Raw genomic sequence first — 56787 nt, 5'->3', positions numbered from 1 at the left:
CCGCTGCTGGACGTCGTGCTGTGGCGCGACTCGTCGTCTGCCCGCGCCGTGGTCGGCGAGGTCGTCATCGACTGGAGCATCTCGACGAGCGAGGAGACGGCGTCGGCGTTCCGCGCCGATGCGGCCGGCACCGAGCTCGTCTTCGGCCCGCTCTACGCCCCCTACGGCACGGTCGGGCCGGTGAGCACGGGCGGCGGCACGATCGACGGCGCCGCCGCGTGGATCGTCGTGGCGGCCGTCCTGCTGGCGGCCGTCGCGCTGACGGTCTGGGGACTGCTCCGGGGCCGCACGAGCCGGTTCGCCTACGACGGGCCGCCCTCGCGCGACCTGCGGATCGACCTCCTCCGCGGCGGCGCGATCGTCTTCGTCGTGATCAACCACCTCGCCCTCGTCTCGGTCTTCCAGAACGCGACGCAGGAGGCGATCGGCATCGTCTCGGGAGCGGAGCTGTTCGTGCTGCTCTCGGGCGCGGTCCTCGGCCTCGTGCACCGCCCGAAGATCGTCGGCGGCGGCATCGGCGAGGTGACGCTGCGCACCGGCGCGCGCGCCTGGAAGCTCTACGTCACGGCGATCGTCGTCACGCTGATCGTCGGGTTCGTCAGCCTCGTGCCGTTCCTGAACGCCGTGCCGGCGACGACCTACGTCGACCAGGGCACCGGAGCCGCGGGCAGCGAGGCCACGGGACGCGTCTACGACCTCTACGCCGGCTTCGAGGGACTCGTCCGCTACCCCGTCGATCCGTCGGTGATCGTGGACCTCGCGCTCCTGCGCATCGGACCGTGGCAGGTCAACGTCCTCGGCCTCTACGTCGTGATGCTCGCGCTCGCGCCGCTGATCCTGTGGGCGCTCTCGCGGCGCCGCTGGATCCTCGTGCTCGCCGTGAGCTGGGGCCTCTACGTGCTGCAGATGCTGCTCGGCCTGCGCCTGCTGCCCTCGCAGTTCGAGGACTCGTTCCCGCTGCTCACCTGGCAGGCGCTGTTCGTGACGGGCATGGTCGCAGGCTTCCACCGGCGCGAGATCCTGGGCTGGTTCGCCACCCGCGCCGGGCGGATCGTGCTCGCCGTGTCGGTGATCGCCACGGTCGGGCTCGCCCTGTTCTCGTGGAACAACCCGTACCTCTCGAGCGCCTACGACCTGCGGCTGGACCTCGTGCCGGCGAACACGTTCTCGTCGATCTACTCCGTCGCCTTCGAGCGCACCACGCTCGACCCGGGTCGCGTGCTGAACGTGCTGCTCGTGACGGTCACCGGGTACGCGCTCCTCAGCCTCCTCTGGAAGCCGATCCACCGGCTCCTGGGCTGGTTCCTCATCCCGCTCGGCCAGGCCACCCTCTACGTCTTCGTGATGCACGTGCTCTTCGTGCTGATCGTCGCCAACCTCCCGTTCCTCGATCGAGGGAGCATCGTGATCGACTCGCTCGCCTACGTCGTCGTCCTGGCCCTGCTCTGGGTCATGGTCAAGACGCGCTTCCTGTTCGGGATCGTGCCGCGATGAGCGCCCACCGCGACGACGCGAGGAAGAAGAAGAGCGGAGTGACGGGGCCGGGCACCGAGAGCACGCTCGTCTCCCCGGCGCGCATGCTGCTCCTGCGCATCATCGTGCTGCTCACGATCGTGCTCGGCGTCAACTACGTCACCTGGCGCTGGATCGCCTCGCTGAACTGGGACGCCTGGTGGATCGCCGTGCCGCTGGTGGCCGCTGAGACCTACAGCCTGATCGACGTCTGCCTCTACGGGATGACGATGTGGCGCGCGCGCGGCCGGCCGGCTCCCCCCGAGCCCGACCCTGAGGCCACGGTCGACATCTTCATCACCACCTACAACGAGCCGATCGAGCTCGTGATGGAGACCGCGCTCGCCGCGCAGGCCGCGCGGATCCCGCACTCGACCTGGGTGCTCGACGACGGCGACCGGCCCGAGATGCGCGCCGCCGCCGAGGGCGCGGGGCTCGGCTACATCACCCGCTCGCAGGCGTGGAAGGACATGCCGCGGCACGCGAAGGCGGGCAACCTCAACAACGCGCTCGAGCAGACGACGGGCGAGTTCCTGCTGATCCTCGACGCCGATCAGATCCCGCGGCCCGAGATCCTCGAGCACACGCTCGGCTACTTCCGCGACCCGGAGGTGGCCCTCGTGCAGACCCCCCAGGTCTTCTCGAACGTGGCCACCGGCGATCCGCTCGGCAGCCAGGCCCCGCTGTTCTACGGCCCGATCCAGCAGGGCAAGGACGGCTGGAACGCCGCCTTCTTCTGCGGCTCCAACGCGATGCTGCGCCGCGAGGCGCTGATGCAGCTCGGCATCACCGGGTACATCCGCGAGCTCGACCGGAGCATCGCGCGGGCTCTGCGCACCGCCTCCCGCGCCGTCGCCAAGGCCCGCTCGCACCCCGCCGCCCGCGACGCCGCGGTCGCCCGCGCCCTCGACGACGTCTCGGCGGCCATCGCGCACGCGCGCACCGCGCTCGCCTCCGGGGCGCCGATCGGCTCGATCACCTACGACCTGCACCGCGCCGTCGACCAGGCGAGCTACTCCCTGGTCGCCTCCGACGTCGCCGGACTCGAGGAGGACCTCGCCGAGATCCGCGCGCTCGCGCGGGCCGACGGAGGCGACGGCGACACGATCGTCGACATCGAGCAGATCGTCTCGTCGCTCGCCGACCGCGACCTCTCTCCGCTGAACGCGCTCGAGTCGGTGCAGGCGGTCCTGCAGGGCATCGCCGTCGACCGGCCCGACGAGGCGCAGCCGATCATGCCGCTGGCGACCATCTCGGTCACCGAGGACATGGCGACCTGCATGCGCCTGCACGGCCTGGGCTGGAAGACCGTCTACCACCACGAGCTGCTCGCCGACGGCCTCGCCCCCGAGGACGCGGGCACCATGCTCGTGCAGCGGCTGCGCTGGGCGCAGGGCACGATGCAGGTGTTCCTCCGCGAGAACCCGCTGCTGCAGCGGGCCCTCTCGATCCCGCAGCGGCTGATGTACTTCGCGACGATGTGGAGCTACCTCAGCGGCTACGCGGCGGTCGTCTACTTCGCGGCGCCGATCGTGTTCCTGGTGCTCGGGATCCTGCCGGTGTCCTCGCTGGCGGCGGACTTCTTCGTCCGGTTCATCCCGTTCATGATCGCGAACCAGCTGCTGTTCCTCGTCTCGGCGAAGGGCACGCCCACCTGGCGCGGCCAGCAGTACAGCCTCGCCCTGTTCCCGGTCTGGATCGAGGCGTGCCGGACCGCGGTGAACAACGTGATCCTGCGCATCCCGCTCGGCTTCGCCGTGACCCCCAAGACGCGGCAGGAGTCGACCGGCACGCCGTGGAGACTGATCAAGGTGCAGCTCGTGGTCATGGTGCTGCTCGTGATCGCGATCGTCGTCGGCACGTTCCACCTCGTGGTGAACGGCGCCGAGCCGATCGGCACGGGCGTCAACATCGCCTGGGCGATCTACGATCTGGTCGTCCTCAGCGTCCTGTTCCAGGCCGTCCACTACCAGGGCTTCTCCCCCGAGGAGTCCCCCGTTCCCGAGAAGGAGTCCGCATGACGTTCACCACCGAGAAGATCGAGCCCGACATCGCCGTCGTCCGCGGCGAAGGCAAGCTCAACATGGTCTCGGCCCCCGAGCTGCGCACCCTCGTGCTGCGCGTGATCGAGGAGGGCGAGAACCGCGTCGTCGTCGACCTCAGCGGCATCGAGTTCATGGACTCCTCCGGACTCGGCGCCCTCGTCGGCTGCCTCAAGAGCGCCCGTCAGGCGGGCGGCGACCTGCGCATCGCCTCCCCGAGCCCGCAGGTCTCGATGGTCCTCCGGCTCTCGAACCTCGACCGCGTCCTGGCGAGCTTCGACAGCGCCGAGGACGCCTACCGTGTCTGAGCGCTCCGTCGTCTTCCGGACTCCTCCGGACGGTGTCGAGACCGTGCACTCGGCCCTCGAGACGCTGTGGCAGGACCGCACCGACGTCGACGAGATGGAGCGGATGATGTTCGAGACCGCGCTCGTCGAGCTCGTCTCGAACGTGGTCCAGCACGCCTCCTCGACGACCACGATCATCTGCGAGCTGAGCCTCGTGGCGGATGAGCGCGTCCTGCGGGCCACGCTGGTCGACACCGCCGACCCGCCGATGGTCGACACCGAGACGGTCGTCGAGATGCCGGACGAGTTCGCCGAGTCGGGTCGCGGGATCCCCTTCATCCAGGCGCTGGTCGACACCTTCGAGCACGAGCGGGAGCACGGACGCAACGTCTGGACGATCGCGAAGCACCGCCCCGCCCCGACGCCGTGAAGCCCGTCCTCGCGCGCCGCCGCGTCCGGAAGCTGCCGCCGGTCGACTCCCTCGCCCTGACGGCGAACGGGTTCGACGAGCAGACCCCGCTGGTCAAGCAGCTCCCGGTCCTCGGACTGTTCCTGGTCGCCGTCGCGCTCACCGTGTCGGTGCCGACCCTCGTGGTCACCAGCGCGACCGCACTGGTCGCGGCGGTGCTGATGATGGTCGCGGCGACCGCACTGGCCGCGGTGATGCCGCGGGTGGACGCGCTGGGCCGGGTGGCGCTGGTGATCCCCGCGATCGACTTCCTGGCCGTCGGCGTGCTGCGCTTCGCGACCGGCGAGAGCGCGTCGATCTTCGCCTCCCTCGCCGTGCTGCCCACCGTGTGGGTCGCGGCGGGGCCGGGCCGGCGGCACATCGCCCTGGCCAGCCTCGGAGTCGTCGCAGGGCTCGTCCTCCCGTTCCTCCTCGGCTCGACGCTCGAGGAGAACCCCAACGAGCTGGCGCGCGGCGTCTTCTCGGCCGGCGCCTTCGGCCTCGCGGCCCTGGTCGTCAACGAGCTCTCCCGGATGGCGCGCGAGCGCGTCGCCGACATCAGCGCGCGCGAGAAGCTCACGCACCTCGAGCTGGCGCAGGCGTCGGCCGTGCAGCAGGCGCTGCTGCCCAAGGAGCGCGCCGAGCTGCAGGGCTACGCCTTCGCCGGTGTGTGCCTGCCCTCGCGCGCCATCGGCGGCGACTTCTTCGACTGGTACGACATCCAGGGCGGGGCGGCCTTCACCGTCGGCGACGTGATGGGCAAGGGCGTCGGAGCCGGCATCATCGCGGCCACCGTCCGCGCGGTCGTGCGCAGCGCTCGCAACCACGACGACCTCGCGGTCGCCGCGTCGCGCGCCTCCGAGAGCCTCGCCTCGGACCTGGGCGACACCGCGTCCTTCGCCACGATGTTCCACGCGCGTCTCGACGAGACCACCGGCGTCGTGCGCTACCTCGACGCCGGCCACGGGCTGACGCTGCACGTGCACGCCGACGGGACCTGGGACCGCCTGGCCTCGCACAACCTGCCGGTCGGGATCGGCGAGGACGCCTGGGCGACCGCCGAGCTCGTGCTGCTGCCGGGCGACTCGCTGGTCAGCTGCAGCGACGGGATCCTCGACCTGTACGACGGGCGGGTGGAGTCGCTCCAGCACGTCGCCGCGCTCGTGTCGCAGTCGGCCGACGCGGCCGATGCGGTCGCGCGCATCAGCGCGCGGGCCGAGGGCGGCGCGAACGACGACGACGTGACGGTGCTGGTGCTGCGGCGCGCGGTGTGACGACGGGATCCGCCGATCGAGCAGCCCGCTCCGCGGGCGTCTCCGAGTCGGTGGGTCTCGATGCGCCCCTGCGGGGCTGCTCGACCAGCAAGGGGAGCGGGCGTGCAGAAGCTCGGCCGAGAGCGCTGCCCAGCCGTGATGGTGGCTGAGCAGCACTCCTGCCTGAGCTTCTGCCGCTGCAGGCAGCACGCGCCGCGCGCTCCTCTCTGCTGATCGAGCAGCGCGCGGAGCGCGCGTATCGAGATCCGCGATGTCCGGGAGTCGGCGGGGGTACTCGGCCAGCTCGGTCATCCGTCAGCGACGGCCGGTCCGGCGCCCGGGGGCGGCCGATCGCGACGGATCGCGGAGAAGCCGGGCGTCAGGGCGTCGGCATGCCGCCGTTCACGTTGAGCGTCTCGCCCGCGACGAAGCTCGACTCTGCCGACGCCAGGAACACGTAGGCGGGCGCGAGCTCGGCCGGCTGGGCCGGGCGCCCTATCGGGGACTCGCTCGAGCCGAAGTCCGGCAGGCTCTGCGGGTCGACGCCGTCCGTGACCTGCAGCACGGTCCAGGTCGGCCCCGGCGCCACGACATTGACGCGGATGCCCTTCGGCGCGAGCTGCTGCGCGAGACCCTTCGAGAGGTTGTTGATCGCGCCCTTGGTCATCGCGTAGTCGAGGCGGTCGGGTGCGGGCGTGTGGGCCTCGGCCGACGCGGTCGTGATGATCGTCGATCCGGGCGCCAGGTGCGGCACCGCCGCCTTCACGATGCGGAACATCGCGAGCACGTTGACCTGGAACGTCTCGAGGAACTGCTCGTCGCTCAGCTCCTGCAGGTCCTCCTGCCACACCTGCTTGCCTGCGACGTTCACCACCGCATCGAGCCCGCCGAGCCCCTCGACCGCCTGCTCGACCAGCTCGGTGCAGTACCGCTGGTCGCGCAGGTCCCCGGGGAGCGCGAGGGCCGTGCGCCCGGCGGCGCGGACCAGCTCGATCACGTGCCGGGCGTCCTCCTCCTCCTCGGGCAGGTACGCGAGCGCCACGTCGGCCCCCTCTCGGGCGAACGCGATGGCGACCGCCGCGCCGATCCCGGAGTCCGCGCCCGTGATGAGCGCGCGCCGGCCGGTCAGGCGGCCCGTGCCGCGGTACGTGTCCTCCCCCAGGTCGGGCCGCGGGTCGAGGCGCGACTGCAGCCCGGGCTCCTCCTGGTGCTGCACGGGAGGCGTGGTGTTCGGGTACTGCGTCGCCGGGTTCGTGAACGTGTACTGATCGGGCATGGTCTCCTGCTGCTCCCCGGCCGGGTCTCGGGCCGTCGCGTCCAGTCCACCTCACCGGGCGGTCGGGAGAAGAGGACTTGACGTCCCCTTCCTCCGTCCCCGCGGGCCGCACTCGGGCCGGCGAGGACGCGGTGCCCTGGCAGCGTGCAGGCGCCGCGCCTAGCGTGAGGGAGCGACGGCCGCGGTCGCGCGCGGCGTCCTCCGCCGCCTCCGCCCGACGCGTCCGGCCGCCCCGCACCGCCCCGCATGACCGAACACGGAGGAGACGCCATGACCCGCCGCACCACGACCTCGCGCGGCCTGACCGCCGCCGCCCTCGCGGCGCTCCTGAGCGGATGCACCGCCGCGGGCACCCCGGGCGCCGCCACCACCCCCGCCACCGCGACGGCGCGCCCGCTCCGACCGAGATCACGACCGGCCTCACCTCGCCCTGGTCGATCGCCTTCGCCGGCACGACGCCGCTCGTCAGCGAGCGCGACACCGGCCGGATCCTCGAGCTCGACGGCAGCGGCGAGGCGCGCGAGGTCGCCGACCTCGACGACGTCGTGCACCAGGGCGAGGGCGGGCTGCTGGGTCTCGCTGTCGATGAGCAGAGCCGTCTCTACGCCTACTCGACGGGCCCCGACGGCAACCGCATCCAGCGCTTCGACCTCGCCGGCTCCCCCGGATCCCTCCGCCTCGAGAACGAGCGCACGATCCTCGACGGCCTCCCCTCGGCGACGTTCCACAACGGCGGGCGGATCGCCTTCGGCCCCGACGGCCTGCTCTACGCGGGAGTCGGCGACGCGGGCGACCGCGCGAGCGCGCAGGACCTCGGCGCGCTCTCGGGCAAGATCCTCCGGATGACCGCCGACGGAGGCGTCCCCGACGACAACCCGTACCCCGACTCCCTCGTCTACAGCTCCGGCCACCGCAACGTGCAGGGACTGGGCTGGGCCGAGGACGGCACGATGTTCGCCAGCGAGTTCGGCCAGGACACCTGGGACGAGCTGAACATCATCACGGCCGGCGCGAACTACGGCTGGCCGGAGGCCGAGGGCGTCGCCGGCGACGACGACTTCGTCGACCCGGCGCAGCAGTGGGCGCCCGCCGACGCGAGCCCGAGCGGAGTCGCGGTGCTGGGCGGCACCGTCTACCTCGCCAACCTCCGCGGCGAGCGCCTGCGCACGGTGCCGGTCGCGGACCCCTCCTCCGCCACCGACCTCTACACCGGCGACTACGGGCGGATCCGCGCCGTCACCCCGGCCCCGGACGGCTCGCTCTGGTTCGTCACGGGCAACACGAACAGCCGTCTGGAGCCGCGCGAGGGCGACGACCGCATCCTCCGCATCGACCCGCTCTGACCCGGGCGGCCGCGCAGGACCTCGGCCGTGGAGGGGCTCGTCCGGCTGTCGGCCGCCACCCCGCCCCCTCAGCCGACGCCGCGCACGCGAACGCCGCCGAGAGGGCCTTCGAGCACCTGTGGCTTCAGGCGCCCTGCGCCCCACCCGGCAGCAGCGGCCGCTGCATCCGCCGCTCGTAGCGCACGATGCACCGGGAGTCCCGCGCCAGCTCGTAGGCGGCGATGCACTCCGGGTCGGTGAGCGAGTCGATCCGGTACCGCTCGTACTCGGCGAGGGACGGGAACGTGAAGAGCGCGAAGGCCTCGTCGCTGTCGCCCTCCGCCGGGAGGAAGTAGCCGTGGTGCTGCCCGCCGAAGCGGTCGACCAGGGTCATCCACCGCGTCGCGTACTCGGTGAACACGTCCAGGAGCGACGGATCGATCTGATACCGGAGGTGGATCGTGATCACGCGCGTCCCCCTCGGAGTCGAACGGGTGTCGTCGTGCTGCGCATGGCTCCCCCTCGGGAGATCGGCCGTCTCCGGCGTGCGGTTCCTCCGCACTGCTCCCACCGTGTCAGCGCGCCGCGTGCCGCGAGGCGCGACGACGGCCGATCACCGTCGAGAACCCGCCACGGCGTCGCTCACCAGCCTCGGGCCCCGTGCTCCCCGCCTCGTACTCCTCCAGCGGCGCCGCTCCGTCGGCCCAGTGCGAGAGCACCGGAGTGACGATGCGCCAGCACTGCTCGGCGACGTCCCCGGGCACCGACAGCAGGGTGTCGCCCTGCAGGATCCCCGCGAGCACCTGCCCGTAGGCGTCGAGGGTCGCGGTCCCGGGATGCGCCTCCAGCGTCGTGCGCTCGAGGTCGGTCAGGTCGTCGGCGCTGTTCACGAACAGGTCGAGCCCGACGTCGCCGCCCATCAGCGACAGGCGCAGGACCGTCCCGGCGTCCTCCCCGCCCGAGCGGAGGCCGCGGGGCGGAGCCGAGGGCCGGAAGTGCACGGCGACCTCGGTGCGCGGGTCGCCGATCCCCTTGCCGGAGCGCAGCACGAACGGCACGCCCGCCCAGCGCGGGACGTCGACCTGGAGGAGCAGCTGCGCGAGCGTCTCGGTGCCGGCCTCGGGATCGACGTCGGGCTCGTCGACGTAGGAGGGGAGCAGGCGACCGTCGAGGCGCCCCTCCGTGTAGCGGGCGCGGCGGGCGGTGGCCGGGTCGTCGCGCCAGAGGCGCACCGCTCCGAGCGCCTCGGCCATCCGCGCGTGGACGTCCTGCGGAGAGACCTCGTCGGGCCGCTCCATCACCGTCAGCGCCAGCACCATCAGCAGGTGGCTCTGCAGCATGTCGCGCAGCGCCCCGGTGCCGTCGTAGAACTTCCCGCGCCCCTCGATCCCGAGCGTCTCGTCGTAGACGATCTCGACCTTCTCGATGTGCTCGGCGCTCCAGCTCGCCTCGAGCAGCCGGTTGCCGAAGCGCAGGCCCAGCATCCCCATCACCGTCGCGTTGCCGAGGAAGTGGTCGATGCGCCAGAGGCGGTCCTCGGGGATCACGGCCGCGAGGGCGGCATTGAGCGAGACGGCGTCGTCGAGGTCCTCGCCGAACGGCTTCTCGATCGCGACGACGAGGTCCTCCGGCAGCTCGATCCGCGCCAGCGACTCGGCGACCGCGTGCCCCATGGCCGGCGGGAGCGCCACGTAGAGCACGGGCGTCGACGGGCACGCGTCGAGCAGGGCCGTCAGCTGCTCCGGATCGGAGGCGTCCGTCGCGACGAAGCGCGCCCGCGAGGCGAGGTCGTCGACGGTGCGCGCCGCGATTCCCGCCTCCTCGAGGCTGCGGCGGACGAGCCCCTGCCACTCCTCGTCGCTCTGCGGCGTGCGGGCGGCTCCGACGAGGGTGAGCTCCAAGTCGCGCGCGAGCTCCGCGACCCGTCCGAGCCCCGGGAGCAGCAGTCGCTCGGTGAGGTCGCCTCCTGCCCCGAGGATCGCGACGGTGCGCCGCTGCTGCTCGAGTGCGGTGGCCTCGGGGATCCCGATCTCGGTCATGCTGTCTCCTCCTGGTCGGCGCGGTTCCGCGCCACGGTAATCCATCGTTCTGCGATGTTCCTCGGGGCTGCTAGCAGCAGTCGACCCCGCTCAGCCAGTCCCTGCGCCGCGTCGGCGATCGTGGTCGACTGCAGCAACCCCTCCGAAAGCCGGTCCCATGCTCTCCCTCGTCTACTCCAGCCGCGCCACCGCCCTGTTCGACGAAGCGCGCCTCGCGTCGCTCCTGCAGCAGAGCCGCGCCGACAACGCGCGCGTCGACCTCACCGGCATGCTCCTGCACCGCGACGGCCGCTTCCTCCAGGTCCTCGAGGGCCCCGACGACGCGGTGCGCGAGCGGATGGACGCCATCGAGCACGATCCCCGGCACGAGTCGATCCGCGTCCTGCTCAAGGAGACGACGACCGAGCGCCTGTTCCCGGAGTGGTCGATGGCGTACGCGACCGTCCCCGAGACCGCGCAGCCGGAGGGCTTCCGCACCACGTTCGAGGACCTCGCCGGCGACCGCGGGACGAGCATGACCCTCCCGGCCCTGCGCGAGCTCGTCCGCTGGTTCCAGGAGCGCCCCGCCGCCTGAGCCGGCCCTCACCGCTCGTGGCTCGCGTACTCCTCGAGCAGCGCGAGTGCGTGCGCGCCCGCCGCGCCCTCCTGCTCGAGCGCCGTGCGCATCGACGCCGACTTCTCCTCCCCCGCCGGGAACGGCGGCAGCAGCGGCACGTCGCGATCGGTGACGACCTCGATCAGCACGGGCCGATCGCAGGCGAACGCCTCGCGCCACGCCCCGGCGAGCGCCTCCGGATCCTCCACCCGGATCCCCCGGAATCCCAGCAGCTCGGCGATCGCCGCGAACGGCACGTCCGGCAGCGCCTGGCTGTCCTCGAACCGCGGCTGCTCCTCCATCTCGCGCTGCTCCCACGACACCTCCGCGAGATCGCGGTTGCTCAGCACGCACACGACGAACCGCGGATCCGCCCACTCGGTCGCGAGGCGCGCCACCGTGATCAGCTCGGCCAGTCCGAGCATCTGCATCGCCCCGTCGCCCGCGAGCACCACCACCGGCTTCGACGGGTCGGCGAGCTTCGCCGCGATGCCGTACGGCACCGAGCAGCCCATCGAGGCGAGGGTGCCCGAGAGGTGCGCGGCGGCTCCCGCCGGCACGTGCAGCTGGCGGGCGTACCAGTAGACGACGCTGCCGACGTCGACGGCGATCCGCGCGTCCTCGGGCAGCTGCGCGTCGAGCTCCCTCAGCACTCGCTCCGGATTCACGGGGCGCGCCGCCACCGCCGCCCGCCGCTGCGCGATCCCCCGCCACCGCTCGACCGACTCCGCGACCCGCCCGCGCCACCCGACGCGCTCGGGCAGCCGCTCGAGCAGGGCCGAGAGCGTCGCGGCCGCGTCGCCGACCAGCCCGACCTCGATGGGGTAGCGGTTGCCGATCGCCCGGGCGTCGAGGTCGATCTGGACCGCCCGCGCCTGCCCGGGCGCCGGGTAGAACTCCGTCCACGGATCGTCCGAGCCCACGATCAGCAGCGTGTCGCAGCCGTCGAGCAGCTCGGCGCTCGCGGTCGTGCCCAGGTGCCCCATCGTGCCGGTCGAGAACGGCAGGGTCTCGTCGACGTACGGCTTGCCGAGCAGGCTCGTCGTGATCCCGGCTCCGAGGCGGCGCGCGATCGTCTCGACCTCGGCGCGGGCGTGCCGGGCGCCCTGCCCGACGAACACCGCGACCCGCTCCCCCTCGGCGAGGAGCGACGTCGCGCGCTCCAGGTCGTCCTCGCGGGGCAGCACCACCGGCTGCGGAGCCGCGACCGCGGTCGGCACCGTCCCGTGCTCGTGCGGCAGCTCGCCGGGCGGCGCCGTCTGGACGTCGTGGGGCACGATCACGACCGTCGGCGAGCGCGTGGCGATCACCGACCGGAACGCCCGGTCGAGCACCATCGGCAGCTGCTCCGGAGTCGACACGAGCTGGCAGAACTGCGCCGCCACGTCCGCGAACAGCACGCGCAGGTCGATCTCCTGCATGTACCCGGAGCCGAGGACCGTGCGGTTCTGCTGTCCCACGATCGCGACCACGGGCACCCCGTCGAGCTTCGCGTCGTACAGGCCGTTCAGGAGGTGGACCGCGCCCGGCCCCTGCGTGGAGGTCACGACTCCGACGCCGCCCGTGAACTTCGCGTGCCCGACCGCCATGAACGCGGCGGCCTCCTCGTGCCGCGCCTGCACGAAGCGCGGCGCGTCCTCCCCGCGCCGCAGCGCCTCCATGAACCCGTTGATGCCGTCGCCGCTGTACCCGAAGATCCGCTCGACGCCCCACTCCCGCAACCGGTCGACCATCAGGTCGGCCGTCGTCGGCTGGTCGCGCTCCTGCATCGTCATCTGCCGTCCCCTCTCGCCGGTCGTCCCGACGCTACGGACGCGGACGGCCGCTGTCGGCGGGGTTGCCGCGGCCGCCGAGCGCGGCCGACAATGCGGCTCTCGGCTTCCCTCCCGGAGACGACCTGCACGTCTCCGGAACCGCGCCCCCGGGTCATCCGTCGCCAATGGCCACCCCGAGGCTCCGGAGGCGGCCGTTCACGACGGATCACCCGCGAGCCGTCCTCCGTTCCCCGCCTCGCGGTCATCCGTCGCATCCGGCCGCCCGAAGGCTCCGGCGACGGCCTTTCGAGACGGATCACGCGCCCCGTCCGCCGCGCCCCGTCGCCCGCCTCGCGGTCATCCGTCACCAACGGCCGCCCGGACGCTCCGGAGGCGGCCGTTCGCGACGGATCGCGCGCGGCGCCCGCAGCCGGCGGCGAGTCAGCCCCAGCCGAGCTCGACCAGCGCCTCGCGCGCGTCGCGGCGCGGCGAGTACGGCACCTCGACCCCGCGCACCAGCCGGTAGTCGGTGTCGCCCGGCCCCACCCACAGCACGCTGTCGGAGTCGGTGGCCGAGCCCAGCGCCGAGCGGATCGCCTCCGCGGGCTCCGCGATCTCGCGCACGTCGCCGCCGAGACGGGCCCCCTCGAGCAGGGCCCGGCGGATCCGCGCCGGATCCTCCGACCGCGGATGGTGGTCGGTCACGACGACCACGTCCGCCCCCTCCGCCGCCGCCCGCCCCATCGGCGCGCGCTTGGACGGATCCCGGTCGCCGTCCGCTCCGAGCACCACGATCACGCGCCCCGGCGTCACCTCGCGCAGCGCCGCCACCGTCTTCTCGATCGAGTCGGGCGTGTGCGAGAAGTCGAGGTACACCCGCGGCCCGCGCTCCCCCGAGACCAGGAGCGAGCGGCCCGGCACGCGCGCGCGGATCCCGTCGCGCACCGCCTCGGCGAGCGCCGCGAACGGATGCCCGGCCGACAGCAGCATCACCAGCGCGAGCCCCGCATCCGCCGCCATGTGCCGGCCGACGAGGGGGACGGAGGTGGTCAGCGAGCCGCCCGGCCCGCTCAGCCGGAACGCGGTGCGCGTCGTCGTCGACTCGAGCACCTCGACCCGCCAGTCCGCATCGGTGCCGGCGACCGACGCGACGGTGACCACGGGCACCTCGGCGAGGTCGCGCATCCGCTCGCCCGCCGGAGAATCGAGCAGCACCACGGCCCGGCGCGAGAGCGACGGATGCAGCAGCCGCGCCTTCGCCCGCAGGTACTCGTCCATGCCGCCGTAGTCGTCGAGGTGGTCGTGGCTGAGGTTCGTGAACCCCGCGACGTCGAAGTGCAGCCCGTCGACCCGGTGCCGGGTCAGCGCCTGCGCGCTCACCTCGAGGGCGGCGGCGTCCACCCCGTCCTCGACCATGCGCGCCAGCAGCGCGTGCACCTCGGGAGCCTCGGGCGAGGTGAGCCGGCTCGCGATCTCGACGGGGCCGCTGCGCCGCGTCGCCGTCGAGCTGTGGCCGACGCGCCTCCCGAGCTGATCGAGCACCGCCGTGAGCAGGTGCACGGTCGTCGTCTTGCCGTTCGTGCCGGTCACGCCGAAGAGCGGCGGGCGAGCGGAGTCGGTGCCGTAGACCCGCGCCGCGATCCGTCCCAGGGACCGCCGCGGATCCGGAGCGACCAGGACGGGCAGTCCGGCGATGCGCGCAGCCCCCTCCTCATCGGTGAGGACCGCGACCGCACCCGCCGCCCGCGCCCGCTCGACGAAGTCGGCACCGTGCGCGCCCCGCCCCGGCAGCGCGGCGAACAGCCCGCCCGGCTCGACCTCGCGGTCGCTGACGGTCACGCTCGTCACCCGGACGTCGGGGCCCTCGAGCCGGGCGCCCGTCGCGGCGAGCTCCGAGAGCATCGCCCCCGCCGTCGAGCGCGGCCGGAGGAACGAGAAGTCCGGCACTGCGCCCCTCGCTGCTCCCGGGCACTGCGATCCGGCCCGACCAGCCGATCGTAAGAAACCCGCGGCGCCCGGTGAAGACGATTGACAAAGCAGGCCCTGTGCGATCCCCCGGGAGCGCTCTCAGCGCAGCCGTGCTGCTCTGAACCCGCCCGGGAGAACCCGAGGCCATATGATGCTTATTAATAGTCACGGAGGGTCCATGTACACCGCACCCGAGCTCACCGACGAAGAACTCCAGGTCCGCCGCGAGATCAGGACGGTGAGCGATTCCCTGACGCATCAGGTGCGCCAGGCGAACCGCTGGACGGCGCCGCTGCGTCGCATGACGATCGCCCGCAACGTGCAGGGGTCGAACAGCATCGAGGGCATCACCGCGAGCGTCGACGAGGTGGGCGCACTCGCTCAGGGCGAGCAGCCCGCAGGAGTGGGCGACGACACGGCCCGCGCCCTCCTCGGCTACCAGCTCGCGATGACGTACGTCCTCCAGCTCGCGCAGGACCCGGTCGTCGTGGACCCGACCCTCCTGCGGAGCCTCCATTACATGGTGACCTCGCACGATCTGTCGGTGCGGCCCGGGCGCTACCGGATCGGGCCGGTGTTCGTGCAGCAGGAGTCCACCGGGGACATCGTGCACGAAGGCGCCGCCGCCGAGGCCCTCCCTCCCCTGATGGAGGAGTTGGCCACGACCGTCCGCGGCACCGGCGACAGCCTCGTCGACGCAGCGATGGCGCACCTCAACTTCGTGCTCATCCACCCCTTCCGCGACGGCAACGGACGCATGGCGCGCATCCTGCAGTCCCTCGTCCTCGCCGCCGACGACGACGTCTCGCCCGTCTTCCTCTCGACGGAGGAGTACCTCGGCCGCCACACGCAGGCGTACTACGACGTGCTCGCCGAGGTCGGCGGCTGGGGGTGGTCTCCGGGGCGCGTGCCTCCCGAACGATCACGCCCCTGGATCCGGTTCATGCTCACCGCACACCTCAACCAGGCGCAGGAGCGAGCCTTCCGCATCGCCGCCGCGAGCGAGGCGACGACGGCTCTGAGCAGGATGGTCGTCGCGGCCGGCGTCGACGACCGCGCCCTGGACGCGCTGTTCGACGCCCTCCTCGGCGCGACGGTGACGAGAGGCCGCTACATCTCCTCGCTCGCCGAGGTGGGCGCGACGATCAGCCCCCAGACCGCTACGCGCGACTTGGCGACGCTCGCGCAGGCCGGACTCCTCGAAGCGACCGGAGAGAAGCGGGGTCGCGCCTACACGGCGGCCGCACCCCTTCTCGCCCTGCGCCGCGAGGTCGGTCTCGGGCGGGTGTGGCGGCATGTGGATCCGTTCGCCGGCTCGTGAGTGCGGCGCCCCGCCGCGACCCTCGGTCCCGCTGCCGGAACCAGTCCAGCAGCAGCAGCGCCCGCGACGGCTCGTCCGAGCTGCTCCGCCGCTTCTGCGGGGAGTCGAAGAACGCGTCGTTACCCGGGCGTCCGCCGGAGCTCGGCGTCATCGGGCGTCAGCGAGCCCCCTCCGAGCCGGATCGGCGCCTGGCATGCTCGGGGGATGAGGAATCGGCCGGATGCCCGCGAGCTCCGGCGCCTCCAGAAGCAGCACCGCGCTCTGCTGCACCGCCGCTCCCCGGAGGTGGACGACTCCGAGTGGGCGCTCGTCCGCGACGCGATCCTGGCCGTCCTGACGGACGAGGACCTGTGGGGTCTCTTCCCGGAGTCGTCGGCCGACGAGTACCTGCCCGAGGCGGTCGACCTCACCCGGCTCCTCCTGCAGGACGGGGCCTGCCTCGGACTGCACGTGCGGACCTGCTGGGCGGCGATGTTCGACACGGTGCTCGAGACCGAGGTCGCCGAACGGCTCGCGGGGCGCATCACAGCGGAGGTGCTCGAGGCGATCGCCCTCTCCGCCGGCTCGTCGCCGGACGCGTCCGCGAGGCCGGCGCCGAGTTCCTCCTCGGCGGCGGCTCTTCCCGCCACGTCGTCGCAGCGGCCGTCGACGAGGTCGCCGGCGGAGTCCTGGGAGCGGGGTTGCTCGCGCTCGCCTCCCTCTATTCCGACGCGTCGTCCTGGGAGGTCCTCGACGCCCTGAACGCCGCCCTCGCCGAGGCGGGGCGACCTCCGCTCGCAGAGGGCACCGACGAGACCGCGATCCTCGCGCTCCGATCGGCCTGCCGTCGCTTCCTCGCAGGAGAGACGGACGTGCGCTCGCTCTCGTCCTGGGCGCACGCGACGATCGGACACGAGGGGCCCGAGGTCGCGGAGCCCCTCGTCCTCCTCGACGACGACGTGGACGTCGTCGGACCGCAGGGGGTCGACCCGGCGACGCTCCTCGATGCACGCCTCCGCGCCGTCGCCTTCCTCCGCGCCACCACCTGACCATCCCCGGCGAGCGCCGTCGCCCGCCTCGCGGTCATCCGTCACGCACGGCCGCCCCGGCGCTCCGGCGATGGCCGTTCGTGACGGATCACGCGCCGCGCCGCGACCCTCAGGCGCGCTGCCGGAACCAGTCCAGCAGCAGCTGCGCCCGCGACGGCTCGTCCCAGCTGCTCCGCCGCTTCTGCGGCGAGTCGAAGAACGCGTCGTAGCCCGGCGCCCGCCGCAGCTCGGCGTCCTCGGGCGTCGGGAAGCCCATCGACCACTGCGGGAAGCGCCGCCCCTCGATGGACTCGCTCAGCAGCTGCGTGACGTCGGTGTGCCGCGGGTCGGCCGCGATCGCCCGGTACCGCTCGCGCACGTCCTCCTCCTCGCCCTCGAGCACCTGCATGAAGCGCCCGTTCTTGAAGAGCAGCATCCCGGTCAGGCCGGAGCGCGCGTTGTTGTCGCGGCTCTGCCGCAGCAGCTCGGCGAGGTCGGCGTCGCCGAACGACTCGGCGGCCGTGCTCACATAGGTGACGGACAGCATCAGCGCTCTCCTCCTTCTTCCTCGTCCCGGCGGATGACCAGCAGCGTGACGTCGTCGTCGGGCGGGACGGACTCGATGAGGTCCGCGACCGCGGCGAAGAGCTCGCCGTCGTCGGCGCAGGCGCGGACGAGGACTGCCAGCTCGTCGAGCGCCGCCAGAGTGCCGTCGTACAGGTCCAGCGCCCCGTCGGAGCAGGAGAGCAGCGTGTCGCCCGGGAGGAGCGTCGTCGCGCGCGCCTCCCATCCGACGTCCTCACCGATCCCGATCGGGAAGTCGGTCGACGTCAGCCGCTCGGCGGTGCCGTCGGCGCGCACGATCACGGTCAGTCCGTGGCCCGCGTCGGCGTAGTGGAGCTCGCCGGTCTCGGTGTCCAGGCTGGTGTGGACGAGGGTCGCGAACGTGCCCGTGGCGGACAGGTCGGCGAGCAGCTGCTCGTTGACCGCGGTCACGGCCGCGCCGGGCTCCCAGCCGCGGCGGGCCTGGAACGCCGAGCGGACGGCCGACGCGACGAGAGCCGCGGACACGCCCTTCCCCATGACGTCGGACAGCGTCGCGTCCACGCGCCCCTCGAGCACCTCGACGGCGAAGTAGTCGCCGGCCACCTCGGAGTGGGGCTGCGTGAACCCGGCGAACGTGAAGTCGTCGACGCGCAGGGCCGCGGGCAGCATCTGCCGCTGCGTCCAGCCCGCGTGGTCGGCCGCGCGCTGCTGCACCAGCTCGCGCTCGACCCATCGACCGAGCTCGTCGAGGAGCTCCTGGTCCTCGCCGCTGAGGTCGCGCGGCGCCGTGTCGACCAGGCAGATGGTGCCGACCCGCGCGCCGTCGGCCACGCTGAGCGGGCGGCCGGCGTAGAAGCGCACGTGCGGCGGACCGGTGACCGTCCCCCGCTCCGAGAACCGCGGATCCTCGAGCGCGTCGGGCACGACGACGATGTCGGGCTGCTGCACGACGACGTCGCAGAAGGAGTCGGCCCGCGGCGTGTACGGGGACCCGCCCGGCCGCTGCGGCGACTTGGTGAACTGGTGCTGCTGGTCGATGAAGTTGATCTCGGCGATCGGCACGCCGAACAGCTCCTTGGCCATCCGCGTGACCCGGTCGAACCGCTCCTCGGGGCCGGTGCCCACGATGTGCAGGTCGTCGAGTGCCGCGAGCCGGATCCGCTCCCGCGCCACCGACCGATCAGCTGGCGCATTCTGCGTCACTGACAGCACCTCTCCCCAGAACCGCACCGCCGGCCCGAACGGGCCGTTCGCGCTCCTCCCGCGGGGAGCACTCGGAGGAACTCTGGCAGACCGCACGCGTCGGATCGGCGCGATCGACCGCTACGCCCCGCTGACGGGGGTAGCGAGAAACGTCACGCAGCGCACCCCCCGTCAGTCGTCCGTCGGGCGCCGTCGCTGCCGCTTCGTCGCCGACCGCTGCTGCTTCGCCGCCAGGTGGCGCCGGGCCGATCCACGCGTGGGCCGTGTCGCCCGCCGCGGAGCCGCCGGGGGCGCCAGCGCCGCGCTCACCAGTCCGCGCAGCGCCTCGAGCGCCGCCTCGCGGTTCCGCAGCTGCGAGCGCTGCTCCGACACCGTCACCGTGACGGTCCCGGCGACCAGCCGCCGCTCCAGCCGCTCCAGGATCCGCGCCCGCTGCTCCTCGCCGAGCACCGCCGACCCCGCCACGTCCCAGGTCAGCTGCACGCGACTGTCGGACGTGTTCACGTGCTGACCGCCCGGCCCGGACGACCGGGAGAACCGCCACTGCAGCTCCGCCGCCGGGATCGTCAGGCCGCGCCCGATCTCGAGATCCATCACCACCGCCGTCCGTGGAGCGCCTGCTCGACCCGGCTCGCGCGGCAGCGGGGACTCCCTCCGCCCACGCTACCGGCGCGACCGCCGAGGGCCCGCCCTCGACCGCGCCGGTCCGGCGAGCGCGCTCAGACGGCGAGCTCCCGGAGCCACTGCTCGATCGAGCGCGGCTGCAGGCCGAGGAGCCGCTGCGCGCTGCGGTCGTCGTCGATCAGCTCGTCGGGCCGGGTGGCGCGCCAGCGGTAGGAGTCGACCACGGGGGTCATCGCGTCCGCTCCGAAGAGGGGGATCAGCATCTCGGCGAACTCATCGGGGCTCTGGGCGCGGAAGGACGCTCCGCGGCCGAAGTAGTCCGCGAAACCGGCGGCGAGGTCCGAGCCGAGGAGTCCGGGAAGCGCCCCGACGGCGACGACGCCCGTGACCTCCACGTCCTCGAAGAGTCGGACGGCCACGTCCGCGACGTCGAGGTGCGAGGCCCACGACACGCGGAAGTCCTCCCTGATCGGGTACGGGAGCACCCCGTGCTCGCGGACGGAGGCGATCACCGGCGGCAGGAGGAGGTTCTCGGAGTAGAGGCGCGGAGCGATCACGGCCACCGGGACGCCCGTCGCCTCGAGGCCCCGCATCAGCACCCCGTGGGGGCTGTCGTCGGCGTCTCCCAGCGGGTAGCCGCTGGTCGAGAAGACGACTCGAGGAGGGCGGGCGCCGGAGACGGCGGTGACGATCGCTCTCGCGTGCTCGAGCTGCCGGCTCGGCGACCCGAGGGGCAGATGGACGAAGACCCCTTCCGCGCCGGTGTAGGCGGTGAGGAGGCCGGGCACGTCGGACGTGTCGACCGCCACGGCCGGACCGGCGGTGAACGCGTCCGGGTTCCGAACGGCTGCAGTGACGGATCTGCCTGAACGCAGGAGAGCGGCCGCGACGGGAGCGCCTTGCGCACCGGTCGCTCCGTGGACGATGTAGGTCATGGGGCCATTAGTGCATACGATGCATGGGTTACTTCAACTGCACTGACGGCGAGAGGTCGTATCCCGTGTCGTTCTCCGCCGACCAGTGGCCCGAGTGCGGGATCGCCCGGTTCCTCACCCTCCTCGACGGCCCGTGGGCCACCCTCGTCGTCCGCGAGCTCCTCGACGGTCCCCGGCGCTTCGGCGACCTGAAGAAGGCCCTGCCCGGGATCAGCGCCCACACCCTCACCGACAGGCTGAGGCGCTTCGAGACCTACGGCGTCCTGACCAGGACCGCCTACGCGGAGACCCCTCCCCGGGTCGAGTACGAGCTCACCGCCGTCGGGTCCGGGCTGCGCCCCGTCCTCGAGGCGATGAACACCTGGGCGGCGACCGTTCCGCGGGTCGACGGGGACGCTGCGGTCCCCCTCCCCATCTCCTGCACCGGGTCCGGCGGGTTCTGAGGCCCGGTCGCGAGGGGTCCGGTCCCCTCCGACCCGGCGGGCGCCGCCGTCCTGCCGAGTCCTCGTCCGCGACGCGCCCGCGCGGCGGTCCGCTCGCCTTGTTACCGTGAACAATCAACGGTACGGTCCGAGCACCACCCGCGATCGGACTGCGGCCCGCCCGCCTCCGCAGCGCAGCGGACGCAGCCGACCGCGCGGATTCGAAGACGAACCCGAAGGGACTCTTGTCGATGAGGACGAGACGACGACACTCGAGCACACGCTCCCTGACCATCGCCGCCCTGGCCGCTGCCGCGCTCGTCGCGAGCGGCACCGTGCCCGTGGCGGCCGCCGAGACCGGGGCCGCGGCCGCGGTCCCGACCCCCGAGCAGAGCCTGCTCGGGTCGTTCACGTTCGACGCGGCGCCCAGCGGCGGTGCGTTCACGGACCGCTCAGCCCGCGCGAGCGTGCAGGGCACCGCGGCCCTGGTCGCCGGGCAGGAGGGGCAGGGACAGGCCGTGCGCCTCTCCCCGTCATTCTGGCTCGACGTGAAGGCCGCCGACGGCACTCCCCTGCTGAAGGGGCGCGACAGCATCACGCTCTCGTACGACAGCAGGCCCGACTCGACCGCCAACACCGGCTGGTCGGTCTTCGCCGCCCGCTCCGCCGTGCGCCAGGAGTTCGCGCAGGAGCACTACCTCGGGATCCTCGACCGCACGACCGGGATCTCCGTCGAGCGCTACGACAACGCCGGCAGCCGCGACACCTCGGGCAACCTGACCGCGCCGAGCGCGACCACGGCGTGGAAGCACGTCGACCTCGTGATCTCAGGCTCCACGGCGCGCGTCTACGTCGACAGGAAGCCGGTGGCGGTGAACGCGTCCGGCACGACCCTGTCGCAGATCCTCGGCGCGGCCGGCGGCGTGCTGCAGGTCGGCAAGGCGAACTGGGGCGGCGGCGAGTACTTCACCGGACTCCTGGACAATCTGCGCGTCTACGATCGGGCGCTCACGAGCGCTGAGCTGGGCGCCGAGAGCACGACGGTCGCGACCGATGTCGGAGCGGCGCTCGCCGTGCCGTCGACGCTCCTCTCGGATCTGCCCTCGCAGGTGCTCGGACGCACCATCACCTGGAGCGCGACCGGCGCGGGCGCCGCCCGCATCGCCGCGAACGGAGCGGTCGACACGACCGGGCTCACCTCGGCACCGGTCGCCGTCCGCGTGCAGGCCGCGGTCGACGGCGTCGCCCAGACTTTCGCCTGGGACGCGCGCCTCGTCGCTCTCGGCGGCCGCATCGCGACCTACGTCAAGACGGTCACGACGACGAACGGCACCAAGGACGACCCGATCGCCTACCACGACGATCGCCGCGCCGACGCTCTCCACGCCGCCGCGCTGCCCGCCGGGGCGACCACCTGGGAGCCGCTGAACCGCTCGCAGGCGATCCTCTCCGTCGCGAACGACGGCGACCAGTCCGCCCGTCCGAACGCGCAGATCGGCTCGCCGAGCCTCTTCCGCACGGCCGACGGCTCGCTGGGCGCGGTCGCCGGGCAGAACAACGCCACCGACTCCGTCTACCTCTGGACCTCGCCCGACGGGCGCTCGCTCACGCAGCAGCGCACGATCCGGCTCGCGCCGGGCTCGGTCGTCACCGACCCGCGCCTCGTCCACGACGCCGCGGCGCAGAAGTACAAGGTCTTCTGGACCGACCTGCTCACCGGCGAGGGCCGCGTCACGCTGCTGGACGACCTCGCTGCGGGCACGACCCCCGGCGCCACGACCCGGGCGGACGCCCGGACCCTCGGCGTGCAGGGCGCGGGCCTCCCGTCGTTCACCACGCAGAACCAGGCGAGCGAGTTCAGCCTGACGACCGCGGAGTTCGACGTCTTCTACAAGAACTACGTCGACCTGCAGAACACCGGGGTGAAGCCGGTCGGAGCGAGCGTGCCCCAGGGCGCGACCCCCGCCGCCGTCGACACCGCGCTCCCCGACCAGGTCGTCCTCGACTACAACGACGGCTCCACCAAGAACCTCCCGGTCGACTGGGCGGAGGAGTCGCTCGACACCACCCGGCCCGGCACCTACGAGGTCACCGGCACCGTGCAGCAGCACCGCGAGGAGATGGTCAGCGAGGCCCGCGCCGATCCGCACGTCTTCTTCAACGAGGACGACGGCTACTACTACCTGACCGGCTCGCACTACGCGCAGTCGTCGCTCGAGCCCGTGAACGAGAGCCAGAGCTACCGCAAGATCGGCCTGAAGCGCGCGACGACCATCGAGGGCCTGAAGGACGCCCCGGAGCAGATCGTCGTCGATCCCGACGCCGGCACCCCTGGTCGCGAGGGCGAGTTCCCCAACACGCACTACGGCTGGGGCGGCTTCATCTGGGCGCAGGAGTTCCACAAGATCAACGGCACCTGGTGGATCGTCGCCGGCATGAACAAGGGCTACGCGCCCGTCGGCGGCTGGTGCGACAACACCGTCCTGATCCCCTACACCGGCACGGACGCGTCGATCGCCGCGGGCGGGTTCCTCGAGCGCGGCAACTGGGGCGAGCCGGTGATCCTCGAGGGCGCCGCCTTCGACGTCAGCTACTTCGAGCGCACCGAGGCCGGCGTGCAGCAGGGCTACTGGGTGATGCCGATCGACAAGCAGATCCGGATCTCGAAGGTGAAGCAGGGGCCCAAGGGCACCGTCCCGGTGGTCGACGGCGCGCTGAGCCGGGTCTACGGCGAGAGCCAGCCGTGGGAGATCGGCAAGCTGTCGCCGACCCCGTCCGACACCACCGAGGGGCGCGATCAGGGCATCGTCGAGGCGCCCTACATGGTGCAGCAGGGCGACAGGATCCACATCACCTACTCCGGCGGCACCGTCGACAAGTACTACACGCTCGGCATGCTGTCGGCGGACGCGAGCGCCGACCTGCAGAACCCGGCCAGCTGGACGCTCACCCCGTTCCCCGTGCTCTCGACCAACGACACCTCCGCCGGCCGGATCGGCGTGGACGAGGACGACTACTACACGCGGGAGCACGCGGGCGGCGGGCACAACTCGTTCCTGCACGACACCTCCGGGAACCTCCTCCTCGCCTACCACGCGCGGCCCTTCCCGGATCCGCACACGGCGAGCGACCCGAACGGCGCCGGCGGGCTCTTCGACGCCGACCGCAACACCTGGTTCAAGGCCGTGAACGTGCGCGCGAACGGGGCACTCGACCTGTCGCTGACCAAGGCGCAGGAGCTCGCCCCGGGCAACCGGACCGTCCGCGCCTCCGTCACCGTCGTCGCCCCGACCGCCACGGTCATCGCCACCGCCGTCTCGCGGTGCGTCGCCGGCAAGGTCGTCGTCACGATCACCGCCAGGAACGCGGGCGCCGCCGCCGCCGAGATCCGCTGGAGCACCCCCTGGGGCGCGAAGGTGCAGCAGGTGGGGGCGCTGAAGACCTCGACCCTCGCGATCTCGACCCGCGCGACGTCGGTCGCAGCGGGGACCCTCACGGGGACCTCGACCGCGAACGGCGTGCAGGCGCCGCTGACCGCGACCTACGCGGCCGCGCGCTGCAGCTGACGGCACCACCACTCCGGGCGGGAGGGCGCCGAGCGTCCTCCCACCCGGATCCCCGGCGCGCTCGCGCGCCCCTCTCGATCGACCGCGGTGCCCCGCGGCGCCGCTGATACGAAGGAGTATCGATGACCTCCGTCCGTCCTTGGAGGACCGCCCTCACCGGGGTCCTCGCCTCGATCGTCGTCGCAGCGGGGGTGACCCTCCCCGCTCTGCCCGCAGCTGCGGCCGAGGACCTCCTCGTGCAGTACGACTTCTCCCAGCTGACCGGCACGACCGTCCCCGACTCCTCGGGCGGTGGCCGCGACGCCGTCCTCCGGGGCACCGGAGCGAGCGTCGTCGGCGACGAGCTCCGCCTCCCCGGCGGTGCGAGCGGCAGCTCCGCCGCCTACGTCGAGATGCCCCGCGGCCTCGTCGACGGCCGCAGCACCCTGACGATCCAGTCCTGGCTGCGCAACGACACCGGCGCGGGCAACTCCGCGGCGGCCTTCTTCGGCACGACCGAGAACCTGCCGTCGCAGTACTGGCTGCTCAACCCGCGCGACCCCTCCGGCCGCTTCAAGTCCGTCATCACGGCGAGCAGCAACCCCTCCGCCCCGTGGACCACCGAGGCCGGGATCTCGGGCTCGAGCACTCCGGCCGGCCCGACCACCGACGCGCAGTGGGGCCTGTACACGACGGTCCTCGAGCCCGGCTCGCTGACCGGCTACTACAACGGCCGCCTGATCGCGAAGGTGAGCACGAACCGCTCCGTCGCCGACCTCGGCACGAACCTCGTCGGGTACATCGGCCGCTCCTCCTACCCCGACCCCTTCTACCGCGGCGGCGTGCGCGATTTCGAGATCCGCACCTCCGCGCTGACCGCCCAGCAGGTCTCGGACGCCTACTGGACCGGGGTGGACCCCGCCGTCCGCACGGCGGCACTCGCCTCGGACGCCGCTGCCATCGACCTCGGACCCGGCCGGGTGACCACGGATCTCCGCCTCCCGACCACCGGTGCGCAGGGCTCCCGGATCACGTGGACGAGCTCCGACCCGGCCCGCATCAGCAGCACCGGAGTCGTCACCCGGCCCGGCAGCGGAGCGGACGTGCCCGTCACGCTGACCGCGTCGCTCGCGCTCGGCGGGGCGACCACGAGCCGCTCCTTCGAGCTCGCGGTGGCCGCGCAGAACGCCCAGGCCGACCTCGACGCACTCGCGCAGGGCGTCGTCCTGCGCCCGACAGTCGCCGACGGCGAGGTCCTGCCCGCCGCACCGACCGGATCGACGATCACCTGGACGACGAGCACCCCCGGTCTCGGCGTGGTCGACGGCGCACTCCGCGTCACCGGCACCGCCGCGGTCCAGGGAGTCGTCACCGCCCAGCTGCGCTCCGGCACCGCCTCGAGCACCAAGGCGTTCGACGTCCGGGTCCTCCCCGCGGCGCAGGCGCGCTACCTGCTCTCGTACGAGCGCACACCCCTCGCCACCCAGGTCTACGGCCCGAAGCTGGCGTACAGCATGCACCTCGGCCTCGGCGCGACCCGCACCGGCACCACCGCCCTGAACGAGAACTACGGCGTGCTCTTCACCGATGCGCAGCCGACCGGCACGCTCGACCTCGTCGAGACCCGGACGCTCCGCGACCCCTACGTGTTCTCGCTCGCCGACGGCGGCTACGGCGTGCTCGCCACCCGCACCCTCGCGAACGGCGACGTCGATCCCGCGCACCGCGGCACTCCCCTGCTGTTCACCTCGACCGACCTCGTGGCCTACGAGCCGGCCGGATTCCTCGACCTCGGAGTGTCCGCGGCCGTCGATCCCCGCGCCGTCTGGGACTCGGCCGCCGACGTCTACCGCGTCACCTGGAAGGACGCCCAGGGCGCCGAGTACTCGCGCTCCTTCGGCGATCTCGCCGACCCCGCCACCCGCGGCGACCTCCGCGCCGGCGGGCTGACGCTGTCGGACCCCGCCGCCACGACGACCATCGAGGGCGCCGTTCCCTCGAACGTCCTGGTGCTCCCCGCCCCGGCCGCGACCGGCCTCGAGAACCGCCTGGGCCGCCTCCGCAACACCACCGTCCAGGCGCCGGCACCACCGTCGCGCAGGGCGCCGCGGTGCCGACGCCCGGGAAGGCGACGCTCTCCTACACCGACGGATCGACGAAGCAGCTGCCCGTGGACTGGTCGGCCGCCGACCTCGCCGCGGTCGACACCTCGAAGCCCGGCACCTACCAGGTCGCGGGGACCGTGCGCCAGCGCGACTACGCCGCCCCGTTCCTCCGGGCCGAGGCCGACCCGAACATCCTGAAATGGAAGGACCGCTACCTCTTCATCTCGACCGACGACCGCGGCGACGACCAGCCCGGCATGTTCCTCCGCAGCGCGCCGACCATCGACGGGCTCCGCACCGCGCCGGACAGCATGATCGTCCGCAAGGGCACCGCGGGCATCCAGGGCTGCTACTGGGCACCCGAGCTGCACGCTCTCGACGGGGAGCTCTACGCCTTCTACGCCCCGTGCATCGGAGCCGTGGACTGGCAGAAGGTCACCGTCTACGTGCAGAAGCTCCGCACCGGCGGCGACCCGACCGTGCTCGCCGACTGGGAGGCCCCCCGGCCGGTCCTGAAGCAGGACGGCTCCGCTCTGCAGCGCGACGCGCAGCACCCGGGCATCAGCCTCGACATGACCGCGTTCCAGGACGGCGGACGCACCTACGTCGCGTGGTCGCAGCGCTACATCACCGGCGGAGTCATCGGCGACGCCGAGCTGTGGATCGCGACCATCGACCCGGCGAACCCGTGGCGGCTCACGAGCGAACCGCGCAAGCTCATCACCGCGTCGCTGGGCTGGGAGACCAACCAGACGAACGTCGCCGAAGGGGCGACCGCGATCTTCCGCGACGGGAAGGTCTTCCTGACCTACTCCGCAGCCGCCACGGACCGCACCTACGCGGTCGGACTGCTCGTCGCCGAATCGGGCGCCGACCTGACCGACCAGGGCGTATGGACCAAATCCGACGCGCCCCTGCTGAAGAGCGATCCCGTCGCGAACCTCTGGGGCCCGGGGCACAACAGCTTCACGGTCGACGAGGACGGCAACGAGGTGCTCGTGTTCCACGCGCGCGCCGACGGCAGCACCCACCGCGACGCCTACCTCCGCCGCATCCACTGGGCCGCCGACGGCCTCCCCGTGCTCGACATGAGCCGGACCGAGGAGGTCGCGACAGCCAACCGGACCGTCCGGACGACCGTCGTGGTCGAGGGGACCCCGGTGAAGATCGCCTCGACCGCCACCGTCCGCTGCATCTCGGGCAAGGTCGTCGTCTCCCTCACGACCAAGAACACCGGCGCCGAGAGCGCCGACATCCGCTGGAGCACACCCTGGGGCGAGAGGACGCAGCTCGTCGGATCCCAGAAGACCGGCACCCTCGCGATCTCCACCCGAGCGACGTCGATCGCCGCCGGGACGGTCACAGGGACGGCGACGGTCGGCGCGGCGACCGCTCCGGTCACCGCCACGCACCCGGCACTGCGCTGCGGCTGATCCCGCGCTGACGGGCCCGCTCCCCTCGACGAGGAGCGGGCCCGGGCAGCGCAGCCCCCATCCACGTCGCCGGAGGCCGGCCGCCCGCTTCCCCGGAGCAGGCGGCGGGCCTCCGGGGATGCACGACCGGACGTCCAGCCGGACGACCGGAGCTCACGGAAGGAACACGCATGAATCGGACAAGGACGTCCCCTCGGAAGGCCCGGGTGCTCGGCGCTCTGGCCGCCGCGATCTTCGTCGGCCTGACGACCCTCGGGGTCAGCACCCCCGCCTCCGCCGCCCCGGTCGGCACGGGCTCCAACCAGGAGATCCGCAATGAGCACAGCGGCCTGTGCCTCGACGACTACGGGTTCGCCACGACCCCCGGCGCCGAGGTCCGCCAGTGGAGTTGCCTCAAGGGCAGCAACCAGCTGTGGGAGGTGCGCGACCTCGGCAACGGCTACGCCGAGATCAAGAACCGCTACTCCGGCCTCTGCCTCGACGACTACAACTGGAGCACCACACCCGGCGCCGAGGTCCGCCAGTGGACCTGCAGCGGCGCCCCGGTGCAGCAGTGGCGGATCACCGACGTCGGCGACGGTTACAGCGAGATCGCCAACCGGCACAGCGCACTCTGCCTCGACGACAAGGACTTCGCGCAGAACGACGGCGCCCTGATCCAGCAGTGGACCTGCACCGGCAGCACAGCCCAGCGCTGGCGCCTCACGGACGCGTCCGTCCGCGAGATGACCTACACGATCCAACGCGAGGCGAACCCGACCGCCGATCAGCTCGACGCCTACAGCCGCATCGACGCGGCCGTCGGGGCGGCGGTCGACCGCTACAACGCCCGCACCGACATCTCCAAGCACCTGCGGGTCTACTACAACCCCGGCGTCCCCACGGCCGAGGCCAACATCGACGGAGTCATGAGCTTCGGCGCGAACCGCGGATACATGGTCGAGGGGACCGCCCTGCACGAGATCGGGCACACCCTCGGCATCGGCACCAGCGGCGGCTACTACGCGAAGTGCGTCGACGGAGCCTGGACGGGCGCGGACGCGCTCTCCCTGCTCGCGTCGTGGGACGGCGCGGGAGCCCGCCTGAACTGCAGCAACCCGCACATCTGGCCCTACGGCCTGAACTACTCGAACGAGTTCTCCGAGCTCGCCTTCGAGCGCAACGTCGACCTCACCGAGGCGATGATCCGCGACGGGATGTGACCGCCCCGGCGCCTCCCCGCACCGCTCCGACGAGCAGCGGGGAGGCGCCGGACCTCAGCGGCACCACCGCGATCGCGGTCGGCAGCGGTCGAGTGGGGCCGGGGCGACCCTCCAGACACCCCGGCCCGAGGAGCGGACGCGGACGCCCGCTCCCGTTCAGCCCGGGACGTGATCGTCCCGGTGGTCTGTGCTCACGCCGGCACGGGCGCGAGGTCCCTCCGCGGCGCGACGGCGGGGAACGACGGCACCTGGCCGCCGGCCAGGGTCTCGAGGACCCGCACGACCTGGCAGCTGTAGCCGAACTCGTTGTCGTACCAGACGTAGAGCACGACCCCGTCCTCGGTCGCGATCGTCGCGAGACCGTCGACCACGCCCGCGTGCCGGGAGCCGAGGATGTCGGTGGACACGATCTCGGGCGACTCGAGGTAGTCGATCTGGCGGCGCAGCGGCGAGTCCAGCGAGGCGCGGCGCAGGTGCGAGTTGATCGCGTCCCTCGCGATCGGACGCTCCGTGCGCAGGTTCAGGATCGCGAGCGACACGTCGGGCGTGGGCACCCGGATCGAGCTCCCGGTGAGCCGTCCCTCCATCTCGGGCAGGGCCTTGGCGACGGCGGTCGCCGCTCCGGTCTCGGTGATCACCATGTTCAGCGCCGCCGAGCGGCCGCGGCGATCGCCGGCGTGGAAGTTGTCGATCAGGTTCTGGTCGTTGGTGAACGAGTGCACCGTCTCGACGTGCCCGCTGCGCACCCCGACGAGGTCGTGGACCGCCTTCAGGATCGGTGTGATCGCGTTCGTCGTGCACGACGCGGCCGACACGATCCGGTCGTCGGCGCTGATCGCGTCGTGGTTGATGCCGTGCACGATGTTCTTCAGCGATCCCTTGCCCGGTGCGGTGAGCAGCACCTGCCGGGCGCCCGGCGACTCGAGGTGCCGGGAGAGGCCCGCCTCGTCGCGCCAGCGGCCCGTGTTGTCCACGATGATCGCGTCCTCGATCCCGTGGGCGCGGTAGTCGATGCTCGCCGGGTCGTCGGAGTAGAGGAACTTCACCAGCGTCCCGTTGGCCAGGATCGTGTCGTTCTCCTCGTCCACCGTGATCGTGCCCGCGAACGGGCCGTGCACCGAGTCGCGCCGGAGCAGGCTCGCGCGCTTGCGCAGATCGTCCGCCGATCCGCGGCGCACGACCACGGCGCGCAGCCGCAGGGTCGAGCTCTGCCCGCCCCGCTCGATCAGGAGTCGCGCCACCAGGCGCCCGATCCGCCCGAATCCGTAGAGGACCACGTCCCGCGGCCCCTGCCCGCCCGCGACCCGCGGCACCCCGCCCACGACCGCGGCGAGCTGCTCCCGGAGGAACTCCTCCAGCGGCTCGGACCCCTCCCGCGTGCGGAACAGGAACGCGAGCTGCGCGACGTCGATCGAGGCCGCCCCAGCTCCAGCTGCGTCAGGATCCGCAGGATCGGCAGCGTCTCGGCCAGCGAGAGCTCCGACTCGTCCAGATGACGGGCGAAGCGGTGCGCCTTCAGCAGCTCGATCGTCGACCGGTTGATCAGGCTCGTCCCGTGCAGCGACGTCACCACCCGGCGGCGACGGTAGAGATCGCCGATCAGCGGGATCATCGTCTCGGCGAGCGCCTGACGGTCCTCCCAGGTCGCGGCCTGCAGCTGGTGGTCGGTCAGGTTCACTCGGGGCTCCTGGAGGGTCTCGCGGGCGCCGGAGGGTGCGGCGTCCCGGTGGCGTCGATGGGCCGCCGCGGAGTCGCGCTCCGCGGCCGGCTGCCGGAACCCGCTCCGCTCGGCGTGGGCATCAGCGTCATCGCGAGTCCTCGTCGAGCAGTGGAGCGGGTCTCTCCGAGCCTGTCGCAGAGAGGCGGGCAGGTGCCGGCCCGAGCCACCGGAAGAACCGTCCTTTTTACGCTCCCGTCAAACCTCGCGCCGATTCTTCCCCCGCGTCGGCTCTCAGCACTGCAGCACCACGGCCCCGTAGTGGGTGCCCGCGCCGGTCCCGACGAGCAGCACCGACTCTCCCTCCTGCACCCGCGCGCGATGCAGCGCCAGCGGGATCGCCGACCCGATGGTGTTGCCGACCTCGGCCAGCGTGACGACCATCCGCTCGCGCCCCCACAGCCGCGCCATGCCCTCGAGGCCCGCCCTGCTGGTCTGGTGCGGCACCACGCGGTCGATGCCCGGCAGCCCGGAGCTCAGCCCCGGCCGCACCGTCTCGAGGAACGCGGGGAAGTGCCGCAGCGCCTCGATCAGCAGGCGGGTGCCGTCCATGTCGAAGCGGAAGTCGGCCAGGCGCTCGGACGCCTCCTCGATGCGGATGCGGGTTCCGAACCCGCGGATCTCGGCGTGCGCCACTCCGCTCGTGCGCGTCGTGAACCTCGACGTCGTGATGCCCTGCCCCGGAGTCGTCGCCCGACCCACCACGACCGCCGCGGCCGCGTCGCCGATCAGCAGGGCGCTCTCGGGCTGGCCGACGTCGATGCCGCGGCTGCCGCCCTCCGTCGACACGATCAGCACGCGCTCGGCGCGGTGCGTCGCGAGCAGGAACCCCGCCTCCTGCAGCGCGAAGAGGAACGAGAGGCAGGTGGCGTGGAGGCTGTACGCCGAGACGTCGGCGAGGCCCAGTCCGGCGGCGAGCAGCGCCCCGCCGTCGGGGATCGCCTGCAGGTGCGTGCCCGAGGCGTTGAGCACGACGTCGATGTCGCCGGGCTCGAGCTCGGCGGCGGCGAGCGCCCTCCGCGCGGCGAGCAGGCCGAGCTCCAACGGGTCCTCGTCGTCCGCCAGCCAGTGACGGGTCACGACACCCGTGCGGCTGATCGCCTCGCCCGCGTCGATGCCGCAGAGGGCGGCCACCTCGGCCGTCGGCACGAGGCGCTGCGGCAGCGCCTCGCCCGTGCCGAGGATGCGGACGGGGAGCACATCGGACACGGTGGCGTCCCTCCTGCGCCGACCCGCCGGAGAGCCACCGCTCCCCCTGTATAGCGGGGATATGCACTCGGCGCGCTCGGCCTCTGCTGGTCGAGCAGCGCCGCAGGCGCGTATCGAGACCCACCACCCCCGGACACGGGGATCTCGATACGCCCGCTGCGCGGGCTACTCGATCAGCAAGCCCCCCCCTGCTGGTCGAGTGGCGCCGCAGGCGCGTACCGAGACCCCCGTCCACCAGAAGTCCTCCCCGTCCCGCTCCGACCCCGAGGCCGCCCCCTCCCCTCGCTAGGGTGGTCCCGGCGGAGCGCGAGGGGGTCCGGGTGAGCTTCTGGGTCGTCGTGCCGCTCTTCAACGAGGAGAAGCTGCTCCGCGGCACCCTCGACGCCCTGGCGGCGCAGTCCGATCAGGACTTCACCCTCCTGCTCGTCGACAACGGCAGCACCGACGGCTCGCGCGCGGTGATCGACGCGTTCGCCGCCGACCGTCCCGACCGCCCGCTCCTCACGATCGGCGAGGCGCAGAAGGGCACGGGAGCCGCCTCCGACACCGGGTTCCGCTACGCGATCGCGCACGGGGCTTCCGTCGTCGCGCGCACCGACGCCGACTCGCTGGCGGACCCGCGCTGGGTGGAGCTCCTGAAGGCCGACTTCCGCGCCGGCTTCCGCTTCGTCGGCGGCCGCGTCACTCCGCGCACCGACGAGCCCGAGTACCGCTGGTACGACGGAGTGATCGGCACCGGCCTCATCCGGATCCTCGAGCGGGCGCCGGGAATCGTCTACCGCCGACCGGGCCAGCGCTACCGGATGTTCATGATCGCGGGGCTGAACCTCGCCATCGACGCCGCGCTGTACCTCGAGGTCGGCGGCTTCCCGCGCTCCAGCATCGACGACACCGACGAGGATCTGGAGCTGCACCTGAAGGTCTGCCGGGTGATCCCGGGCACGCAGGCGAGGCTGAACCGCCGCGCGATCGTGCGCTGCTCCATCCGCAAGGGCAAGGCGCTGGGCTACCTGGGGATCCTGCTCTGGTACTGGGGCCGCAAGAAGGGCCTGGAGGTCGTCGATGTCCGCTGAGCCGCGGAAGCCCGCCGAGCCCTCGACGCCCGCCGAGCCGCGGACGCCCCGCCGCGTCCTCGTCACCGGCGCCACGGGCTTCCTCGGCGGCCACGCCGTGCGCGCGTTCCTCGCCGAGGGCGACGAGGTGATCGCCGCCGGCCGCAGCCTCCCGGCCCTCGAGCGCCTCGCCGCCGACGGCGCCGAGACGATCGCCGCCGACCTGGCCGACCTCGCCACTCTGCCCGTGCGCGCCGACGTGCTCGTCCACTCCGCCGCACTGTCGAGCCCGTGGGGGCGGTGGCGCGACTTCCGCGAGGCGAACATCGACGGCACGGAGGCGATGATCGGCCTCGCCGAGCGCGTCGGCATCCCGCGCCTCGTCTTCGTCTCCTCGCCCAGCATCTACTCCGCCCGCCGCCACCAGCACCTGGTGCGCGAGGACGAGTTCGACCCCGCCAGCCGGATGAGCCTCTACATCCGCAGCAAGATCGAGGCCGAGCGCCTGCTGCAGCGGGCGCTCGCCGAGGGCCGGATCCGCGAGCTCGTGATCCTGCGCCCCCGCGGCCTCATCGGGGTCGGCGATCCGAGCCTGATCCCCCGCTTCGTGGCCGCGAACCGGCGCCGCGGCATCCCGCTCTTCGACGGCGGGCGCAACATGGTCGACGTGACCTGCGTCGAGAACGCCGCCCGCGCACTGGTCCTCGCCGCCGGTACCGAGCACGCGGACGGCAGCGTCTACAACATCACCAACGGCGAGCCGACCCCGTTCGGCGACTGCTCCGTGCGTTCTTCGCCGCGATGGGCGAGGAGCCGCGCTTCCTCACCGTCGACCTGCGCCTCCTGACCGCACTCGCCGAGGTCCTCGAGCGCATCCACGCCCGGCTGCCCGGCCGCGCCGAACCGCCCTTCACCCGCTACACCGTCGCGACCCTCGCCTACGCGCAGACCCTCGACATCTCGCGCGCCCGCGCCGAGCTGGGCTACGAGCCCGTCGTGCCGCTCGCCGAGGGCATCCGCCGCGTCGGCGAGCACTACCGGGCCGCGTCCCGTGCCTGAGCGCGAACCCGCCCTGCGCGTCTTCGCGTGCGGAGACACGACCTTCCCGCTGTCCCGCGTGTTCCGCGGCGAGGGCCTGCCCCGCCGCACCTTCCCCTCGGCGGTCTTCCTCTACACGCACCCCAGCGGCCGCCGCGTGCTCGTCGACACCGGCTACCCGCCGTCCTTCGCCGGCACCGGCCCCGTCGGCGCCCTCTACCGTCGGATCCTGCCGGCGCGCGTCACTCCGGCCGAGACGGTCGACGCCCGGCTGCGCTCCGAGGGCCTCGAGCCCGGCGACATCGAGTTCGCCGTCCTCACGCACCTCCACCCCGATCACGTGGGCGGCCTGCGGTACTTCCCCGACGCGACGCTCGTCCTCTCGCGCGGTCAGCTGCAGAGGATCGAGCGGAGCCGCGTCACCGACGGCGTCTTCGCCGGCCTGATCCCGCCATGGTTCGCCGACTCCGAGCGCCTCGTCGTCGACGACCAGCCGGTGGTGCAGGTCGCCGGGGTGAGCGGATTCGACCTCTTCGGCGACGGCCGCTGCGTCGTCACCCCGCTGCCCGGGCACGCCCTCGGCCATCTGGGCGTGCTCGTGGAGGGCCGGTTCCTGATCGCCGGCGACGCCGCCTGGGGCCGCGAGTTCCTGGAGTGGTCCGACCGCCTGCGACCGCTCCCCCGCCTCATCAGCGACGACCCCGCAGCGCACCACCGCACCTCCGAGCAGCTGCTGCGCCTCGAGGCCTCCGGCATCACCCTCTGCTTCAGCCACGACGCGTACCCGTCGCGGGTGCTGCTCGACTGAGCGCCGCTCGCTTGGTCGGCTCGGGCGGACAGGAGCCGCAGAAGAAGGCTGAGCGCGCGGAGCCGGGGGAATCCGCCGGAATCGAGGCTGCCGGCCTTACTTCTGCGGGTAGATCCGCTCGCAACCGAGGGTGGGAGCGCTTCGAGCGCCCCGGGGAGTCGGAACCGCCGTCTCCTCCTCGGTTGCGAACGCCGTGAGCGGCGCTCCGTCGCGGTCGAGGAGTCGAGCGACGGCACTCCTTCTCGAGGAGGGATCGCCGTGCTGACCCTCAACCCGGGAAGTCCTCCGGCCAGCCGCGCTCCGCGAGCGAGCGGCGCACCCGCTCGACGTCCTCGTCCGAGGGCAGCTCCGAGGTGACGCGGGCGATCTCCGCGGCGACGTCGATCCGGCTCGCGGGCAGGGCGCCCTCGGCGGCCAGGCGGGCGCCGACCTCCGCCACCTCGTCGTCGGTGAGCCGGCGGCGCAGCAGCGCGACGAGCGGGATGAAGTCCTGGTCGGGCAGACCGGCCGGGTAGCCCGCGCGCAGCCAGCGGACGATCCGCGCGACGAGGCCCGCCTGCGGCGCGTCCTCCTCCGGGATCCCCAGCGGCCAGCCCGCGCTCGCGAGGCGGACCGAGACCCGCACCAGGTCCTCCGGCAGGGCGGGCCCCATGAGGAGCTCCTCGATGCGGTGCCGCAGCTGCGCGCGGTCGAGGGGCACGCCGTCCGCATCGGCCCGCGCCGCGTCGAGCGCCAGGCGCTCGACCACCTGCTCGACCTCGTCCGCGGTGAGGCTGCGGCGGAGGATCCCCAGCAGCGGCACGTAGTCCTGCTCGGGCACCCCCGTCGGATAGCCGGCCCGCAGCCAGCCCACGACGCGGGCGACGGGTCCCGATGCCGTCTGCTCGCTCATGCTCAGTCCTTCGGGACGAAGACGGGGACTCCGTGCGAGAAGTCGACCTCCTGGCCGAAGCCGGTCGCGAGGATCACGCTCAGCCCCACGACCACCGCGAGCACCACGATCGCGAAGCAGGCGACTCCGATCGCGCGCAGCAGCGGCACGGGGAGGCGCGGCCTCTCCCCCGAGACGCCGCCGGCGACCGCGAAGGAGCGCACGCCGAGGGCGAAGAGGACGGGCAGGCCGGCCCCGAGCAGGACGGCGACCACGGCCACCTGACCGGCGGCCTCGAAGAACAGTGCGAGCACGGTGCGACTCCTCAGGCGTCGGTGGGCTGGGGCGAGCGGCGGGCGTCCTGCCACTCGTCGTTGACGTTGTGCGAGCCGATCGCGTCGCGGCGCGAGCGGAGGTAGATGAGGAGCGCGACCGCGACGAGGACCGCCGTCATCAGCAGTCCGCCGAGCGCCCCTCCAGCGAGGTGGCCGATCCACCACATGACCGCGCCGACGAGACCGGCGGCGGGCAGCGTGATCACCCACGCGATCACCATCCGCAGCGCCACGCGCCAGCGCACCTGGGCGCCGGGGCGGCCGACGCCCGAGCCGAGGATCGAGCCGGTCGCGACGTGGGTGGTCGAGAGGGCGAAGCCGAGGTGGCTGGAGGCGAGGATCACCGCGGCCGACGAGCTCTCGGCCGCCATGCCCTGCGGGGTGTCGATCTCGACGAGGCCCTTGCCGACCGTGCGGATGATGCGCCAGCCGCCGAGGTACGTGCCGAGCGAGATGGCGAGGGCGCAGCTGAGCTTGACCCAGAACGGCACCGACGCCGTGTCGCTCCATCCGCCGGCCGCGATCAGCGCCAGCGTGATCACTCCCATCGTCTTCTGCGCGTCGTTGGTGCCGTGCGCGAGCGAGACCAGGGAGGCGCTGCCGATCTGGCCGATCCGGAAGCCGCGGTCGAGGCTCGTCGAGGCCAGGTTCCCGATCACCGTGAAGACCAGCCAGGTGCCGATCGCCGCGACCGCTCCCGCGAGCACGGGCGACATCAGCGCCGGCAGGATCACCTTGCCGACGACGCCGTCGAGCTTCGAGCCGTCGCCCGCCCAGTTCACGCCGTCCATGCCGAGGCCGGCGAGCGTCGAGCCGATCAGCCCGCCGAAGAGGGCGTGCGACGAGCTCGACGGGAGCCCCAGCAGCCAGGTCAGCAGGTTCCAGACGATGCCGCCGATGAGGCCCGCGAGCACGATCAGCAGCAGAGCGGATCCGCCGCCCTCGAGCAGCGCCGGGTCCGGCGCGCCGGACGAGTCCTGGATCTTGACCACGGCGTTGGTGACGGTCAGCGCCACCTCGATGCTGAGGAACGCGCCCACCAGGTTGAGGGACGCGGAGAGCGCGACGGCGACCTTCGGCTTCAGCGCACCCGTCGCGATGGACGTGGCCATCGCGTTCGCGGTGTCGTGGAAGCCGTTGGTGAAATCGAAGGCGAGTGCGGTGACGACGACCAGGACGAGCAGAACGAGGGGATCCACGCAGGAATGATGCGCCGATCCGAAGCCCCCGTGGCAGGGTCCCCGAATGTATTTACCGGCTATTCACTTTCACCGGGCGAGCGGGCTGCCGGACACCGGTCGGGAGCGCTCCTCGCGCACGATCGCGGCGGAGGAGCGCTCGACCGAGGTCGCGCCGTCAGTGACCGGAGGGCAGCGGCGGAGTGAGGTCCGGCGTGTGCTCCGGGTCGGAGTCGACGACGGGCTCGTCCTGGTGGGGCACGCTCGGCAGCGGCGGAGTGAGGTCGGGGGTCGTGCTCGGGTCGGCGACCGGCGCCGCGTGCTTCGGCTCGCTCGGCTGCGCCCCCCGCTCGGCGGCGGCCGCCTTCTTGGCGTCCTTCTCCTGCCGGCGGCGCAGCTTCTCGGTCTGCTCCGCGAGCTTGCGGGCCTTCTTGCGCAGCTTCTTGCTCGAGTCGCGGACGGCCTCGTGGGCTGCGCGGACCGACTTCTCGGCCTTCTTCAGGGCCTTCTTGGCCCGCTTCTGAGCCGCCTTGTCGTTCCCGTTGGTCTGCGCCATGGTGTCGCCCTCCGCTCGTCGGCCCCGATCGGCCGTGGTCCTCCTAAAGTACCGAGCCGGGCCCGTGCGGCGCCTGGGCGATCCGGCGCTGGCGGCCGGGCGCGGGTCGGCGTAGAACTGCCGCATGAGCGATCGGATCTCCCCCCGCACCTTCCGCGCGACGCCCGGCACCGAGGGCTGGCGCGTCGTCGGGGACGCGCCCGCGCCTGGTTCCCCACCGGCTCCTTCGCCCGCGGAGCCGCTCTCGTCGCCGCGGTCGCCGCCCTCGCCGACGAGGCCGACCACCATCCGGACGTCGATCTGCGCTTCGGCGGTGTCGGCGTGCGCCTGATCAGCCACGACGTGGGCGACCTCAGCCGCCGCGACGCCGAGCTGGCCGGCCGGATCTCCTCCGCGGCGCAGGAGCTCGGGCTGGTCGCCGACCCGTCGGCAGTGCAGAGCCTGCAGATCGCGATCGACGCGGTCGACGTCGACGCCGTGCGGGCCTTTTGGGCCGCCGTGCTGGGCTACTCGACCCGCGAGGACGCGGACGCGGCCGACCTGCGCGGCCTCGGGCCGAACGTCTGGATCCAGCGGATCGATGCCCCGCGCGCCGAGCGCAACACCGTCCATCTCGACCTCTACGTCCCGCGCGACGTCGTCGAGTCGAGGATCGCCGCCGCCCTCGCCGCGGGCGGCAGGGTGACCGACGACGACCACGCCCCGGACTGGTGGACGCTCGCCGATCCCGAGGGCAACGAGGTGGACCTCGCCCCCTGGCGCGACGACAGCCCCTGGGGCGACTGAGCTCGCGACTGCCGGACCCTCGGCGGAACGGCAGGGGCCGCACTGTCGCGTCCATCCCTTTTGATCTGCCACCGCAGCACAAGTCTGTGCTACTTTCGCAGCACAAGCGGCGCTCCCCCCGAGCCCGTCCCGACCGGTGGAGGCCGCCGTGCTGCTGACGACCCTGTTGACGATCAAGAACGCTCTGCCGCTGGAGGTGGCGCTGACGTTCGGACTCGCCCTGTTCGCCCTCTCCTGGCTCCTCCCGCGCCGAATCGTCTCGCTCCCCCAGGTCGGGTACCGCCGGTCCGCTCTCGTGTGGACGGGCGCGGTCGGGCCGCTCCTGGTCGTCGTCGCAGCGACGGTCGCCAGCTCCCTGGCGGCGGCGACCTGGGACGCGTCCGGCTACGACGGCTGGTGGCGGCGCCCTCTGCCACTGCTCACCGCGGCCGTCGTCGTGGCGATCGCCGGCGCCGCCCTGAGCCGATCTCCGCTGCCCGCCCCCGGCGGACGCGCCATCGCCCCGATGCGCTCGTGGCTCGCCTTCGCACCGTCGCGCCTCCTCCTCGGGGCCGCCGTCTGCGCGGCCGCGACCCTGATCGTCATCGGATGGCAGATCGCGATCGCCGTCTCCGCACCGGCCGCGGGCCCGTTCTTCGGCCAGGTGCCCGCCTACACGACCCTCCCGATCTACATGAGCTTCAACGGATTCGGCTACGTGCCCGGCGCGGGCTGGCCGAACCACGCCGCCACCGTCGTCGTCCTCGGCCTCGCCTGCGCGGTGCTCGTCCTCGCCCTCCGCGCCGACGCCAATCGCGCCCTCGCCTCGCGCTCGACCGCGCCGAGCGTGACGGCGGATCGGGAGGCGGCCGCGCGACTGCTCGTCCTCGTCCTGCTCGCCGGGCTCGTCGCCACGCTCGGCGCCGTGCTCATGCACGTGGGCACGTCCGGTCTGTCGACGGTCGGAGTGCAGGAGCAGCCGGTCTCCGACGACGCCTCCACCACGACCCTCTTCGTCACCGGCGGATACCGGGCGATCGCCCAACCGCTGAACCTCACGGGGTACGTGCTGCAGGGCGCCGGGGTCGCCCTGACGCTCCGGATCGCGGTGGACACGCTGCGGGCGGGGCGTCGCACCGCAGCCGCCACCGCACCGGAGATCACCGGAGCCGTGCGGTGACTCCGCCGACCGCGTCGGGCCCGAATTCGGCGGAGGAGATCGCCGAGCTGTACCGCGGAGCGATCCGATCCGGGCTCCTCGGAGACGGAGAGCGCCTCCCCACGGTCCGGCAGACCGCGCGCGACTACGCAGTGGCTCAGGCCACCGCGGCCAAGGCGTACCGGGCTCTCGAACAGGACGGCCTCGTCGTCACCCGCACCGCCGCCGGCACCCGGGTCGCCCCCGGCGCCTCCCGTGCCCCGCAGGCCGTCATCGAGCGGATCCGCGCTCTGGCCGAGGCGAGCGAGCAGGCCGGCGTCCCCCTCGACGACGTCATCGCCGTCCTCCGCGCCCTCTGGGCGCAGAACGACTCCTCAGCGGCACCGCGATAGCCCCGCCGCCGTCTGGGAGTCCCGTTCGAATGCCGTCCGCCCCGCGGCAGCGCCGGGCAGTCTGGAGGCATGGCTTTTCAACCGGATCCCACGGGCTTCTTCGGCAAGGCCGCGCAGCGGCGGCCGATGCGCGGCCCGAGGCGCGACCGCTGGATGTGGTGGCGCCTGGGCACCGGGGTCGCCGTCGTCGTCGGCGGAGTCGTCGCCCTCCTGGCCTTCACGGCGGGCTAGGCGCGACCGTGGAGAGGGTCACGGGGATCGGCGGCCTCTTCTTCGCCGCACGCGATCCCGCGGCACTCGGGCGCTGGTACGCCGAGAACCTCGGCGTCGACGAGCCGCCGACCTCCTACGGAGTCTCGTCCTGGCGCCAGGAGTCCGGGGCGACCGTGCTCGCGCCGATGCCGATCGGCTCGGAGCACCTCGGGCCGACCGGATGGGCTGTGAACTTCCGCGTGCGGAGTCTCGACGCGATGGTCGAGCAGCTCCGCGCCTCGGGGACGGCGGTCGTGGTCGATCCGGAGCACTACCCGAACGGCCGGTTCGCCGATCTGCACGACCCCGAGGGCAATCGGATCCAGCTCTGGGAGCCGGCGGGCGCCGACGACTGACACCGCACACGACGGCCGGAAGTGCGAGCCCGCGCGAGGGGGCTTGACTGCTCGCCCCGATCGGTGAGCAGTCTCCCAGGTGCGTTCCGGAGCATCCCGGGTACTCTGGAGGGTCGTACGGCCCGGGTCACCCCCGCGCCCGACGGTTCCCCGCCCCAGCTGCGCGCATCCCCGCGCGGCGCACGACCCGGAAACTCTGACTGCATGCACCACTCCGATCTCGCCCCGACCCCCTCCCCCCGGGGAGTCGAGCAGACCGACAGCTCCGCCGCCCTCCCGACCCGGAGGCAGCTGCGCGCCCAGCAGGAGGCGCAGCGCACCGCGTCGCGTCGCGCCCCGCGCCGTCCGACCAGGCCCCGCGCCTCGGCGATGGCGGCGATGTCGTTCGTCGTCGGCATCGCGGTCACCACGACGATGCCCGCGTTCGCCACGCCGGGCGCCCCCGACTCCGAGCTCGCCCGCGACACGGCGAGCGCCGTCGCGGCCGCCCGCCCGCAGAGCTTCGTCGCCGCCGGTGCCGTGCAGCACACCGTGACCCGCGACGCGTTCGCCGCGGAGGCGAAGCCCGAGGTCCTCGTGCCGGTCGCCTCCCTCGACGCCATCACGGCCGGGGCCGGCGAGTCGACCGCAGCGGCCGACGACGCTCCGGCATCTGGGTCGTCCCGGTCTCGGGCCGCATCAGCAGCAGCTACGGCCCCCGCCCGGACGCGCCCGTGTCGGGCGTCAACCTGTTCCACAAGGGCACCGACCTCGCCGCGGCCTGCGGCACGCCGGTCGTCGCGGCCTCCGGCGGCGTCGTCGAGGAGTCCCGCTACTTCGGCACCTACGGCAACTGGGTCCTGATCGACAACGGCGGCGGCATCGAGACCGGCTACGCCCACAACAGCGAGCTGCTCGTCGGCGTCGGCGACGTGGTCGAGGCGGGCGACGTGGTCGCGCTGCTCGGATCCACGGGCGCCTCCTCCGGCTGCCACCTGCACTTCGAGACCCGCGTCGACGGCGAGGCGGTCGACGCCGTGCCGTTCATGAGCGCACTGGGCGTGCCGCTGGGCTGACCGGGCTCACGCCGCTGGGCCGACGGGGCTCACCCCGGAGCCGGCACCGTCCGCGGTCCGGTCGAGACTGTCCCCGACCAGCGGGCGTCCGCAGGGTCGGTCGTGACCACGATGCGGGCGTCCTGGTCGACGGCGATCTGCATGCTGGCGCCGTTGCCCTCGTTCGGGTCGCCGCGCGTGATGCCCTCGTCGTAGAGGCACGTCGAGGCACTGGTCATCAGGCCCTCGATCTCGACCGTCACCTCGGCGTCCGCGGTGTCGCAGGCGACCGCGAGCCGGATCGAGAGCGGCTCGCCCACGAGGCGGACGGTCTGCGGCTCGGGCGCCCCGATCTGATCGGTCCACGTGACCGCCGCGGTCTGGCCCTCCGGCAGGTCCAGCGGTCCGATCGGCCCCGGAGTCGACGTCGGCACCGCGGTGCTCGTCGCCGTCGGAGTCGCCGCGGGCGTCGCCGCGTCCTCCTCGGCGGGTGCCGTGCAGCCCGCCAGCACGAGCGCCGCGAGCACGGTCGCCGCCCCTGTCGTCGCCATCCTTCTGCTCACCATCGCGGCTCCCCCTGTCCGTCTCGGTCCCTCCGGTGTACCCGAGGTCGGCGCCGAGCGGCGCGCTCTCTGCGGCCCTTGCCAGGGTCCGCTCGGACGCCTCCGGGAGTCCGCTCGGAGGAGGCATCCAGAAAACCGAGCAACACTTGGGAGCGAGTCGAAGGGCGTCCGTGAACGAGCACGGAGCCGGACTCGCCGGCCCGCCGACCCCTTCGCTCCCCGAGCAGGAGGTCACCATGTCCACCACCCAGCGCTTCACCGACCGCGTCGTCCTCATCACCGGAGGAGGGTCCGGACTCGGCCGCGCCAGCGCCGTCCGCCTCGCCGAGGAGGGCGCGAAGCTCGCCCTCGTCGACATCTCCGAGCAGGGGCTCGCCGCGACCGTCGAGGCGGTGACCGCCGCCGTCCCCGGCGGCGAGACGCTCACCGTGACCGCCGACGTGTCGAAGGAGGAGGACGTCGACGCCTACGTCGCCGCGACCCTCGAGCGCTTCGGCCGGATCGACGGCTTCTTCAACAACGCGGGCATCGAGGGGCGGCAGAACCTCACCGAGGACTTCACCGCGGCCGAGTTCGACAAGGTCGTCGCGATCAACCTGCGCGGCGTGTTCCTCGGGCTCGAGAAGGTCCTCAAGGTGATGCGCGAGCAGGGCTCGGGCATGGTCGTGAACACCGCGTCCGTCGGCGGCATCACCGGCATCGGCAACCAGTCCGGCTACGCGGCCGCCAAGCACGGCGTCGTCGGCCTCACGCGCAACTCCGGCGTCGAGTACGGCCGCTACGGCATCCGGATCAACGCCATCGCTCCCGGCGCCATCTGGACGCCCATGGTCGAGAACTCGATGAAGCAGCTCGACCCCGAGAACCCTCGGAAGGCCGCGGAGGAGTTCATCCAGGTCAACCCGACCAAGCGCTACGGCGAGGCCGCCGAGATCGCCTCCGTCGTCGCGTTCCTCCTCTCGGACGACGCCGCGTACGTCAACGCGGTCGTCCTCCCCATCGACGGCGGCCAGTCCATCCAGTACTGACCCCCGGCGCCCGACGACGGACGGGACCCGCTGCCGCGGCGGCCGGTCCCGTCCGCTCCTCGGCCTCCCGCGGGGGAACGGAGCCGTCGGCGCGACGGGAGGAGAATGAGCGCATGAATCCCACCGGGAGCTTCCGCGCCGCGCGCGACGTCCTGCTCGAGCACCGCACCGACGTGGCGGCCGCCACCGAGGCCTTCCACTGGCCGGATGTCGGCCCCCGCTTCAACTGGGCGGTCGACTGGTTCGACGCGATCGCGATCGGCAACGAGCGCCCCGCGCTGTGGATCGTCGAGGAGGACGGCTCGGAGCAGAAGGTCTCGTTCGACGAGATGCGCTGGCGATCCGACGAGGTCGCCACCTGGCTGCACTCGGTCGGAGTGGAGCAGGGCGACCACGTGATGCTCATGCTGGGCAACCGGGTCGAGCTGTGGGAGTCGATGCTCGCGATCATGAAGCTCGGCGCGGTCATCCTGCCGACCACGACGCTCCTCTCCCCCGCCGATCTGGCCGACCGGCTCGAGCGCGGCGAGGTCGCGCACGTCATCGCCGACGCCTCCGAGACCGCCAAGTTCGACGACGTCGAGGGCGACTTCGGCCGCATCGCCGTCGGTGGCGCCGTGGACGGCTGGCTCGACTACTCCGAGTCGCTCGAGCCGTTCGGGATCAGCCCGACGGTGAGCGTCCGGAGCACCGATCCGTGCCTGATCTACTTCACGTCGGGCACGACCTCGAAGCCCAAGATGGTCGTCCACACGCACGAGTCGTACCCGGTGGGCCACCTCAGCACCATGTACTGGCTGGGCGTCCAGCCCGGCGACGTGCACTCGGCGATCAGCTCGCCCGGCTGGGGCAAGCACGCCTGGAGCTGCTTCTTCGCCCCGTGGAACGCCGAGGCCACCGTCTTCGTCTACAACTACAGCCGCTTCTCGCCCAGGGCGCTGCGCGAGCAGCTCGACCGCGCGGAGGTCACCACCTTCTGCGCACCGCCGACGGTGTGGCGGATGCTGATCCAGTCCGAGCTCGGCGCGAAGCCCCGTGCACTGGCGCAGATCCTGTCGGCGGGCGAGCCGCTGAACCCCGAGGTCATCGGCACCGTCGAACGCGAGTGGGGTCTGGGGATCCGCGACGGCTACGGCCAGACCGAGACCACGGCCGTCATCGCCAACGCTCCCGGTTCCGAGATCGTGCCCGGGGCGATGGGCCGCCCCCTGCCCGGAGTGGCGATCGCGCTGATCGATCCGCTCACGGGCGAGAGCTCCTCCACGGGTGAGATCTGCCTCGACCTCTCCACCGAGCCGGTCAACCTCATGTCGGGCTACCACGGCGACGACGAGCGCACCGCGCGCGCCCGCGCCGACGGACTGTTCCACACCGGCGACGTCGCGGTGCGCGCGGTCGACGGCACCATCACCTTCGTCGGCCGCACCGACGACATCTTCAAGTCCTCCGACTTCAAGATCTCGCCCTTCGAGGTGGAGAGCGTGCTGCTGCAGCACCCGGCGGTCGCCGAGTCGGCGGTGGTGCCCGCTCCGGACGCGGTGCGGCAGAGCATCGTGAAGGCGTACGTCGCGCTGGCGGAGGGCTGGGAGCCGACGGCCGAGACCGCGTCGGCGATCTTCGCGCACACCCGGGAGGTGCTCTCGTCGTTCGAGCGCGTGCGCCGCCTCGAGTTCACCGAGCTCCCCAAGACGATCTCGGGCAAGATCCGCCGGGTCGAGCTGCGCCAGCGCGAGCAGGCGGCCTTCGACCGGGGCGAGGAGATCACGACGGAGTGGCGGAGCGACCGCGTCCGACCCGAGTAACCGCCACCGTCGGCCGGAGCGACGGCGGCCGTCGAGGCCCGTCACTGCGCGACGCGGCCGGAGCGGCACCGCCCCGCTGAGCACAGGGCGGGGGCGGATCAGGCGTCGACCGTCGAGGCGATCGGGACAGGGGCACGGCGGCCGCTCGACCGCTCGGAGACCCGGCCCGCCGCAGGGCGCTCGACGCCGGACCGCGCACCGGTGGACAGCGCATCGGTGGACGGCGCAGGGGTGGACGGCGCAGGGGTGGACGGCGCGGGGGCGGAGCCGCGGCTCGCCCCCGTCCTGAACCAGGCGGCCAGAGCGGGAGTGCCGCGCCACCGGCGGAAGTCGCGGTCGCGCGACGGGACTCCGCGGTAGCCGGAGGCGCGCGCGATCTCCTCCAGGGCACCGAGGCGGTGCGGGGTGCTCGCCATGAGGACGGCGGCGAGCTCCGTCCGGCACCGGGCGAGGTGCTCGTCGATCGAGAACCCGTAGAGGCGGCGGAACCGCACGCGCAGCGCGAGCACCGGCACGTGGAGCTCCTCGGCCAGGCGGGCCGGGGTGAAGCGCGGATCGAGGAAGCGCTCGGTGACGAGCGCTGCGGTCGCGACGGCGAGCACGTCGAGCCGGCGGGGCGCCCGCGATCGGGAGGGACGGGATCCGGCAGTCAGGATTCTGGGGAGGGCCATGGGGAGGAGACTCCCCGGCCGCCGTCCGATGACGCGGTGGCGCGTGATGGTCTGACCCTGGCGTGCACAGCGGTGTCGACCCGTCTCACCACCGACGGCCGGCGCGGATCCGCGACGAGACGCGGTCGAGCTCGGCCGTCGAGCGGAAGCCGGCGGCCTCGGCGGCGCGCACCCGGGCGGGCTCCCCCGCGCCGGGGTGGGCGAGCAGCACGTCCTCGGCGACGGCCAGTCGGATGCGGTCGACGCGGTGACGGATCGAGACTCCGTGGCGGAGCCGGTGGACGACCCGCACGCGGATCTCGGAGACGCCGAGGACCCGCGCGACGGAGCCGGCGTCGAGCCCCGGCACCGCGTGGAACTGCCGCAGGACCCGGTCGACGCGGTCGCCGAGCCCCGTGGGGCGCCCGGGTCCCTCCGCTCGGAGTCGCCCCGGTCGCGGGCTCGCGGCGCGCAGAACGTCCGTCATCATCGTCGGTCACCTCTGGTTCGGGTCGGAGTGGACGCCGACGGATCGGCGGTGCGGTCCCGTCGCAGCGACGGCGCCGAGGGGGCCGCGGCGGACGGCCCGGACAGCTCGACGGGTCCGAGCGCAGGGCGTCGGAGCGAGCGGGATCACCCGATTATGGGCGCGGCTCGCCGGGCGCGACCGGCCTGGCACGGGCTCCCGGCCCAATGGCGCGAGCCGGGGCGGATCCCGCCGGTCGCGCCCGGGATCCCCGTCTTCACGACGGGCCGGGACGGAGGAGGAGCGCACCGGCGATCATCGTCGTGCCGCCGCACCGTCCCCGTCCCGAAGGAGACCCGATGCCCCTGTGCCCGCCCGCGGCGTCCTCGAGGAGTCCGCTCGCTCCGCCCGCCGGACCGGTTCCGCGCCTGGAGCTCGAGGTCACCGTGTCGCACGTCCCCTCCTCCGCGGAAGAGGGGGTCCGGCGCGGCGCTCTCGTGCTCGTGTTCTGGATCCACGTCCGCAACGGCACGGGGGCGAGCCTCCACGACCTCCACCTGCTGCAGCGCCGATTCTCGGACGGGTCGGCCGACGACCTCGAGTACGACGACGCCCCGTCGACGCTGGTCGGCTGCGTCGAGCGGATCGCTCCCGGCGCGGGCTTCGTCACGGCGGCCCGCTACACGGTCCGGCCGCCCGCGGTGCGGCGGACGATCGTCAACTCGCTCGACGTCCGGGGCACGGGCGCCGACGGCGCTCCGATCAGCGGGCACGCTCGCGTGCTGGTGGTGATCGATCCCGATCCGACCGCGTCCGTGCTGTGACCCGTAAGGAGGTAGTGCGCGGCGACGAGGGTGATCTCCGCGCCCCGGACGGGTGAAACTCTCTCAGGAGTGCGGTCCCGCGGGCAGTCTTCTCCCTGTCCGACCGCCCCGACGGCTCGGCAGAAAGGTGCACAGCCATGACCATCAGCGCGTTCGACCGGACCTCCATCGAGCGGGGCGTCACCCGCCGCGACGACGAGGCGAGGTCCTGGTTCCGCCGCATCGGCCTCGAGGCGAAGCCCTCCGGACCGCTGCGCGTCGTCGCCGACGTGCTCCGGAGCGGCTCGTTCGACGTCGTCCGGCTCTGGCACACCGCGGCCCGGCTGCACCGCAGCGCGCCCGTGGGCTCCGGCATCCGGCTCCTCATCCCGCTCGAGGGCGAGATCGTCGTGCAGCCGGACGACCCCTCGGCACTGGAGGTGCGCGTGAGCGTCGGCTGCATCGCGTACCTGCGGCGCAGCCACTCCTACACCCTCGTCACCGACGCACCCGGCGCGCGGATCGAGATCGCCCTCGAGAGCCCGCTCCTCGGGCTCCTCGACTGGGAGGACAGCGGCGCTCTGGTGACCGAGGCCGACCCCGCGGGCCGCGGCATCCTGCTGTCGACCGTCAACGCCACGTTCGGCTCGTCGCTCGACGCCGACTCGCCCGCGTTCCCGCTCGTGCGCGCGGCGGTCGAGCAGCTCACCGGCGCCGTGCTGGCCACCTCGCTGCCCCGCGAGCGGACCGAGACCGTGCACACCCGCGCCCTCGCGCTCATCGCGGCCATGTCGGCGGATGCGAACCTCTCGGTGCAGGAGGTCTCGGAGCGCCTCGGGGTGCCCAAGCGGACGCTCCAGCGGGTGTTCGCCGCGAACGGCACGACCGTCTTCAACGAGATCCGGCGCGCGCGGCTGGCGACCGCGCGCGCCGTCCTCGGCGACCTCTCGGCCCCTCCCGTCCCCGGCCACGCCCTGAGCGGCTACCTCCGCTCGCAGCGGCTGCAGCGGGATCTCCGGCACCTCGAGCCGGAGGCGTCCGAGGGGCTGCACTGAAGGGTCGCACCGAGGGGTCGCGCCGAGCGACCCGTCCGTCGTCCGGGAGGGGCGGCGGCCGCCGTTCGGACCGGAACCCGAGCGGCAGCCCCCATGCCTTCCCGGATCGCGCTCAGCGGGCCTACTCTGGCCGCACCGGTTCCCCCGTCCCCTCCCCGGCGTGGCGGAGGAGCCGGTCGCGCACCCTCCCGGTCCCCGAGGAAGCACCGCCGTCCTCGAGGGAGCTCCCACTCATGATCGACACCGCCAGCGTCACCGCTCTCCACGCCCTCGCAGAGGAGCGCCGTCGGCCCGACGCGATCGACCTCCTCGGCGGGCACCGACCCGACGACGCCGCGTCGGAGAGACCCTCGTGACGCCGGATCCCGTCGCCCGCCGGCTGATGTCCGCGGTCGACGAGGGCGACTGGACGGCGGTCCTCGACGCGCTCCGCTCCTCCTACACGCACCTCGTGCAGACCGAGCCCGCGATCCTCCTCCGGGCCCTCGAGCGCATGCCGCCGGAGGTGATGGACCGGGCGCCGCGCCTGCGGATCGCGATGGCCCATCTGGGCCGCACCCTCCACGGCGACGGCTGGGTCGACCCGGCACCGGGTCGACGGTCGCTCCCGGTGCCCCTGGCCCCGGCCGATCAGCTGAGCATCTGGGCCGCACGCGGCTCGGTGGCGCGGGGCCAGGGGCGGATGGAGGACGCCTTCCGGCTGATGGAGGACGCTCGGGCGCTGCTCGGGCGGCTCTCCCCGCTGGAGGAGGCGTCCCTCTCGGCCGCGCTGCCCGAGATCCTCCAGGAGTGGGCGCTCACCTGCGAGCAGGACTCGCGCCTCGCTGAGGCCCTCGCGCTCCACTCCTCCGCGCACGAGTGGGCGACCGTGATCGGCCATCGCACCATGGCCGCCTCGAGCGCGGGGTCGGCGGCGCTCCTGCAGGCCGTCGCCGGCCGCAACACCGCCGCGGGCGATTGGCTCCTGCGGGTGCCCGACCTGGACGGGACCGCGCAGCAGGCGGGATCCACCGTCGCCGCCGTCCTGGCCGAGGCGGTCCTCCGAGCCGATCGTCTCGACACGGACGGCGCCGTGCTGCTCCTCGACGGCCTCGACGGCACGTCCCTCGGGGAGCGCGGTCCGGCGGTCGACTTCGTCCGCGCCCTCGTCGCCCGCGGGCGGCCGCTGCTGTCCGACTCGATCGTGCGCGGCGTCCGCGCGTCCCTGGCGGTCACCGGTCCCCGGCCCGGGCGGGGGCATCCCGAGATCCTCGACGCCGTCGAGGCCTTCGCCGACGCACCGGGACAGCAGGTCCCGCACGACCGGCCGATCTCGCTGATGGCGAGGATCGCCACGGCGACCCGGGCGCTCGCCGCGCATCTGCAGGGTGACGAGGCCACCGCGCGCCGACTCGCCGGGCCCCTCCTCGACTCCGCCGAGTCCCCCCGCGTCCTGATCTCGGCGCTGCTCGCCGTCTCCTCCCCTCCGACCCGCGGCCTGGAGGAGGCCGCGGCGCTCGCCCACGCGCACGCCAGCTTCGGGGTGCTCGGCCTGCTCCCGGCCGATCAGCGCCGTCGGGTCGCCGACGAGCTCACCGTGCACGGCGACCACGACGTGGCGCGCCGGCTGCGCGCCCGCGACCGCCCGGCGGCTCCGGAGCTGACCCCTGCGCGACGCCGGATCGCCTACGCGGCCGCCCGCGGCGCCTCCACTCCCGAGATCGCCGAGGAGAACGGGGTCAGCGTCAACACCGTGAAGACCCAGTTGCGGGCGGTCTACCGCCAGCTGGGCGTGCGGTCGCGCGCCCAGCTCGCTGCGGCGCTCGACGGCGCCACGGGGACGCGCCCGGGCGACGCCGCCCCCGAGCGGTGACGGGCCGGTCGCACCGGAGCGCTCAGCGCGGGTAGGGCACCGACGCCGCGGGCCACGACGAGGCGAGGAGCTCGGTCCGGATGCGGTGGTACTGCTGCACGGCGCTGAGGGAGTCGGTGCGGAACGCGATCGAGACGGCCCCGTCGCGCCAGTAGTCGTCCCAGCCGTCGTACCGGGTGAAGACCCGGTCGCCGATCGCCTCGAGCAGCTGCCACGCGCGCTCCGCGGGCAGGTAGCCGGCCACGTAGGCGTAGCGGATCGCTCCGATCGCGCGCTCGGCGTCGCCCGCGAGCAGCAGCACCGGAGGCCGGCCGCCGAGCGGCTGGGCGCGCTCGAGCAGGTGGAACTCGCTCTCGCCGGTGAGCGCGGCGACGCGGGAGCGCATCCGCTCGGCCTCGTCGGACGCCGACACCTCGGCGAAGCGGGCCGACAGCGGCCCGACGGCGAGCACATCGGCGACGAAGAGCTCGAGGTCCTCGGCGGAGGCGATGCGGAAGTCGCGATCGAGCGCCGCGCGCTGCTCGCTGAGCACGGGCAGGGGCAGCTCCGTCCAGGGCGCCCCCTTCGCGCCGTCGGCGAAGCGGGCCCGGAGCGGCTGCGGCAGCTCGGCCCAGGTCGGCTGGAAGGCGAGCGACGAGTTCCACCCGCCGAACGAGAAGTCGCTCACGGCGTCCAGAGCCAGCAGCTGCTGCTGACGGAGGGTCGGAGCAGGGGTGCGCGCCTCGGCGAGGTACGCGAGCTGCTCCCGTCGCGGAGCACCCGCGTCGCGGACGGTGAAGACCAGCGAGCCGACGGCCAGGCCGATCGCCGTGCCGACCGCGAAGGCGAAGAAGGGGAACGCGGGCTCGCCGCCCTCGTTCCCCGGAAGACCGAGCACGAACCCGACGACCCCGAAGGGGACCGCGAGCGCCGTGAGCAGCAGAGCACGGCGAGCGCCGGCCCGACCCGAGCCGCGTCGACGCTGATCCGCGGCCCGCGTGAAGCGCAGGCGGGGGCGGACGGGGAACTCGACATCACCCGGGTGATTCTGCAGCGGCACGGTCGCAGCCTAGACGGCGGGGCAGCACCGGGCCGAGACGGATGCCGGCGACCTGTGCGAGCCTCGAGGCATGAAACTCGCCGAAGCCCTCCTCGAACGGGCGGACCTGCAGAAGCGGATCGAGGCCCTCCAGTCGCGGATCGTCGCGAACGCCTCCTACCAGGAGGGCGAGGCCCCGGCCGAGGACCCCGCCGAGCTGCTCGCCGAGTGCACGCGGGCGCTCACCGCGCTCGAGCGGATCGTCACCGCGGTGAACCTGACGAACACGGCCGTCCTCACTGCCGACGGGCGCACCCTCACCGCCGCCCTCGCCCGGCGCGAGACGTTGCGCGCGCAGCACTCGATGCTGGTGCGCGCGGCCGACGCGGCAGCCGGGTCGTGGGGTCGGCGGCAGATGCGCAGCGAGCTGCGGCAGCTGTCCGCGCTCCCCGTGAAGGAGCTGCGGACCCGCGCCGACGAGATCGCCCGCGAGCTGCGCGATCTCGACGCGGCGATCCAGCGCACCAACTGGGAGGCCGATCTGGTGGTCTGACGCGGAGCGCGGTGAGTCGGTAGGCGCACCCGGAGCGAGCACACACCGTCGGGCCGGCGGTTCATCCGGCCCTCTGTCGACGCGGTGGGCAGCGTCACGGCTCCGGCCGTCACCTCTCAGCCCCGCACCGGGCACCGGTGACCGCGCAGACAGGACACCTCATCACCACGTGCTGGCCGGACGCCGAGGGCGGGTTCGGGGACCTCACCGCGCTCCCGGGCGGGCCGCGGCGTCCGGCGACGGCGGGTCTCGAGACAACGCCGGCGGCTGCTCCACCAGCAGGGACGACGCGACGCCCCCGTGCGTCTTCACGATGGACGGCCGCGCCCGGGCACTGATCGAGCAGCCCGCGGTGCGGCCGCATCGAGATCCGCGCCGACCGGAGAGACGGCATGTCTCCAGGCGCCGCCCGCGGTGGCGGCTCGACGGGAGGGAAGTGCGCCTGAGCGCCCCTGACGGGCCTCCCGGTCATCGCCGCGGTGACGCCGATCGGCGGCTCTCCCAGCCCCGGGGTACCGCTTGGGACACGAGGTCCGTTCTGAGGGCAGAAGCCCCTTGACAGGGGACAAGGAGGCGCAGAGACTCTCGCTCGACGCCACCCGAAGGCGTCCAGCGACGCCACCCGAAGGCGTTCCCGTTCGGTCCTCCGATGCACCCCTGGAGCCACTGCGCGGAGCTTTGTGGATCCTCGAGGAAGAGGGACCGGAATGTCAGGAAGAACTCTGCGCGCCGCGCGCAGCCCGCGCTCCACGATCAGGCCGGGGCTCGCCGTGGCCCTGACGATCGCCTTGGCGGCGGGGATGGTGGGCGCGACCGACGGGGCGAGCCAGGCCGCTCCCTCCGCGCCGCACACGCACGCAGCGGAGGAGGCGCCACACACGCACGCAGAGGAGGAGGCGCCTCACACGCACGCAGAGAAGGAGGCGCCTCACACGCACGCGACCGAGGAGGCCCCCCACACGCACGCGACCGAGGAGGCTCCGCACGACCACTCGACCACCGAGTCGCTGGCCGTCGTGTCGGCCGCGGCGGTCGCTCCGGCGAGCATCACCTGGCTGCAGCGGGCCTCGGCGGCCATCGCACGCGCCGAGGCGGGCGGAGTCGCGGTCGGCGGGAAGCTGTACGTCTTCGGCGGGCAGTTCTCGGGAGTCACGCAGACGCTGCGCTCCGACCGCTACGACCCGGCGACGAACAGCTGGACGCGCCTGCGCGATCTCCCCGAGCTGATCACGCACGCGCCCGTCGTCGCCGACGGCACCACCCTGTGGATCCTCGGCGGCTACGTCGGGCTCGACAAGAAGGACTCGTCGCGGCGGGTGTGGAAGTACGACATCCCGACCGACACGTACACGGCGGGTCCGGCACTGCCGGCCGCCCGCGGCGGCGGCGGCGCGGCGATCGTGGGCCGTCAGCTGCACTACCTGACGGGCGCCGTCCGGCAGGACTCGACGGGCGCCTCGACCGTCGACCACCCCGACCACTGGGTGCTGAACCTCGACGGCGGCACCACGTGGACGGCGTCGACGCCGGTGCCCAACCCCCGCAACCACGTCGGCACGGTCGTCCTGGGCTCGAAGATCTACGTGATCGGCGGGCAGCACCGCGAGAACGAGTCGGGCACCCCGCAGGTGCAGGTGGACGCGTTCGACGTGGTGACGAAGACGTGGACCCGGCGCGCGGACCTGCCGGTCGCGCGCGGCCACATCAGCGCCTCCACCTTCGCCTGGAACGGCAAGGTCCTGGTGCTCGGCGGCTCCGAGGCGGGCGCGGTCTCCTCCCGGACCCTGTACGAGTACGACCCGGCGACCAACGCCTGGATCACGCGCACCAGCCTCCCCGAAGCGCTGAAGAGCCCGGTCGCCGACCTGATCGACGGCAGGATCATCGTCAGCGGCGGACGCACCGCGTCGGGTGCGACCACGAAGACGTGGTCGGGCTCCACGACCACGACCACGTCGCCGTCGCCGTCCCCCTCGCCCTCCACCGGCACGTCCGGCGCCTGGAGGTCCGGTCCGGCCCTGCCGATCGACCTCCTCGATGCGGGCGGCGCCGCGATCGGCACGAAGATCTACGTGGTCGACGGGAAGACCAGCACCGGCCCCAAGGCGTCGCTGCGCATCTTCGACACCGCCACCTCCGCCTGGACCACCGGGGCCGCGCTGCCGGGCAGCGCGGTCGAGAACCCCGCGGTCGTCGCCCACAGCGGGAGGCTCTACGCCTTCGGCGGATCGACCGGTCCGTTCTCGGGAGCGTCCAGGAGCCTGTACCGCTACGACCCTGCGACGAACGCCTGGACGGCGCTCGCGAGCATGGCCACCGGCCGCGGAGGGGTCGCCGGCGTCGTCGTCGGCGGTCGGATCTGGGCGATCGGCGGGATGGACTCGACCGGCGCCTCGCTGAGGACGACCGAGAAGTACGACATCGCGACGAACACCTGGTCGGCCGGTCCGTCCCTCCTGACGGCCCGCGACAACCCGGGTGCGGGAGTCGTCAACGATCGGATCCACGTCTTCGGCGGGCGCACCCGGCTCGCGAGCGGCACCGAGGTGTCGGCGAATCTCGCGAGCGCCGAGATGCTGAACCCGCTGTCGGGGGGCTGGCAGACGCGCGCCTCGATGCCGACGGGTCGCCGCACCATGGCGGTCGGCGTGATCAACGGCCGCATCATCGCGGCGGGCGGCGAGAAGCAGCCGAGCGGAGCGACCTGGCCGCAGACGCAGGAGTACGACCCGGCGTCGAACACCTGGCGCTCGCTGCCGAACATGATCACCCCCCGGCACGGCGCGGTCGGCGCCGTCGTCGCGGGTCGACTGCACGTCATCGCGGGCGGCCCCACGGGCGGGTCGTCGTACAGCCGGGTGCACGAGATCCTCACCCCGGCGAGCGCCTCGACGCCGTCGACGGCGACTCCGACGTCCGCCCCCACCACGCCCCCCACCGGAGCGACGTCGGTCAAGGTGCGCTTCGCCACCGCGACGTCGACCCCTCCCACCGGGTACCTCGCGGACTGGGGCCAGCCCTACGGCGCTCGCACGAGCGCCGGCCAGGGCAGCGGCCGGAGCTACGGCTGGGTCCGGGACGGCACCAGCACCGCGTTCGACCTCACGAAGAACGGCCGCCTGCGCACCGGGACGCCCACCACCGACACGCGGCTCACCGGTCTGATGCACATGGACTGGCGCGGAGGCACCTCGGGGACCACCGGAGCGGGGTCGTGGGAGATGGCCGTTCCGAACGGCCTGTACTCGGTGACGATCTCGGTCGGCGACGCGGGGAACTACTTCGACAGCGTCAACCAGGTCAGCATCGAGAACCAGAACGCGGTCGCGAGGATCGTGCCCAGCGACGAGGACCGGTTCCGGACGGCCGCCCGGACCGTGCAGGTCTCGGACGGGCGGCTCACGCTGAGCCCCCGCGGGGGGACCAACACGAAGATCAACTTCGTCGAGGTCGCGTCGGTGCCTGCGAGCCCGGCCCGACCGCAGGTGGCCAGCGTCACTCCGGTCAACCTCGCCACGGGCGCGACCCGCGACATCAGCGTCACCGCCGGTCTGGCGGTGACGGCGGGAGGGATCGCCACCTCGACGCTCACCCGTGAGACGGTGCGGCTGACCGTCGCCGCCGACGGCTCGTCCGTTCCGGCCAACGTGAACACCAGCGGCGGCGGCGACGTGATCGTCCTCACTCCCGACGCCCCGCTCGTCGCGGGCACCACCTACCGCTTCGACGTGACGAGCGCGGTGAAGGACGTGTCCGGCAACGCGTTCCACCCCTGGTCGAGCGTCTTCACGGTGGGCACGGCCAGCGCCGGCACGGGCATCGCCGGAGTCGCCTTCGACCAGGTCGCGACGCCCGCGACCGGGCAGGGCTTCACCAGCGTGACGATGGGCCCCGACGGCAAGCTGTACGCGGCGACGCTCGACGGGTACCTGTTCCGCTACCCCGTCGCGGCGGACGGATCGCTGGGCACCGGGCAGCGGATCGACACGATCCGGACGCTCGCCGGCGGTGCGCGGACGGTGATCGGCCTCGCGTTCGACCCGGCCTCGACGGCGTCGAACCTGATCCTCTGGGTCACCGAGAACCGCAAGTACGTCGGCGTCTCGGACGTGCCGGACTGGACCGGGAAGATCGTCCGGCTGTCGGGGTCCTCACTGCAGAACGGCCAGGACGTCGTGGTCGGACTGCCGCGGTCGGCCCGCGACCACGAGAGCAACTCGCTCGCCTTCAAGGACGGGATGCTCTACCTCACCCAGGGCAGCAACACGGCGATGGGCGCCCCGGACTCCGCCTGGGAGTACCGCCCCGAGAGCAAGCTCAGCGCCGCGGTGCTGCGCCTGGACCCGGCGAAGCTGCCCGCCACTCTGCCGCTGAACGTCAAGACCGCGGAGGGCGGCACGTACAACCCGTCCGCGCCCGGCGCGGCCCTGACGCTCTACGCCACCGGGGTGCGGAACGCCTACGACCTGATCTGGCACAGCAACGGGCGCCTCTACGTGCCGACGAACGGATCCGCCCGCGGCGGCGCCTTCCCGGCGACGCCCGCGACGCTCCCCTCGTCCTGCGCCTCCCGGATCGACGGCGCCTGGACCGGACCGAGGGCGCCGGGAGTCGCCTCCAACCCGGTCGACGAGACGGACTGGGTGTTCAAGGCGACCCAGGGCGGCTACTACGGCCACCCCAACCCGTCGCGCTGCGAGTGGGTCTTCAACGGAGGGAACCCCACCTCGGCGCAGGACGCGTTCGAGGCGACCGCCTACCCCGTGGGCGTCCTCCCCGACCGCAACTACCGCAAGGCCGACGTCTTCGACGCCGGACTCCACGCCTCGGCGAACGGGGTGATCGAGTACCTCGGCGGCGGCTTCGGCGGCGCGCTGAAGGGCAAGCTCATCGTCGTCCGCTACAGCGCGAGCCAGGACCTGATGGTGCTGGATCCGAGCGGGGCCGACGGCACCATCGTGAGCCGGACGCTCGGGGTGGTCGGCTTCAAGGGCTTCGACCAGCCGCTCGACGTGGCGCAGCACGCCGCCTCGGGGAGCATCTACGTCACCGAGCTCGGGGGCCGGAAGATCACCCGCCTCGTCCCGCGCGGCTGATGCCCGCCGGCCGGCGCCTCCGATCCCCGTGAGCGCCGGCCGGTCGCCCTCCCCGTGACCGCCGCTCGGCGATCGCGTCCGCCGATGCCTCCGCGTCGGCGCCCCTCCTGCGCATCCGCCAGACCCCGCGCCCCCAGACCCCGTGCCCCAGAGGAACAGTGATGAAGTCCAGAATCGTCTCCGCAGTGACCGCAGTGGTCCTGCTGCTCGCTCCCACCGCCGCAGGACTCGAGGCGGGGCTCGGATCGAGCGCCTCCCGATCGGCGGCGGGACCGCTGTCGATGGCGCAGATCCCCGTGACCCCGGCGGCCACCGCGAGGGCGACCGAGACGCTGCAGTT

50 protein-coding genes and 2 pseudogenes (2 of these 52 cut by a window edge) are annotated in these 56787 nt (G+C 73.1%); 34 read left to right on the top strand and 18 right to left on the bottom strand.

Features of this window, described 5'->3' with window-relative positions; all coding sequences use genetic code 11:
- The 5 genes from opgC to B0T42_RS01340 all read left to right on the top strand — a co-directional run.
- Nucleotides 1-1494, top strand: partial view of an OpgC domain-containing protein gene (gene opgC / locus B0T42_RS01360; protein WP_077221635.1) — the 3' portion only. 954 nt of this gene lie to the left of the window's left edge; the window shows 1494 of its 2448 coding nt (coding positions 955-2448); its start codon lies off the left edge, out of view; its stop codon occupies nucleotides 1492-1494.
- 83 nt (nucleotides 1495-1577) lie between these two features.
- A complete protein-coding gene (locus tag B0T42_RS01355) occupies nucleotides 1578-3533 on the top strand; it encodes a glycosyltransferase family 2 protein (RefSeq protein ID WP_077221661.1) in 1956 nt (651 codons plus the stop codon).
- Nucleotides 3530-3862, top strand: coding sequence for an STAS domain-containing protein (locus tag B0T42_RS01350; protein ID WP_055785281.1), 333 nt, complete (start codon nucleotides 3530-3532; stop codon nucleotides 3860-3862). Before B0T42_RS01355 ends, B0T42_RS01350 begins: the two co-directional genes overlap by 4 nt.
- Nucleotides 3855-4271 carry an ATP-binding protein gene (locus B0T42_RS01345; RefSeq protein WP_077221634.1) on the top strand — a complete coding sequence of 139 codons (417 nt, stop codon included), beginning with the start codon at nucleotides 3855-3857 and terminating at the stop codon, nucleotides 4269-4271. The genes B0T42_RS01350 and B0T42_RS01345 overlap by 8 nt, the downstream gene beginning before the upstream one ends.
- Nucleotides 4268-5563, top strand: a complete 1296-nt coding sequence (locus B0T42_RS01340; RefSeq protein WP_077221633.1) for a PP2C family protein-serine/threonine phosphatase — start codon at nucleotides 4268-4270, stop codon at nucleotides 5561-5563. Before B0T42_RS01345 ends, B0T42_RS01340 begins: the two co-directional genes overlap by 4 nt.
- A gap of 358 nt (nucleotides 5564-5921) precedes the next feature.
- On the opposite strand, the gene B0T42_RS01335 is transcribed toward B0T42_RS01340, so the two are convergent.
- A complete protein-coding gene (locus B0T42_RS01335) occupies nucleotides 5922-6818 on the bottom strand; it encodes an SDR family oxidoreductase (RefSeq protein WP_077221632.1) in 897 nt (298 codons plus the stop codon).
- 335 nt (nucleotides 6819-7153) lie between these two features.
- On the opposite strand from B0T42_RS01335, the gene B0T42_RS01330 reads away from it, so the two are divergent.
- Entirely contained in the window at nucleotides 7154-8161 is a 1008-nt protein-coding gene (locus tag B0T42_RS01330; protein ID WP_094742650.1) for a PQQ-dependent sugar dehydrogenase, read from the top strand.
- A gap of 124 nt (nucleotides 8162-8285) precedes the next feature.
- Here the strand turns inward: B0T42_RS01330 and B0T42_RS01325 are convergent, their stop codons facing one another.
- Together B0T42_RS01325 and B0T42_RS01320 are read right to left on the bottom strand one after the other, a co-directional pair.
- Nucleotides 8286-8609 carry an NIPSNAP family protein gene (locus B0T42_RS01325; RefSeq protein WP_077221631.1) on the bottom strand — a complete coding sequence of 108 codons (324 nt, stop codon included), beginning with the start codon at nucleotides 8607-8609 and terminating at the stop codon, nucleotides 8286-8288.
- A 106-nt stretch (nucleotides 8610-8715) separates the two neighbouring features.
- Nucleotides 8716-10179, bottom strand: a complete 1464-nt coding sequence (locus B0T42_RS01320; RefSeq protein ID WP_077221630.1) for a glucose-6-phosphate dehydrogenase — start codon at nucleotides 10177-10179, stop codon at nucleotides 8716-8718.
- Between the two features lie 157 nt (nucleotides 10180-10336).
- Between B0T42_RS01320 and B0T42_RS01315 the strand changes: the two genes are divergently transcribed.
- On the top strand, nucleotides 10337-10753 hold the full coding sequence (locus B0T42_RS01315; protein ID WP_077221629.1) for a BLUF domain-containing protein: 417 nt from the start codon (nucleotides 10337-10339) through the stop codon (nucleotides 10751-10753).
- A gap of 8 nt (nucleotides 10754-10761) precedes the next feature.
- On the opposite strand, the gene B0T42_RS01310 is transcribed toward B0T42_RS01315, so the two are convergent.
- On the bottom strand, nucleotides 10762-12549 hold the full coding sequence (locus B0T42_RS01310) for a thiamine pyrophosphate-requiring protein (protein WP_446737342.1): 1788 nt from the start codon (nucleotides 12547-12549) through the stop codon (nucleotides 10762-10764).
- Nucleotides 12550-12969: 420 nt separating this feature from the next.
- Complete coding sequence (locus B0T42_RS01305) at nucleotides 12970-14475, bottom strand: Mur ligase family protein (RefSeq protein WP_236720042.1); 1506 nt, start codon at nucleotides 14473-14475, stop codon at nucleotides 12970-12972.
- A gap of 199 nt (nucleotides 14476-14674) precedes the next feature.
- Between B0T42_RS01305 and B0T42_RS01300 the strand changes: the two genes are divergently transcribed.
- From B0T42_RS01300 to B0T42_RS19055, 3 genes are all read left to right on the top strand, one after another.
- The gene (locus B0T42_RS01300; protein ID WP_158078005.1) at nucleotides 14675-15817 is read left to right on the top strand and encodes a Fic family protein; all 1143 of its coding nucleotides are present in this window, start codon (nucleotides 14675-14677) and stop codon (nucleotides 15815-15817) included.
- Nucleotides 15818-16021: 204 nt separating this feature from the next.
- On the top strand, nucleotides 16022-16558 hold the full coding sequence (locus B0T42_RS01295; protein ID WP_077221627.1) for a hypothetical protein: 537 nt from the start codon (nucleotides 16022-16024) through the stop codon (nucleotides 16556-16558).
- Nucleotides 16498-16845, top strand: a complete 348-nt coding sequence (locus B0T42_RS19055) for a hypothetical protein (RefSeq protein ID WP_094742649.1) — start codon at nucleotides 16498-16500, stop codon at nucleotides 16843-16845. Before B0T42_RS01295 ends, B0T42_RS19055 begins: the two co-directional genes overlap by 61 nt.
- Before the next feature lie 109 nt (nucleotides 16846-16954).
- Here B0T42_RS19055 and B0T42_RS01290 read toward each other — a convergent pair whose 3' ends face one another.
- The 4 genes from B0T42_RS01290 to B0T42_RS01275 form a co-directional block, all read right to left on the bottom strand.
- Entirely contained in the window at nucleotides 16955-17371 is a 417-nt protein-coding gene (locus B0T42_RS01290; RefSeq protein ID WP_077221626.1) for a BLUF domain-containing protein, read from the bottom strand.
- Nucleotides 17371-18543 carry a PP2C family protein-serine/threonine phosphatase gene (locus B0T42_RS01285; protein WP_077221625.1) on the bottom strand — a complete coding sequence of 391 codons (1173 nt, stop codon included), beginning with the start codon at nucleotides 18541-18543 and terminating at the stop codon, nucleotides 17371-17373. The genes B0T42_RS01290 and B0T42_RS01285 overlap by 1 nt, the downstream gene beginning before the upstream one ends.
- Nucleotides 18544-18744: 201 nt before the next feature.
- Nucleotides 18745-19167 carry an alternative ribosome rescue aminoacyl-tRNA hydrolase ArfB gene (arfB, locus tag B0T42_RS01280; protein ID WP_077221624.1) on the bottom strand — a complete coding sequence of 141 codons (423 nt, stop codon included), beginning with the start codon at nucleotides 19165-19167 and terminating at the stop codon, nucleotides 18745-18747.
- Between the two features lie 125 nt (nucleotides 19168-19292).
- A complete protein-coding gene (locus B0T42_RS01275) occupies nucleotides 19293-20132 on the bottom strand; it encodes an SDR family oxidoreductase (RefSeq protein WP_077221623.1) in 840 nt (279 codons plus the stop codon).
- A 65-nt stretch (nucleotides 20133-20197) separates the two neighbouring features.
- Here B0T42_RS01275 and B0T42_RS01270 point away from each other — a divergent pair, with 65 nt between their 5' ends.
- From B0T42_RS01270 to B0T42_RS01250, 5 genes and pseudogenes are all read left to right on the top strand, one after another.
- The gene (locus tag B0T42_RS01270) at nucleotides 20198-20575 is read left to right on the top strand and encodes a winged helix-turn-helix transcriptional regulator (protein WP_236720041.1); all 378 of its coding nucleotides are present in this window, start codon (nucleotides 20198-20200) and stop codon (nucleotides 20573-20575) included.
- Between the two features lie 230 nt (nucleotides 20576-20805).
- Entirely contained in the window at nucleotides 20806-24120 is a 3315-nt protein-coding gene (locus B0T42_RS01265; protein ID WP_077221621.1) for a LamG-like jellyroll fold domain-containing protein, read from the top strand.
- A 122-nt stretch (nucleotides 24121-24242) separates the two neighbouring features.
- Nucleotides 24243-25271, top strand: a pseudogene (locus B0T42_RS21815) (immunoglobulin-like domain-containing protein); the annotation flags it as partial.
- 938 nt (nucleotides 25272-26209) lie between these two features.
- The gene (locus B0T42_RS20870) at nucleotides 26210-27637 is read left to right on the top strand and encodes a family 43 glycosylhydrolase (RefSeq protein ID WP_139344378.1); all 1428 of its coding nucleotides are present in this window, start codon (nucleotides 26210-26212) and stop codon (nucleotides 27635-27637) included.
- A gap of 170 nt (nucleotides 27638-27807) precedes the next feature.
- Entirely contained in the window at nucleotides 27808-28839 is a 1032-nt protein-coding gene (locus B0T42_RS01250) for an RICIN domain-containing protein (RefSeq protein ID WP_077221619.1), read from the top strand.
- Between the two features lie 191 nt (nucleotides 28840-29030).
- Here the strand turns inward: B0T42_RS01250 and B0T42_RS01245 are convergent.
- Nucleotides 29031-30451, bottom strand: a pseudogene (locus tag B0T42_RS01245) (glyceraldehyde-3-phosphate dehydrogenase).
- Between the two features lie 339 nt (nucleotides 30452-30790).
- Entirely contained in the window at nucleotides 30791-31765 is a 975-nt protein-coding gene (locus tag B0T42_RS01240) for a 3-oxoacyl-[acyl-carrier-protein] synthase III C-terminal domain-containing protein (protein WP_077221618.1), read from the bottom strand.
- Between the two features lie 320 nt (nucleotides 31766-32085).
- On the opposite strand from B0T42_RS01240, the gene B0T42_RS01235 reads away from it, so the two are divergent.
- The 4 genes from B0T42_RS01235 to B0T42_RS01225 are packed head-to-tail and all read left to right on the top strand — an operon-like array spanning nucleotide 32086 to nucleotide 34663.
- Nucleotides 32086-32838: a glycosyltransferase family A protein gene (locus B0T42_RS01235; protein WP_158078004.1), complete on the top strand. Its 753-nt coding sequence runs from the start codon at nucleotides 32086-32088 to the stop codon at nucleotides 32836-32838.
- Nucleotides 32828-33664 carry an NAD-dependent epimerase/dehydratase family protein gene (locus B0T42_RS01230; protein WP_201788462.1) on the top strand — a complete coding sequence of 279 codons (837 nt, stop codon included), beginning with the start codon at nucleotides 32828-32830 and terminating at the stop codon, nucleotides 33662-33664. The genes B0T42_RS01235 and B0T42_RS01230 overlap by 11 nt, the downstream gene beginning before the upstream one ends.
- On the top strand, nucleotides 33619-33876 hold the full coding sequence (locus tag B0T42_RS20570) for a hypothetical protein (protein WP_201788461.1): 258 nt from the start codon (nucleotides 33619-33621) through the stop codon (nucleotides 33874-33876). Before B0T42_RS01230 ends, B0T42_RS20570 begins: the two co-directional genes overlap by 46 nt.
- A complete protein-coding gene (locus tag B0T42_RS01225) occupies nucleotides 33869-34663 on the top strand; it encodes an MBL fold metallo-hydrolase (RefSeq protein WP_077221616.1) in 795 nt (264 codons plus the stop codon). Before B0T42_RS20570 ends, B0T42_RS01225 begins: the two co-directional genes overlap by 8 nt.
- A 268-nt stretch (nucleotides 34664-34931) precedes the next feature.
- On the opposite strand, the gene B0T42_RS01220 is transcribed toward B0T42_RS01225, so the two are convergent.
- From B0T42_RS01220 to B0T42_RS01210, 3 genes are read right to left on the bottom strand one after another with little or no spacing between them, the layout of a single operon-like run.
- Nucleotides 34932-35555, bottom strand: a complete 624-nt coding sequence (locus B0T42_RS01220; RefSeq protein ID WP_077221615.1) for a DUF3349 domain-containing protein — start codon at nucleotides 35553-35555, stop codon at nucleotides 34932-34934.
- A gap of 2 nt (nucleotides 35556-35557) precedes the next feature.
- On the bottom strand, nucleotides 35558-35848 hold the full coding sequence (locus B0T42_RS01215; protein WP_077221614.1) for a hypothetical protein: 291 nt from the start codon (nucleotides 35846-35848) through the stop codon (nucleotides 35558-35560).
- 11 nt (nucleotides 35849-35859) lie between these two features.
- Nucleotides 35860-37068, bottom strand: coding sequence for an inorganic phosphate transporter (locus B0T42_RS01210; RefSeq protein WP_077221613.1), 1209 nt, complete (start codon nucleotides 37066-37068; stop codon nucleotides 35860-35862).
- 46 nt (nucleotides 37069-37114) lie between these two features.
- Between B0T42_RS01210 and B0T42_RS20865 the strand changes: the two genes are divergently transcribed.
- From B0T42_RS20865 to B0T42_RS19310, 6 genes are all read left to right on the top strand, one after another.
- Complete coding sequence (locus tag B0T42_RS20865) at nucleotides 37115-38389, top strand: VOC family protein (RefSeq protein WP_236720040.1); 1275 nt, start codon at nucleotides 37115-37117, stop codon at nucleotides 38387-38389.
- A 148-nt stretch (nucleotides 38390-38537) separates the two neighbouring features.
- Complete coding sequence (locus B0T42_RS20860; RefSeq protein ID WP_139344377.1) at nucleotides 38538-39548, top strand: hypothetical protein; 1011 nt, start codon at nucleotides 38538-38540, stop codon at nucleotides 39546-39548.
- The gene (locus B0T42_RS20855) at nucleotides 39545-39919 is read left to right on the top strand and encodes a GntR family transcriptional regulator (protein WP_139344376.1); all 375 of its coding nucleotides are present in this window, start codon (nucleotides 39545-39547) and stop codon (nucleotides 39917-39919) included. The genes B0T42_RS20860 and B0T42_RS20855 overlap by 4 nt, the downstream gene beginning before the upstream one ends.
- A 69-nt stretch (nucleotides 39920-39988) precedes the next feature.
- On the top strand, nucleotides 39989-40150 hold the full coding sequence (locus B0T42_RS19815; protein ID WP_158078003.1) for a hypothetical protein: 162 nt from the start codon (nucleotides 39989-39991) through the stop codon (nucleotides 40148-40150).
- 8 nt (nucleotides 40151-40158) lie between these two features.
- A complete protein-coding gene (locus B0T42_RS01190; RefSeq protein WP_077221611.1) occupies nucleotides 40159-40527 on the top strand; it encodes a VOC family protein in 369 nt (122 codons plus the stop codon).
- A 713-nt stretch (nucleotides 40528-41240) separates the two neighbouring features.
- Nucleotides 41241-41582 (top strand): M23 family metallopeptidase, encoded by a 342-nt coding sequence (locus B0T42_RS19310; RefSeq protein ID WP_158078002.1) that lies wholly within the window; start codon nucleotides 41241-41243, stop codon nucleotides 41580-41582.
- A 29-nt stretch (nucleotides 41583-41611) separates the two neighbouring features.
- Here B0T42_RS19310 and B0T42_RS01180 read toward each other — a convergent pair whose 3' ends face one another.
- The gene (locus tag B0T42_RS01180) at nucleotides 41612-42112 is read right to left on the bottom strand and encodes a hypothetical protein (protein ID WP_139344374.1); all 501 of its coding nucleotides are present in this window, start codon (nucleotides 42110-42112) and stop codon (nucleotides 41612-41614) included.
- A gap of 248 nt (nucleotides 42113-42360) precedes the next feature.
- Here B0T42_RS01180 and B0T42_RS01175 point away from each other — a divergent pair, with 248 nt between their 5' ends.
- Both B0T42_RS01175 and B0T42_RS01170 read left to right on the top strand, forming a co-directional pair.
- Complete coding sequence (locus B0T42_RS01175) at nucleotides 42361-43152, top strand: glucose 1-dehydrogenase (protein WP_077221656.1); 792 nt, start codon at nucleotides 42361-42363, stop codon at nucleotides 43150-43152.
- 113 nt (nucleotides 43153-43265) lie between these two features.
- Nucleotides 43266-44954: an AMP-binding protein gene (locus B0T42_RS01170; protein WP_077221608.1), complete on the top strand. Its 1689-nt coding sequence runs from the start codon at nucleotides 43266-43268 to the stop codon at nucleotides 44952-44954.
- A gap of 98 nt (nucleotides 44955-45052) precedes the next feature.
- Here B0T42_RS01170 and B0T42_RS01165 read toward each other — a convergent pair whose 3' ends face one another.
- Nucleotides 45053-45625: a helix-turn-helix transcriptional regulator gene (locus tag B0T42_RS01165; protein ID WP_139344373.1), complete on the bottom strand. Its 573-nt coding sequence runs from the start codon at nucleotides 45623-45625 to the stop codon at nucleotides 45053-45055.
- A gap of 85 nt (nucleotides 45626-45710) precedes the next feature.
- The gene (locus tag B0T42_RS01160) at nucleotides 45711-46094 is read right to left on the bottom strand and encodes a hypothetical protein (RefSeq protein ID WP_139344372.1); all 384 of its coding nucleotides are present in this window, start codon (nucleotides 46092-46094) and stop codon (nucleotides 45711-45713) included.
- Between the two features lie 335 nt (nucleotides 46095-46429).
- Here B0T42_RS01160 and B0T42_RS01155 point away from each other — a divergent pair, with 335 nt between their 5' ends.
- From B0T42_RS01155 to B0T42_RS01145, 4 genes are all read left to right on the top strand, one after another.
- Nucleotides 46430-46894, top strand: coding sequence for a hypothetical protein (locus B0T42_RS01155; protein ID WP_077221605.1), 465 nt, complete (start codon nucleotides 46430-46432; stop codon nucleotides 46892-46894).
- Nucleotides 46895-47031: 137 nt separating this feature from the next.
- A complete protein-coding gene (locus B0T42_RS01150) occupies nucleotides 47032-47928 on the top strand; it encodes a hypothetical protein (RefSeq protein WP_077221604.1) in 897 nt (298 codons plus the stop codon).
- A 233-nt stretch (nucleotides 47929-48161) separates the two neighbouring features.
- On the top strand, nucleotides 48162-48284 hold the full coding sequence (locus B0T42_RS21810; RefSeq protein ID WP_269087479.1) for a hypothetical protein: 123 nt from the start codon (nucleotides 48162-48164) through the stop codon (nucleotides 48282-48284).
- On the top strand, nucleotides 48281-49780 hold the full coding sequence (locus B0T42_RS01145; protein WP_077221603.1) for a helix-turn-helix transcriptional regulator: 1500 nt from the start codon (nucleotides 48281-48283) through the stop codon (nucleotides 49778-49780). Before B0T42_RS21810 ends, B0T42_RS01145 begins: the two co-directional genes overlap by 4 nt.
- A 22-nt stretch (nucleotides 49781-49802) precedes the next feature.
- Here the strand turns inward: B0T42_RS01145 and B0T42_RS01140 are convergent, their stop codons facing one another.
- The gene (locus B0T42_RS01140; protein ID WP_077221602.1) at nucleotides 49803-50819 is read right to left on the bottom strand and encodes a DUF1266 domain-containing protein; all 1017 of its coding nucleotides are present in this window, start codon (nucleotides 50817-50819) and stop codon (nucleotides 49803-49805) included.
- Between the two features lie 70 nt (nucleotides 50820-50889).
- Between B0T42_RS01140 and B0T42_RS01135 the strand changes: the two genes are divergently transcribed.
- The 3 genes from B0T42_RS01135 to B0T42_RS01125 form a co-directional block, all read left to right on the top strand.
- Nucleotides 50890-51351 (top strand): DIP1984 family protein, encoded by a 462-nt coding sequence (locus B0T42_RS01135; protein WP_077221601.1) that lies wholly within the window; start codon nucleotides 50890-50892, stop codon nucleotides 51349-51351.
- A gap of 707 nt (nucleotides 51352-52058) precedes the next feature.
- A complete protein-coding gene (locus tag B0T42_RS01130; RefSeq protein ID WP_077221600.1) occupies nucleotides 52059-56447 on the top strand; it encodes a Kelch repeat-containing protein in 4389 nt (1462 codons plus the stop codon).
- Between the two features lie 161 nt (nucleotides 56448-56608).
- On the top strand, nucleotides 56609-56787 hold the 5' portion of the coding sequence (locus tag B0T42_RS01125) for a glycosyl hydrolase (protein WP_077221599.1). The gene runs 1357 nt beyond the window's last position; only the first 179 of its 1536 coding nucleotides appear in the window; the start codon lies at nucleotides 56609-56611; its stop codon lies beyond the right edge, outside the window.

Source organism: Rathayibacter rhapontici, assembly GCF_001995175.1.
In the GTDB taxonomy this organism is placed as follows: Bacteria; Actinomycetota; Actinomycetes; order Actinomycetales; family Microbacteriaceae; genus Rathayibacter.
Note: the sequence above shows the minus strand (reverse complement) of the source record. Positions and strands in the feature narration are given on the sequence as shown.

What these genes read in the sequence shown, in the direction of transcription:
- B0T42_RS01355 (WP_077221661.1), top strand. Translation starts at nt 1,578, where the DNA reads ATGCTGCTCCTGCGCATCATCGTGCTGCTCACGATCGTGCTCGGCGTC.
- B0T42_RS01350 (WP_055785281.1), top strand. Translation starts at nt 3,530, where the DNA reads ATGACGTTCACCACCGAGAAGATCGAGCCCGACATCGCCGTCGTCCGC.
- B0T42_RS01335 (WP_077221632.1), bottom strand. Translation starts at nt 6,818, where the DNA reads ATGCCCGATCAGTACACGTTCACGAACCCGGCGACGCAGTACCCGAAC.
- B0T42_RS01330 (WP_094742650.1), top strand. Translation starts at nt 7,154, where the DNA reads ATGCACCGCCGCGGGCACCCCGGGCGCCGCCACCACCCCCGCCACCGC.
- B0T42_RS01320 (WP_077221630.1), bottom strand. Translation starts at nt 10,179, where the DNA reads ATGACCGAGATCGGGATCCCCGAGGCCACCGCACTCGAGCAGCAGCGG.
- B0T42_RS01315 (WP_077221629.1), top strand. Translation starts at nt 10,337, where the DNA reads ATGCTCTCCCTCGTCTACTCCAGCCGCGCCACCGCCCTGTTCGACGAA.
- B0T42_RS01310 (WP_446737342.1), bottom strand. Translation starts at nt 12,549, where the DNA reads ATGACGATGCAGGAGCGCGACCAGCCGACGACGGCCGACCTGATGGTC.
- B0T42_RS01300 (WP_158078005.1), top strand. Translation starts at nt 14,675, where the DNA reads ATGTACACCGCACCCGAGCTCACCGACGAAGAACTCCAGGTCCGCCGC.
- B0T42_RS01295 (WP_077221627.1), top strand. Translation starts at nt 16,022, where the DNA reads ATGAGGAATCGGCCGGATGCCCGCGAGCTCCGGCGCCTCCAGAAGCAG.
- B0T42_RS01290 (WP_077221626.1), bottom strand. Translation starts at nt 17,371, where the DNA reads ATGCTGTCCGTCACCTATGTGAGCACGGCCGCCGAGTCGTTCGGCGAC.
- arfB (WP_077221624.1), bottom strand. Translation starts at nt 19,167, where the DNA reads ATGGATCTCGAGATCGGGCGCGGCCTGACGATCCCGGCGGCGGAGCTG.
- B0T42_RS01275 (WP_077221623.1), bottom strand. Translation starts at nt 20,132, where the DNA reads ATGACCTACATCGTCCACGGAGCGACCGGTGCGCAAGGCGCTCCCGTC.
- B0T42_RS01265 (WP_077221621.1), top strand. Translation starts at nt 20,806, where the DNA reads ATGAGGACGAGACGACGACACTCGAGCACACGCTCCCTGACCATCGCC.
- B0T42_RS01250 (WP_077221619.1), top strand. Translation starts at nt 27,808, where the DNA reads ATGAATCGGACAAGGACGTCCCCTCGGAAGGCCCGGGTGCTCGGCGCT.
- B0T42_RS01230 (WP_201788462.1), top strand. Translation starts at nt 32,828, where the DNA reads ATGTCCGCTGAGCCGCGGAAGCCCGCCGAGCCCTCGACGCCCGCCGAG.
- B0T42_RS20570 (WP_201788461.1), top strand. Translation starts at nt 33,619, where the DNA reads ATGGGCGAGGAGCCGCGCTTCCTCACCGTCGACCTGCGCCTCCTGACC.
- B0T42_RS01220 (WP_077221615.1), bottom strand. Translation starts at nt 35,555, where the DNA reads ATGAGCGAGCAGACGGCATCGGGACCCGTCGCCCGCGTCGTGGGCTGG.
- B0T42_RS20865 (WP_236720040.1), top strand. Translation starts at nt 37,115, where the DNA reads ATGTATTTACCGGCTATTCACTTTCACCGGGCGAGCGGGCTGCCGGAC.
- B0T42_RS19815 (WP_158078003.1), top strand. Translation starts at nt 39,989, where the DNA reads ATGGCTTTTCAACCGGATCCCACGGGCTTCTTCGGCAAGGCCGCGCAG.
- B0T42_RS01180 (WP_139344374.1), bottom strand. Translation starts at nt 42,112, where the DNA reads ATGGCGACGACAGGGGCGGCGACCGTGCTCGCGGCGCTCGTGCTGGCG.
- B0T42_RS01175 (WP_077221656.1), top strand. Translation starts at nt 42,361, where the DNA reads ATGTCCACCACCCAGCGCTTCACCGACCGCGTCGTCCTCATCACCGGA.
- B0T42_RS01170 (WP_077221608.1), top strand. Translation starts at nt 43,266, where the DNA reads ATGAATCCCACCGGGAGCTTCCGCGCCGCGCGCGACGTCCTGCTCGAG.
- B0T42_RS01165 (WP_139344373.1), bottom strand. Translation starts at nt 45,625, where the DNA reads ATGGCCCTCCCCAGAATCCTGACTGCCGGATCCCGTCCCTCCCGATCG.
- B0T42_RS01160 (WP_139344372.1), bottom strand. Translation starts at nt 46,094, where the DNA reads ATGATGACGGACGTTCTGCGCGCCGCGAGCCCGCGACCGGGGCGACTC.
- B0T42_RS01155 (WP_077221605.1), top strand. Translation starts at nt 46,430, where the DNA reads ATGCCCCTGTGCCCGCCCGCGGCGTCCTCGAGGAGTCCGCTCGCTCCG.
- B0T42_RS01150 (WP_077221604.1), top strand. Translation starts at nt 47,032, where the DNA reads ATGACCATCAGCGCGTTCGACCGGACCTCCATCGAGCGGGGCGTCACC.
- B0T42_RS21810 (WP_269087479.1), top strand. Translation starts at nt 48,162, where the DNA reads ATGATCGACACCGCCAGCGTCACCGCTCTCCACGCCCTCGCAGAGGAG.
- B0T42_RS01135 (WP_077221601.1), top strand. Translation starts at nt 50,890, where the DNA reads ATGAAACTCGCCGAAGCCCTCCTCGAACGGGCGGACCTGCAGAAGCGG.
- B0T42_RS01130 (WP_077221600.1), top strand. Translation starts at nt 52,059, where the DNA reads ATGTCAGGAAGAACTCTGCGCGCCGCGCGCAGCCCGCGCTCCACGATC.